The sequence below is a fragment of the Roseateles sp. FW301-B2 genome (assembly GCF_058788955.1).
In genome coordinates, this window is the sequence record NZ_JBYTBE010000019.1 from 56,465 (window position 1) to 99,868 (window position 43,404).

General features: G+C 70.4%; 39 protein-coding genes (1 of these 39 running past the window's edge). 21 read left to right on the plus strand and 18 right to left on the minus strand.

Translation table 11 applies throughout. The annotated features are described in order from the left end of the window. Nucleotides 1–354, plus strand: the final stretch of a protein-coding gene (gene mnmE, locus AC3WQY_RS14355) for a tRNA uridine-5-carboxymethylaminomethyl(34) synthesis GTPase MnmE (RefSeq protein ID WP_492709292.1). The gene continues 1,023 nt to the left of window position 1, outside the view; 354 of the gene's 1,377 nt are visible here — the last part of the coding sequence; the start codon falls outside the window, past its left edge; its stop codon occupies nt 352–354. A gap of 3 nt (nt 355–357) precedes the next feature. Here the strand turns inward: mnmE and AC3WQY_RS14360 are convergent, their stop codons facing one another. From AC3WQY_RS14360 to AC3WQY_RS14370, 3 genes are read right to left on the minus strand one after another with little or no spacing between them, the layout of a single operon-like run. Continuing rightward, nucleotides 358–1,587, minus strand: a complete 1,230-nt coding sequence (locus AC3WQY_RS14360) for an NAD(P)/FAD-dependent oxidoreductase (protein ID WP_492709294.1) — start codon at nt 1,585–1,587, stop codon at nt 358–360. A gap of 25 nt (nt 1,588–1,612) precedes the next feature. Next, nucleotides 1,613–2,596 (minus strand): FecR family protein, encoded by a 984-nt coding sequence (locus AC3WQY_RS14365; RefSeq protein ID WP_285234429.1) that lies wholly within the window; start codon nt 2,594–2,596, stop codon nt 1,613–1,615. Further along, complete coding sequence (locus AC3WQY_RS14370; protein WP_492709296.1) at nt 2,593–3,168, minus strand: RNA polymerase sigma factor; 576 nt, start codon at nt 3,166–3,168, stop codon at nt 2,593–2,595. The genes AC3WQY_RS14365 and AC3WQY_RS14370 overlap by 4 nt, the downstream gene beginning before the upstream one ends. A gap of 198 nt (nt 3,169–3,366) precedes the next feature. On the opposite strand from AC3WQY_RS14370, the gene AC3WQY_RS14375 reads away from it, so the two are divergent. Genes AC3WQY_RS14375 through dgcA form a run of 5 tightly spaced genes read left to right on the plus strand, consistent with a single transcriptional unit; the run spans nt 3,367 to nt 11,438 of the window. Next, nucleotides 3,367–5,790 (plus strand): TonB-dependent receptor, encoded by a 2,424-nt coding sequence (locus tag AC3WQY_RS14375; RefSeq protein ID WP_492709351.1) that lies wholly within the window; start codon nt 3,367–3,369, stop codon nt 5,788–5,790. A 55-nt stretch (nt 5,791–5,845) separates the two neighbouring features. Beyond that, on the plus strand, nt 5,846–7,231 hold the full coding sequence (locus AC3WQY_RS14380) for an MFS transporter (RefSeq protein WP_492709298.1): 1,386 nt from the start codon (nt 5,846–5,848) through the stop codon (nt 7,229–7,231). Nucleotides 7,232–7,260: 29 nt separating this feature from the next. Next, nucleotides 7,261–8,934, plus strand: a complete 1,674-nt coding sequence (locus tag AC3WQY_RS14385; protein WP_492709299.1) for a serine hydrolase domain-containing protein — start codon at nt 7,261–7,263, stop codon at nt 8,932–8,934. Between the two features lie 13 nt (nt 8,935–8,947). Further along, nucleotides 8,948–10,420 (plus strand): M81 family metallopeptidase, encoded by a 1,473-nt coding sequence (locus AC3WQY_RS14390; protein WP_492709301.1) that lies wholly within the window; start codon nt 8,948–8,950, stop codon nt 10,418–10,420. 31 nt (nt 10,421–10,451) lie between these two features. Beyond that, nucleotides 10,452–11,438, plus strand: a complete 987-nt coding sequence (dgcA, locus tag AC3WQY_RS14395; RefSeq protein WP_492709303.1) for an N-acetyl-D-Glu racemase DgcA — start codon at nt 10,452–10,454, stop codon at nt 11,436–11,438. Here the strand turns inward: dgcA and pdxR are convergent. Next, on the minus strand, nt 11,427–12,914 hold the full coding sequence (gene pdxR, locus AC3WQY_RS14400) for a MocR-like pyridoxine biosynthesis transcription factor PdxR (RefSeq protein ID WP_492709305.1): 1,488 nt from the start codon (nt 12,912–12,914) through the stop codon (nt 11,427–11,429). The genes dgcA and pdxR overlap by 12 nt on opposite strands. Nucleotides 12,915–13,015: 101 nt before the next feature. Here pdxR and gabT point away from each other — a divergent pair, with 101 nt between their 5' ends. Further along, nucleotides 13,016–14,311 carry a 4-aminobutyrate--2-oxoglutarate transaminase gene (gabT, locus tag AC3WQY_RS14405; protein ID WP_492709307.1) on the plus strand — a complete coding sequence of 432 codons (1,296 nt, stop codon included), beginning with the start codon at nt 13,016–13,018 and terminating at the stop codon, nt 14,309–14,311. Between the two features lie 6 nt (nt 14,312–14,317). Next, complete coding sequence (locus AC3WQY_RS14410) at nt 14,318–15,766, plus strand: NAD-dependent succinate-semialdehyde dehydrogenase (RefSeq protein ID WP_492709309.1); 1,449 nt, start codon at nt 14,318–14,320, stop codon at nt 15,764–15,766. Between the two features lie 18 nt (nt 15,767–15,784). Here the strand turns inward: AC3WQY_RS14410 and AC3WQY_RS14415 are convergent, their stop codons facing one another. Genes AC3WQY_RS14415 through AC3WQY_RS14425 form a run of 3 tightly spaced genes read right to left on the minus strand, consistent with a single transcriptional unit; the run spans nt 15,785 to nt 19,251 of the window. After that, nucleotides 15,785–18,079 carry a CHASE domain-containing protein gene (locus AC3WQY_RS14415; RefSeq protein WP_492709311.1) on the minus strand — a complete coding sequence of 765 codons (2,295 nt, stop codon included), beginning with the start codon at nt 18,077–18,079 and terminating at the stop codon, nt 15,785–15,787. 19 nt (nt 18,080–18,098) lie between these two features. Beyond that, nucleotides 18,099–18,332 carry a DUF2805 domain-containing protein gene (locus AC3WQY_RS14420; RefSeq protein WP_285234415.1) on the minus strand — a complete coding sequence of 78 codons (234 nt, stop codon included), beginning with the start codon at nt 18,330–18,332 and terminating at the stop codon, nt 18,099–18,101. A 10-nt stretch (nt 18,333–18,342) separates the two neighbouring features. Continuing rightward, on the minus strand, nt 18,343–19,251 hold the full coding sequence (locus AC3WQY_RS14425; protein ID WP_285234414.1) for a LysR family transcriptional regulator: 909 nt from the start codon (nt 19,249–19,251) through the stop codon (nt 18,343–18,345). A gap of 106 nt (nt 19,252–19,357) precedes the next feature. Here AC3WQY_RS14425 and AC3WQY_RS14430 point away from each other — a divergent pair, with 106 nt between their 5' ends. Further along, nucleotides 19,358–20,725 (plus strand): Kelch repeat-containing protein, encoded by a 1,368-nt coding sequence (locus tag AC3WQY_RS14430; protein WP_492709314.1) that lies wholly within the window; start codon nt 19,358–19,360, stop codon nt 20,723–20,725. A 272-nt stretch (nt 20,726–20,997) separates the two neighbouring features. On the opposite strand, the gene AC3WQY_RS14435 is transcribed toward AC3WQY_RS14430, so the two are convergent. The 6 genes from AC3WQY_RS14435 to AC3WQY_RS14460 form a co-directional block, all read right to left on the minus strand. Further along, a complete protein-coding gene (locus AC3WQY_RS14435) occupies nt 20,998–21,540 on the minus strand; it encodes an adenine phosphoribosyltransferase (protein ID WP_492709316.1) in 543 nt (180 codons plus the stop codon). A gap of 19 nt (nt 21,541–21,559) precedes the next feature. Further along, entirely contained in the window at nt 21,560–23,035 is a 1,476-nt protein-coding gene (locus tag AC3WQY_RS14440) for a sensor domain-containing diguanylate cyclase (RefSeq protein ID WP_492709318.1), read from the minus strand. A 97-nt stretch (nt 23,036–23,132) separates the two neighbouring features. Then, nucleotides 23,133–24,395 (minus strand): acyl-CoA dehydrogenase family protein, encoded by a 1,263-nt coding sequence (locus tag AC3WQY_RS14445; protein WP_285234410.1) that lies wholly within the window; start codon nt 24,393–24,395, stop codon nt 23,133–23,135. A 27-nt stretch (nt 24,396–24,422) separates the two neighbouring features. Next, on the minus strand, nt 24,423–24,740 hold the full coding sequence (locus AC3WQY_RS14450) for an EthD family reductase (RefSeq protein WP_285234409.1): 318 nt from the start codon (nt 24,738–24,740) through the stop codon (nt 24,423–24,425). 4 nt (nt 24,741–24,744) lie between these two features. Beyond that, entirely contained in the window at nt 24,745–25,497 is a 753-nt protein-coding gene (locus AC3WQY_RS14455) for a histidine phosphatase family protein (protein WP_492709321.1), read from the minus strand. A gap of 88 nt (nt 25,498–25,585) precedes the next feature. Then, entirely contained in the window at nt 25,586–27,580 is a 1,995-nt protein-coding gene (locus tag AC3WQY_RS14460; RefSeq protein ID WP_425334693.1) for a monovalent cation:proton antiporter family protein, read from the minus strand. A 204-nt stretch (nt 27,581–27,784) separates the two neighbouring features. Here AC3WQY_RS14460 and AC3WQY_RS14465 point away from each other — a divergent pair, with 204 nt between their 5' ends. Continuing rightward, nucleotides 27,785–29,056 (plus strand): Glu/Leu/Phe/Val family dehydrogenase, encoded by a 1,272-nt coding sequence (locus AC3WQY_RS14465; RefSeq protein WP_285234406.1) that lies wholly within the window; start codon nt 27,785–27,787, stop codon nt 29,054–29,056. A gap of 66 nt (nt 29,057–29,122) precedes the next feature. Here AC3WQY_RS14465 and AC3WQY_RS14470 read toward each other — a convergent pair whose 3' ends face one another. Both AC3WQY_RS14470 and AC3WQY_RS14475 read right to left on the minus strand, forming a co-directional pair. Beyond that, nucleotides 29,123–29,503 carry a ribbon-helix-helix domain-containing protein gene (locus tag AC3WQY_RS14470; RefSeq protein ID WP_492709323.1) on the minus strand — a complete coding sequence of 127 codons (381 nt, stop codon included), beginning with the start codon at nt 29,501–29,503 and terminating at the stop codon, nt 29,123–29,125. Between the two features lie 33 nt (nt 29,504–29,536). Further along, nucleotides 29,537–30,118, minus strand: coding sequence for a DJ-1/PfpI family protein (locus tag AC3WQY_RS14475; protein ID WP_285234404.1), 582 nt, complete (start codon nt 30,116–30,118; stop codon nt 29,537–29,539). A 108-nt stretch (nt 30,119–30,226) separates the two neighbouring features. Between AC3WQY_RS14475 and AC3WQY_RS14480 the strand changes: the two genes are divergently transcribed. The 4 genes from AC3WQY_RS14480 to AC3WQY_RS14495 are packed head-to-tail and all read left to right on the plus strand — an operon-like array spanning nt 30,227 to nt 33,259. Continuing rightward, nucleotides 30,227–31,219 (plus strand): KpsF/GutQ family sugar-phosphate isomerase, encoded by a 993-nt coding sequence (locus AC3WQY_RS14480; RefSeq protein ID WP_492709325.1) that lies wholly within the window; start codon nt 30,227–30,229, stop codon nt 31,217–31,219. Further along, nucleotides 31,219–31,806: a KdsC family phosphatase gene (locus tag AC3WQY_RS14485; protein WP_492709327.1), complete on the plus strand. Its 588-nt coding sequence runs from the start codon at nt 31,219–31,221 to the stop codon at nt 31,804–31,806. Before AC3WQY_RS14480 ends, AC3WQY_RS14485 begins: the two co-directional genes overlap by 1 nt. Then, the gene (gene lptC / locus AC3WQY_RS14490) at nt 31,803–32,489 is read left to right on the plus strand and encodes an LPS export ABC transporter periplasmic protein LptC (protein WP_285234401.1); all 687 of its coding nucleotides are present in this window, start codon (nt 31,803–31,805) and stop codon (nt 32,487–32,489) included. Before AC3WQY_RS14485 ends, lptC begins: the two co-directional genes overlap by 4 nt. After that, complete coding sequence (locus AC3WQY_RS14495; RefSeq protein WP_492709329.1) at nt 32,486–33,259, plus strand: SDR family oxidoreductase; 774 nt, start codon at nt 32,486–32,488, stop codon at nt 33,257–33,259. The genes lptC and AC3WQY_RS14495 overlap by 4 nt, the downstream gene beginning before the upstream one ends. Nucleotides 33,260–33,325: 66 nt before the next feature. Here the strand turns inward: AC3WQY_RS14495 and rbp are convergent, their stop codons facing one another. Then, nucleotides 33,326–33,709 carry an RNA-binding regulator gene (gene rbp / locus AC3WQY_RS14500; protein WP_492709331.1) on the minus strand — a complete coding sequence of 128 codons (384 nt, stop codon included), beginning with the start codon at nt 33,707–33,709 and terminating at the stop codon, nt 33,326–33,328. A gap of 239 nt (nt 33,710–33,948) precedes the next feature. On the opposite strand from rbp, the gene AC3WQY_RS14505 reads away from it, so the two are divergent. From AC3WQY_RS14505 to AC3WQY_RS14535, 7 genes are read left to right on the plus strand one after another with little or no spacing between them, the layout of a single operon-like run. Further along, the gene (locus AC3WQY_RS14505) at nt 33,949–34,866 is read left to right on the plus strand and encodes a hypothetical protein (protein ID WP_285234398.1); all 918 of its coding nucleotides are present in this window, start codon (nt 33,949–33,951) and stop codon (nt 34,864–34,866) included. Further along, nucleotides 34,845–35,645, plus strand: coding sequence for a helical backbone metal receptor (locus tag AC3WQY_RS14510; protein ID WP_492709333.1), 801 nt, complete (start codon nt 34,845–34,847; stop codon nt 35,643–35,645). Before AC3WQY_RS14505 ends, AC3WQY_RS14510 begins: the two co-directional genes overlap by 22 nt. Before the next feature lie 11 nt (nt 35,646–35,656). Further along, nucleotides 35,657–36,298, plus strand: a complete 642-nt coding sequence (locus AC3WQY_RS14515; RefSeq protein ID WP_492709335.1) for a MarC family protein — start codon at nt 35,657–35,659, stop codon at nt 36,296–36,298. A gap of 4 nt (nt 36,299–36,302) precedes the next feature. Beyond that, nucleotides 36,303–36,992 carry a two-component system response regulator CreB gene (gene creB, locus AC3WQY_RS14520; RefSeq protein ID WP_492709337.1) on the plus strand — a complete coding sequence of 230 codons (690 nt, stop codon included), beginning with the start codon at nt 36,303–36,305 and terminating at the stop codon, nt 36,990–36,992. Next, nucleotides 36,993–38,444 (plus strand): two-component system sensor histidine kinase CreC, encoded by a 1,452-nt coding sequence (gene creC, locus AC3WQY_RS14525; RefSeq protein WP_492709339.1) that lies wholly within the window; start codon nt 36,993–36,995, stop codon nt 38,442–38,444. Nucleotides 38,445–38,498: 54 nt separating this feature from the next. Continuing rightward, a complete protein-coding gene (creD, locus tag AC3WQY_RS14530) occupies nt 38,499–39,836 on the plus strand; it encodes a cell envelope integrity protein CreD (RefSeq protein WP_492709341.1) in 1,338 nt (445 codons plus the stop codon). A gap of 35 nt (nt 39,837–39,871) precedes the next feature. Continuing rightward, nucleotides 39,872–41,527 (plus strand): GMC family oxidoreductase, encoded by a 1,656-nt coding sequence (locus AC3WQY_RS14535; protein ID WP_492709343.1) that lies wholly within the window; start codon nt 39,872–39,874, stop codon nt 41,525–41,527. A 91-nt stretch (nt 41,528–41,618) separates the two neighbouring features. Here AC3WQY_RS14535 and AC3WQY_RS14540 read toward each other — a convergent pair whose 3' ends face one another. After that, a complete protein-coding gene (locus AC3WQY_RS14540) occupies nt 41,619–42,992 on the minus strand; it encodes a leucyl aminopeptidase family protein (RefSeq protein ID WP_492709345.1) in 1,374 nt (457 codons plus the stop codon). Nucleotides 42,993–43,056: 64 nt separating this feature from the next. Continuing rightward, on the minus strand, nt 43,057–43,404 hold a 348-nt coding region (locus AC3WQY_RS14545; RefSeq protein WP_492709347.1), incomplete at its 5' end, for a thioredoxin family protein.

Sequence of the window (43,404 nt, forward strand, 5' to 3'; positions counted from 1 at the left end):
TTCAACAAGGCCGACGTCCTGCACGGGCAAGACCTGGCCCCCGATGCATTGACCCTCTCCGCCAAGACCGGCGCCGGCCTGGCCGAGCTGCGTCAGCGCCTGCTGCAGCAGGTGGGCTGGCATGCCACGCCCGAGGGCCTGTTCATCGCGCGCGAACGCCATGTCCAGGCGCTCAAGCGCACGCGCGAGCATCTGCAGCTGGCGAAGGAGGTGGCCACCCAGCAGCCGCCGGCGCTGGATCTGCTGGCCGAGGAGCTGCGCCTCTCGCACGACGCGCTGGGCGAGATCACCGGCGCCTTCACGGCCGACGATCTGCTGGGCGAGATCTTCAGCCGCTTTTGTATTGGGAAGTAGACCTCAGGCCCCAAACCGCGCCGGCAAGAAGCCCTGCGCGTCCACAAAAGGCGTATCGCCCTGCATCAGATCGGCCAGCAGCCTGGCGCTGGCGGGCCCCAGGGTGAAGCCCTGGTGGCCGTGGCCGAAGTTGAACCACAGGCCGGGGTGGCGCGTGGCCGGGCCGATGACGGGCTTCATGTCGGCGCAGCAGGGGCGGTTGCCCAGCCAGGGCGCCTGCTCCACCGCCTGGCCGAGATCCAGCAATTGCCGCGCCTCGGCTTCAGCGCCCTGCACCTGTGAGGGCGAGGGTGCCGCATCGATGCGCGCGATCTCGGCACCGGTGGTGAGGCGCAGGCTAGCACCTTGCGGGGCCAGCACATAGCCGCGCTCGGCGTCCAGGGTGGGCATGGCCAGGCTGGCGCCGCCCGTGTAATGCCGGTGGTAGCCACGCTTGACGAACAGCGGCAGGCGATAGCCCAGGCGACGTATGCAGGCGTCGGCCCAGGGGCCAAGCGCCACGACGACCTGGGGCGCGTCCACCCGGCCTTCCTGGGTCGTGAGCTGCCAGCTGGCGCCCTGCTGGCGCAGACTGCCGGCATCACCATGCAGCAGGCGCCCGCCGAGCTGCTGGAACAAGCGTGCATAGCGCTCGACCAGCGCGCCGGGGTCGCTCACGCTCCAGGACTCCAGCCAGTGCAGGGCGCCCGCCAGCGGTATCTGAAAGGCGGGCTCGGCGCGGGCCAGCGCCGCGCCATCCAGCGTGGCAAAGGCAATGCCGTACTCGGCCGCCAAGCGTTCGGCCTGGTGCAGGGCTTGCTCCAGCCGTTCCGGCTGCCGATACACCAGGCGCAAGCCCTGGCGCTGCACCAGGCCCTCGGCACCGGCGAGCGCCAGGTAGCGCTGATGCTCGCTGGTCGCGTGCGCGATCAGGCTGGCGTATTGGCGGCCGGTGGCGCGATGCCGGCGCGGCGCCGAATGCCACCAGTAGCGCAACAGCTGGGGTGCGGCGGCCCACAGGCCGCCGAGCTGGTAGCGCACATCGAGCCGGCGCCCCAGGGCCGCGCTGATCAGCGTGGGCCAGTCGCGCGGAAAGGCGTAGGGCTCGACCGCCTCGCGCTGGATCACGCCGGCGTTGCCATAGGAGGTTTCGCGGCCCGGCGCACGCCGGTCCACCAGGGTGACGCGCTGCCCGCGCAGGGCCAGCTCCAGCGCGGTGCAGGTGCCCACCATGCCGGCGCCCAGCACCAGCACCTCCCGCCCCCCAGCCGGCGAAGTTTCAGGAAGCCGAAGCGCTGCTGACACGGATTTCCTCCTCACTCACCTGCACCTGCAGCCCAAAGCCCGCGTGCAGCAGGCGCGCGAAGGCTTCGGCATTGTTGGCGTCAAACACCCCGCCGATGCCTATCCTGGCGGCGGCCGCATCGGTGATGACGAGCTGCTTGCGGTTGTAACGGTTGAACTGGCTGGCCGCCTCGGCCAGGCTGACCTGGTCGAACACCAGCTTGCCCTGCAGCCAGCTCAGCGCGGCGTTCACCTGCTGGCTGGTCTGCCGGCTGACCAGCACATTGCTGGCCTCGGCCACCGCGGTGTCGTCGCGCACCAGCACGGCGGGGCGGCTCTGTTCGGCCTGCACCTGCACGCGTCCCTCCAGCACCGCCACGCGCAGGCGTTCGCCCTCGCGCAGCAGCGAGAACTTGGTGCCCAGCACGGTGACGGTCTGGCGGCCGGCATGGACCACGAAGGGGCGGCTGGCATCGTGGGCAATATCGAAGAAGGCCTCGCCCTGCTCCAGCCAGACTTCGCGCTGCTTGGCGGTCACGGCGGTGCGCAGCTTGGTGGCGGTATTGAGCGTCAGGCGCGAACCGTCGGCCAGCGCAACGGCCTCGCGCTGGCCGCGTGCGGTGGCGTAGCTCTGCGCGTCGTTGCCGCGCAGCGGCGCCACGACCTGCACCGCCAGCACGAGGGCGAGCAGGCCCAGCCCGGCGAGCGCCCCGCCGATGGCGCGCCGCTGCTGCTGCCACCAGGGCCTTGGGCTGGGCCTGCTGCTGACCGGGCTCGGCGCGGCTTGCAGCGCGCGCAGCCGGTCGGCGCGCCGCCAGGCCTGGTCCAGGCGCAGCCAGGCCACGCGGTGTGCGGTGGCGGCGTTGAGCCAGGCCTCCAGCGCGGCCTGGCGCTCGGCCGGCCAGGCGCTGCCGGCGCGGTCGCGCTCGGCAATCCAGCCGGCCGCGCGCGCTTCGATCGATGTCAGTTCGCTGCTCATTGTGTGGTCCGTCCCCTGCGCTGCAAGGCCTGCGCCGCGGCCCAGGCGGCGCCGCCCAGGCCGGTGGCCTGCAAGGCCAGGGCCAGGGCGCGCACGCCCTTGGACACCTGCTTTTCTACCGTGTCTTCGCTGATCCCCATGCGCGCCGCCACCTCGCGTTGCGACAGGCCCTCGACCTTGCGCAGCTCCACCACCTCGCGGCAGCGCGCCGGCAGCAGTTCCAATGCGCGCTGCAGCAGGCGCAGCTCGCTGCGCGCCGCCAGATGACGCTCGGGGCTGATTTCGTCGATGGTGGGTGCGAGCGCGTCCATGTCGGCAAAGGTTTCGATGTCGACGATCTGGGCGCGGCGTGCGCGGTCGATCAGCAGGTTGCGTGCGGTCGAGAGCACAAAGGCCTGCGCCGAGTCGGGCTGGCCCTGGGCGCAGCCGTCGAAGACGCGCGCATACACCTCCTGGCGCAGGTCGGCGATCTCGTCGGCATCGCGCCAGTTGCGGCGCAGATAGCGTTCGAGCACGCCCTCCAGCGGCAGCACCTGGTCGACGAACCAGGCGCTCAGCTCATCTTGTGTCAACGGAACTCCTTGCTGCCTTCACTATCAAGACGAAGCAGCCGCGCCAATCCGGTATGCCTCGGCAAAAGAATTATTTCGTCTCGGTGTATACCCGCGCCGCCTAGCGGATTGTGCGGCCGGCTTCGTCTTGGTTGAGCAGAGGGCACTCACGCCATACTGACGAGGACGCATATGAATCCGATGACTCGCTTGAATCTCATGGCCCGCCTGGCCCTGAGCTGCGCGCTGCTGCTCGGCGCCGCCGTGCAGGCGCAGCCGCGCCAATTCGATATCGCCGCCGGCGAGCTGAAGGCGGCCCTCGATGCCTATGCGGCGCAATCGGGCACGCAACTGATCTACAAGATCGAGGATGTGCGGGGCCGCAGCAGCAAGGGCCTCAAGCGCAGCGCCTCGGCCGAGGACGCGCTGCAGCAGCTGCTCGAGGGCACGCCGCTGTCGGTGCGGCGCGATGTCTCGGGCGCGGTGGTGATCTTTGTCGAGCCTCCGCCCAATCCCGAGAAGCGCGTGCAGGACGAGGTGAGCACACTGGGCACCGTGGTGGTCAGCGCGAGCCGGCGCCGCGAGCCGGTGCGCGAGGTGCCGATGCAGGTGAATGTGATCGGCGGCGAACAGCTCGATCGCAACGGTGCCAAGAGCCTGAGCGACTATCTCGCCAACGAGGCCGGCATCGACGTCAAGAGCACCGGCGGGGCGGGCGTGGGCGCGGTGAGCATCCGTGGCGTCAGCACCGGCGCGCAGACCATCGCCACCGTGGGCATCTATGTCGACGATGTCGCCTTCGGTACCAGCGGCCCCTACGCGAATGGCGGGCAAATGGCGCTGGACATGAGCTCGCTGGACCTGCACCACATCGAGGTCCTGCGCGGCCCGCAGGGCACGCTGTACGGCGCCGGTGCGATGGGCGGCCTGCTCAAGTACGTGACCAACGAGCCCGACACCTACGAGCTTTCCGGCAAGCTCAGCCTGGGCGCATCGACGACCCGCGGTGGTGCTGCCAGCCATGCGCTTGGTGCGGTCGTCAATGTGCCGCTGAAGGAGGATGTGGCGGGCCTGCGCATCTCCGCCTTTGACGACCGGGTGGGCGGCAGCACCGACACCGTGGGGCCGGCCGGCCGCGCCAACAGCGATGGCGGCAACACCCATGGCGCGCGCGTCTCGCTGCTGGTGGCGCCCGGCAACCGCCTGAAACTGCGCCTGACCGGCACGACCCAGCAGATCCGCCGTGACGGCACCGATTTTGTCGACTATGAGGTCAGCGGCCGCCCCGTCGAGGGCGAACGCCTGCGCCGCCTGCGCGCCGCCGAGCCCTACCAGGTCAAGATCGACCTGCTCGCGGCCGATCTCGAATACGACTTCGGCTGGGCGCGCTTCAACGCCATCGGCTCGAAGCAGAGAATCCGCTCCGAGCTGAATCTCGACCTCAGCGCCGGCTATCTGCCGCTGCTGCAGAGTCTGGGTCTGAGCCTGGGCAGCACGCCGGTGAGCAATGCGCTGGCGCTGGACAAGAGCACGCAGGAACTGCGCCTGACCTCCAAGGCCGACAAGCAGCTCGAATGGCTGGCCGGCCTCTACATTGACCACGAGCGCAGTGACAACCAGCAGGCCGTCACCAGCAGCCTGCCCGATGGCACGCCCGGCCCGCTGCTGGCGACGGCCGCGCTGCCGGCCGAGTACCGCGAGCTCGCGCTCTACGGCGACCTGACCTGGAAGTTCGAGCATGGCCTGGCGCTCACCGGCGGGCTGCGCGTGGCGCGCAACAAGCAGCACTATGTGCAGCACTCCGACGGGCTGCTGCTGGGCGGTGCCCAGTCCATCGACGCCAACTCCAGCGACACCAGCCGCACCTGGCTGCTGACGGCCCGCTATGCGCTGGATGCGCGCAGCGACCTCTATGCGCGCGCCGCCACCGGTTACCGCCCCGGTGGCCCGAACGCGGTGCTGCGCAGCTCCACCACCGGCGAACCGCTGGCGCCGCCCACCTTCCAGCCCGACACGCTCACCAGCGTCGAGGCCGGCTACAAGGCCGATCTGCTGGACAAGCGCATGTCGCTCGAGGCGGCCTTGTTCGACATCCGCTGGAAGGACTTGCAGCAGTTCATGCCCGTCAACGGCGTGTCGGTGATCGTGAATGCCGGTGCCGCCCATGTGCGCGGTGCCGAGCTGGCCGCCAGCTGGCGGCCCGATGCGCACTGGACCCTGGCCGGCAACGTCGCCCTCATCGATGCCAAGCTCAGCGAGGATGCACCGGGCCTCGGCGCCGCGGCCGGCGCACGCCTGCCCAGCAGCGCCCGCTTTGCGGCCACGCTCAGCGCCGGCTACGCCTTTGCCCTGGCCGGCTATCCCAGCTATGTGGGGCTGACGCAGCGCTACGTGGGCCAGCGCAATGCCGGCTTCGAAGGCAGCGCCGCCATGCCGCTGTACCGCCTGCCCGCCTATGCGATGACCGACCTGCAGGCCGGCATCGATTTCAAGCGCGCCAGCCTAGCCCTGTTCGTGCGCAACCTGTTCGACAAGCCTGCCCAGCTCGGGTCCATCAGCGCGGTGCAGGCGCTGGGCGGCCCCGCCTGGGTCTCGCTGGCGCGGCCGCGCACGCTGGGCGCCACGCTGACCCTGCCGTTCTAAGGCCGCGCGCCGGCGCGCTGCCGGCCGCTGCCTCCTCCTCATCGGGTTCGACCTCATGCATAACTCATTCATTGAGCGCCCAGTGCTGGCGCCCGGCCGGCACGCGCGCGCTGGCCGCTGGCGCGGCGCTGCGATCGGCGCCTATGGCCTGCTGGTGCTGATCATCGCCACCGTGTTCGGTGCGCTGGATCGCCAGATCCTGGTGCTGCTGGCCGAGCCGATGCGGCAGTCGCTGCAGCTCACCGACACCAAGCTGGGCCTGCTGCAGGGCGCCGGCATCACCTTGTTCGCGGGCGTGGCGGCGGTGCCGGTGGGCTGGCTGGCCGACCGCTATGGCCGGCGCAGCGTGCTGGCCGCCTGCGTGCTGGTATGGGCCGCGGCCACGGCGGCCTGCGGCATGGCCACCGACTTTCCCGCGCTGTTCCTGGCCGCGGCCGGCCTGGGTATCGGCGAGGCCGGCCTCTCGCCCATCGTCTTCGGCCTGATCCCCGAGATCGTGTCGCCGCGCCGTCGCGTGCTGGCGAACGGCATTTACGCGCTGGCGGCGATCTTCGGTGCGGGCCTGGGCATCGCGCTGAGCGGGGCCATGGTGCAGAGCCTCGACGCGCTGCGCCCGCTGCTGCCCACCGCCCTGCAGGGGCTGGAGTCCTGGCGCCTGGCCTTTCTGGTGGTGGCGCTGCCGGGGCCGCTGGTGGCGCTGGCGGTGCTGCTGATACGCCTGCATCCGCAACGCGTTGACAGCCACACGGCCGCCGCCGCCAACGCGCGCCCGGCGGCGCTGCGCGACTATGCGCGCGCCCATCTGCGCTGCATGGCGGGCGTGTTCGGTGGCTCGGGTCTGGCCGGCCTGGGCCTGGCGGCCAGCGGCAACTGGCTGCCCATCATTGCCACGCGTAGCTTCGGCGCCCCCGCCGGCGCGGTGGGCCAGGGCATGGGCCTGGCCTATCTGCTCGGCACCGCGGCCGGCGCCACGCTGGGTGCGCTGGGCGTGCGGCTGCTGGGCCGGCGCCTGGGCCTGGCGCTGCCGCTGCGCGTCATCGCGGTCGGCTCGGCCGTCGCGACGCTGGCGGCCGCCCTCATGCCGCTGGCGCAGAGCGTCAGCATGCTCTATCTGCTGTTCGGCGTGCAGGTGACGGCGCTGATCGCCGGCAGCGTGCTCATGCCGACCCTGCTGCAGGACATGACCCCGGCGGCGCTGCGCTCGCGCCTGATCGCCATCGGCAGCGTGGTGACGGTGCTGCTGAGTGCACTGAGCCCGGTGCTGGTGGGCGCCCTGTCCGACCTGCTGAGCGCCAGTCCGCAAGGCCTGCTGATGGCGGTGGCCGGCGTCGGCGCGCTTGCCTTCGCGCTCGCCGCGCTGCTGATGAAGGGCGCCGAGCAGGCCTTCGTCCACACCGTCCAAACCATCCATCCCGATCTGGTCCGGCCGGACCCGATCTGAACCACCACCACCCAATCTGGAGATATCCCATGAGCGAATCCAAAGCCGCAGCGAACACCAACGCGAAGACCGGTGTCGCGGCCCTCGACGGCCTGTTCGAGCCCTTCAACCGCAGCGATGCACCGGGCCTGATCGTCGGCGTGGCCCGGCATGGCCGCACGCTCTACCGGCGTGGCTTCGGCCTGGCCAGCGTCGAGCTGGGCGTGGCCAACACGGCCTGGACGCGCATGCGCATCGGATCCACCAGCAAGCATTTCACCTGCCTGGCCGTGCTCCTGCTGGCCGAGGATGGCAAGCTCGATGTCGACGCGGGTGTGCGCCGCTACATCCCCGAGCTGCCGGTGCTGGCGGGCGAGCCGACCCTGCGCCAGCTGATGAGCCACACCGGCGGCTACCGCTGCTACCTCGATGTGGGCTTTCTGTCCGAGGGCATGGCGATCAAGCCCAAGGGCGTGGCGCTGGCCACGCAGGTGCGCCAGACCGCGGTCAACTTCGCGCCGGGCGAGAAGATGATGTACTGCAACGGTGGCTACCACCTGCTCTCGCTGGTGATCGAGCGCATCAGCGGCATGCCCTTCGAGCAGTTCCTGCAGGAGCGCATCTTCACGCCGCTGGCGATGCAGGACACCACCTCGGTGCCGAGCGACTTTGAGATCCATCGCGGCATGGCCACCCTGCATGTGCCGCTGCCGCCCGAGCAGGGCGGCGGTTGGCGGCGCGGCATCTTCCCCACCGAGGAGGTGCGCGGCGAGGGCGCGATGGTCTCCACCATCGACGACATGCTGGCCTGGCTGGCGCATATGCGCGCCCCGGCCAAGACGGTGGGCAGCGCGGCCAGCTGGCAGCAGATGGTGACGCCCGCCCGGCTCAACAACGGCCTGGTGAATCCCTATGCGCTGGGCCTGATGGTGCACGCCTACCGTGGCATCGACGTCATCCACCATGCCGGTGGCGTGATCGGCGGCAGCTGCCAGATGATCACCGTGCCGAGCCAGGCGCTGGACATCATCATCATGACGAATGGCGCCCCGGCCAACCCGGTCGAGCTGGCGCACCAGATCATCGATGCCCTGCTGGACCCCGCGCTGCTGGGGCCGCTCGATGCCAAGCCCGCCAGCGAGAGCTTCAAGCCCATGCTGGGCACGTGCTATCACGCCAGCGCTTCGGGCCTGGTGTTCGGCTTCGCCGAGGCGGCCGACGCGCGCCTGGGCCTGTGCTTCCTGAACATGCCGCCGGTGGCGCTGAAGCAGCGCGGTGACGCGCTGCGGCTGGGCTTCGAGGACATGGCGATGGGGCCGCTGAGCCTGCCGCTGGCCGCGCTGGCCGGCACCGGCGAGGCGCCGGCGATGCTGGAGCTCAGCGAGGGCGGGCAGGCCGAGCGCTTCGAGCGCCTGCCGGCCACGCCGCCGGCGCTGGCCGAGGTGGCCCCGGCGCTGCTGGGCCGCTACCGCGCGCCCGATCTGGACGCCGAGGCGGTGGTGCGCTTCGAGGGCGAGAAGTTGCTGCTCGAGGTGTTCGGCGCCTTCGGCAGCCACGCGCTGGAGCTGGAGGCGTTCGCGGCGGCGGTGTTCGGCTGGCGCGTCAGCGGCTCGCCCCTGTGCGGCGTGCTCAGCGCCGAGCCGGGCACCGACGGCCGCATCGCGGCCTTCCGCATCAACACCACGCGTACCCGCCAGATGCGCTTCGAGCGCCTGGCCGACTGAAGGGAGCCCTCCGATGAAATTCTTTGTTGCCCAGCTCGCCACCGAGACCAACACCTTTGCCGCCGCCCCCACCGGCTGGGGTGGCTTCGAGGAATATGGCATCTACCGCGGCGACGCCAGCGCCAAGGCGCCCGCCGGCAGCGGCGCCTTCATGCGCTTCATGCGCGACATGCTGGAGGCCGATGGCCACCAGATGGTCGAGAGCCTGTGTGCCTTCGCCCAGCCCCTGGGGCCCACCGTGCGCGCCGTCTACGAGGACCTGCGCGAGCAGATCCTGGCCGATCTGCGCGCCGCGCTGCCGGTGGATGCGGTGCAGCTGGTGCTGCATGGCGCCATGGTGGCGCAGGGCTATGACGATTGCGAGGGCGACCTGATGGCCAGGGTGCGCGAGATCATCGGCCCCGACGTGCCCTTCGGTGTCGAGCTCGATCTGCACTGCCATTTCACCGAGCTGATGCGCTGCTCGGCGGACGTGATCATCGCCTTCAAGGAGTACCCGCATGTCGACGGCGAGGCGCGCGCGCGCGAGCTCTACGACATCCTCGCGCGCACGGCGCGGGGCGAGGTGCGGCCCACCACCGCCGTGTTCGACTGCAAGATGGTGGGGCTGTGGCACACCACGCGCGAGCCCATGATGGGCTTCGTCAAGCGCATGCAGGCGCTGGAAGGGCGCGACGGCGTGCTCTCGATCTCGCTGGGCCATGGCTTCCCATGGGGCGATGTGCCCGAGTCCGGCGCCAAGCTGTGGGTGGTGACCGACCACGACCCGGCCCGCGCCCAGGCCCTGGCCGAGCAGCTGGGCCGCGAGTTCTGGGAGCTGCGCGCGCTCACCGGCGACAACGCCGTGCCGCTCGACCAGGCACTGGACCAGGCGCTGCAGGTGCAGGGCGGGCCGGTGGTGATCGCCGACGTGGCCGACAACCCCGGCGGCGGCGCCCCGGGCGACAGCAGCTTCGTGCTGCGGCGCCTGCTCGAGCGCGGCATCGGCCATGCCGTCATTGGTGCCTTCTGGGATCTGGGCGCGATCCAGATCTGCCGCGATGCCGGTGTGGGCGCGGTGATCGCGCTGCGCGTGGGTGGCAAATGCGGGCCCAGCTCGGGCGACCCGGTCGATCTGCAGGTCACCGTGCGCGGCATCGCGGAGCAGCATTCGCAAGGCCTGCCGGGCGTGAGCGGGCGCATCCCGATGGGCCTGAGCGTGTGGGTGGAGGCGGCCAACGACGTGCATCTGCTGCTGGCCTCGGTGCGCGGCCAGCTGATGGGCACCGATGCCTTCACCGGCCTGGGCCTGAGCCTGGCCGACAAGAAGCTCGTCATCGTCAAGTCCACCCAGCATTTCCACGCCGACTTTGCACCCATCGCCAAGGCGGTGTTCTACGCCGCCACGCCGGGCGCCGTCACGCCCAGCTTCGCCAGCATCCCGTTCAAGGCGCGCGATCTCAACTACTGGCCGCGCGTGGCCAATCCGCACGCGCTGGCGGCCTGAGCCATGCCCACCCTATCAGCTAGAGACCGTCATGACGCTTGAACTTGAACTCACGATCGAATGCCTGGCGCTGGCCGAGCCCTTCGAGATCGCCCGAGGTGTGATCACCGAGATCCCGGTGCTCGTCGCGGCCCTGCGCGATGCCCAGGGCCGCTGCGGCCGCGGCGAGGCGGCTGGGGTGTCCTATGACGGCGAAACCGCAAGCGGCATGGCCGCGCAGCTGGAAGCCTTGCGCGCGCGCCTGCATGCCGATCTCGGCCCCTCCGAGCTGACGCAGTGGCTGCCCGCCGGCGGCGCGCGCAATGCGATCGACTGCGCGCTCTGGGATCTGCGCGCCAAGCAGTCCGGCGCGCGCGCCTGGGAGCTGGCCGGGCAGAGCCTGGTGGAGCCGGTGTCGACTGCCTACACCATCGGCCTGGGCAGCGAGGCCCAGGTGCGCCGCATGGCGCGCGCCGCCCGCCATATGCCGCTGCTGAAGGTCAAGGCCGACGCCGAGCGGCATCTGGAGATGCTGCGCCTGTGCAAGGAAGAGCACCCCACCGCGCGCCTGGTGATCGATGCCAACCAGGCCTGGGACCGCAGCCTGCTGGAGAAGCTGCTGCCGGGGCTGCGCAGCTATGGCGTGGAGCTGATCGAACAACCGGTGCCGCGCGGCACGGATGCGCAACTGGTGGGGCTGAGCTCACCGATCCCGCTGGCGGCCGACGAGAGCTGCACCGACCGCGGCTCGCTGCGTGCGCTGCAAGGCCTCTACCAGTACATCAACATCAAGCTCGACAAGAGTGGCGGCCTGAGTGAGGCGCTGGCGCTGGCCAAGGCGGCGCGGCAGCTGGGCTTCGGCCTGATGGTGGGCAATATGGGCGGCAGCTCGCTGGCGATGGCGCCGGCCTTCATCGTGGCCCAGCATTGCCGCTTCGTGGACCTGGACGGCCCGCTGCTGCTGGCCGCCGACCGGCAGCCGGCGATCGCCTATGCGGCCTCACGCCTGCATGCGCCCGACGCGGCGCTATGGGGCTAGCGGGGTGGGCGGGCGCCGCAGCACCTCCGCCAGCGTGCGGAATGCCGGCGCGATGCGGGCCTCGGGCACGCAGGCGTAGCCCAGCAAGAGGCCGCGGCGTGCGCTGGCCGGGTTGCTGTAGTAGCTGCTGAGCGCGCGCACCGCGATGCCGGCCTTCGCGGCGCTGGCCTCGATGGCGCGGTCGTCCGTGCCCTCGGGCAGTTGCAGCACCAGGTGCAGGCCGGCGTTGTCGCCCAGCACCGGCAGGGCGTCGCCAAAATTGGACTGCACCGCCGCCAGCAGGCATTCGCGCCGCTTGCCGTAGAGCGTGCGCATGCGCCGCACATGGTTGCCCAGATGGCCGTCGCGGATGAAGTCGGCCAGCGTGGCCTGCTGCTGCAGCTGGCCCTCGCGGTAGAGCTCGGCCGAGGCCTTGGCAAAGGGCGCGGCCAGGGCCTTGGGCACCACCAGATAGCCCAGGCGCAGGCCCGGGAACAGGGTCTTGCTGAAGCTGCCCACGTAGAGCACGCGGTCGCCGCCGTCCAGACCCTGCAGGCTGGCGATGGGGCGCGTGCCGAAGCGGAATTCGCTGTCGTAATCGTCCTCCACGATCCAGCTGCCATGCTGGCGGCAATGCTCCAGCAGCTGCTGGCGGCGCGCCAGGCTCATCACCATGCCCAGCGGGTATTGGTGCGAGGGCGTGGCCAGCACCAGGCGCGGTGCCGCACCCTTGAACCGGCCCGGCCAGCTCAGGCCCTCGGCGTCCACGGGCTGTGCCAGCGCCCGCAGGCTCAGCGATTGCAGCGTGCTGCGCAGGCCCCAGTAGCAGGGCTCTTCCAGCCAGACCGTGTCGCCCGGGTCGGTGAGCAGGCGCGCCACCAGGTCCACCGCCTGGTGGCTGCCGCTGGTGATGATGATCTGTTCGGCCGTGCATTGCACCGAGCGCGCCACGCGCAGGTGCTCGGCCAGGGCCTCGCGCAGCTCGGGCAGGCCGCCGCCGGGCGCGTAACTGAGGCGTTCGGGCTTGGCCTCGTGCCAGCGCCGGTTGTGCAGGCGCAGCCAGGTGCGCACCGGGAATTCGGTGACGTCGGGCACGCCGGGCATGAAGGCACCCCATTGGCGCGCCGACACCCCGGCCTGGGCCAGCAGGGCGCTGCCGCGCCTGGAGAGCGTGGGCGCGGCCGGCGCCACGGCCTTGTGCGCGCCGGCGCGGCCCAGGCCCAGCGGCGGCTCGCGCTCCACCTCGGCCACATAGGTGCCGCTGCCGGCGCGGGTGAGCAGGCAGCCCTGGGCCAGCAGGTTGTCGTAGGCGTCGATGACGGTGTTGCGCGCCACGCCCAGCTGCTGGGCCAGCCAGCGCGTGGAGGGCAGCTTGCTGCCCGCGGCCAGCTGGCCCTGCAGCACCGCCCGCAGCAGCAGGTCGTGCAGCTGGCGGTTCATGGCGCCCTCGCCATGCAGATGCTGCAGCAGCCAGTCGGCCAGATTGGTGTCCTTCATATGCCCAGGGCCTCGGAAAGTGGCTCTATTAGAAATCACAAACTGGTACTTATCGATTGAACCACTATGGCGCACATTGCGGCATCGTCACAGGAGCCCCCATGTCCCATCCCGACCAAGATGCCAAGAGCCTGAACAGTGACTGGCAGGCGCGCCGCCTGGCCGCCACGCCGCGTGGCGTGGCCGTGCTGCAGAACTTCTATGCCGAGCGCGCGCTGAATGCCGAGCTGTGGGATGTGGAGGGGCGCCGCTTCATCGATTTCGCCAGCGGTATCGCGGTGCTCAACACCGGCCACCGCCATCCGCGTGTGCAGGCCGCCATTGCGGCGCAGCTGCAGGCCTTCCACCACACCGCCTACCAGGTCGTGCCCTATGCCGGCTATGTGACCCTGGCCGAGCGCATCAACGCCGCCATGCCGGGCGACTGGGCCAAGAAGACCGCCTTCTTCACCACCGGCGCCGAAGCGGTGGAGAACGCCATCAAGATCGCGCGCGCCGCCACCGGCCGCAGCGGCGTGATCGCCTTCGACGGCGCCTTCCACGGCCGCACCATGATGGGCATGGCGCTGACCGGCAAGGTGCAGCCCTACAAGGCGGGCTTCGGCCCCTTCCCGGCCGAGACCTACCATGCGCCCTTCCCCAGCGCCCTGCATGGCGTGAGCGTGGACGAGGCGCTGGCCGGCGTGCAGCGCCTGTTCAAGGCCGACATCGACCCGCAGCGCGTGGCGGCCTTCATCTACGAGCCGGTGCAGGGCGAGGGCGGCTTCAACCCGGCGCCCGAGGCCTTCGTCGCCGGCCTGCGCCGCATCGCCGACGCGCACGGCATCCTGCTGATCGCCGACGAGATCCAGACCGGCTTCGCCCGCACCGGCAAGCTCTTTGCCTCGCAGCACCATGGCGTGCCCGTCGACCTCATCACCTTTGCCAAGAGCCTGGCCGGCGGCCTGCCGCTGTCGGGCGTGTGCGGGCGCGCCGAGCTGATGGATGCGGCAGCCCCGGGCGGCCTGGGTGGCACCTATGCCGGCAACCCGCTGGCGGTGGCGGCCGCGCATGCGGTGCTGGACGTGATCGCCGACGAGGGCCTGTGCGAGCGCGCCGAGGCGTTGGGCGCGCGCCTGCGCGCCTGCCTGGAGGGCCTGCGCGGCCGGGTGCCGCAGCTGGCCGAGGTGCGCGGCATCGGCAGCATGCTGGCGGCCGAGTTCTGCGACCCCGCCAGCGGCGCCCCCGACGCCGAGTTCACCAAGCGCGTGCAGGCCCTGGCCCTGCAGCGCGGCCTGATGCTGCTGAGCTGCGGCAGCTACGGCAATGTGATCCGCTTCCTGCACCCGCTCACCACCCCCGACGCCGTCTTCGACGAGGCGCTCGCCCTGCTGACCGACGCCTTGCTGAAGGCCTGAACAACCATGAACGCACCCCTGACGCTGCAGCGCGATCGTGCCCTGCTGGATGGCCGCTGGGTGGCCGCCGACGACGGCCGCACCCTCGATGTCGAGAACCCCGCCAGCGGCGAGCTGCTGGGCCAGGTGCCGCTGATGGGCGCGGCCGAAACCGCGCGCGCGATCGCCGCCGCCGAGCGCGCCTGGGGCCCCTGGCGCCGCCGCCCGGCCAAGGAGCGCGCCGCCCTGCTGCGCCGCTGGCACGAGCTGGTGCTGGCGCATACCGAGGCGCTCGCTGAGCTGATGACCCGGGAGCAGGGCAAGCCCCTGGCCGAGGCGCGCGGCGAGGTGGCCTATGCCGCGGCCTTCATCGAATGGTTTGCCGAGGAGGGCAAGCGCCTCTACGGCGAGACCATCCCCAGCCCGCTGGCCGACCGGCGCCTGCTGGTGCTGCGCGAGCCGATCGGCGTGTGCGCCGCCATCACGCCCTGGAACTTCCCGCTCGCCATGATCACGCGCAAGGTGGCGCCGGCGCTGGCGGCGGGCAACCCCATCATCGTCAAGCCCGCCGAGGCCACGCCCTTCTCGGCGCTGGCCCTGGCCGCGCTGGCCGAGCAGGCCGGCCTGCCGGCGGGCCTGCTGCAGGTGCTGACCGGCGACCCCAAGGCGATCGGCGGCGAGCTGACCCGCAACCCCACGGTGCGCAAGCTCAGCTTCACCGGCTCCACCGCGGTGGGCCGGCTGCTCTATGCGCAATCGGCCCCCACCATCAAGAAGCTCTCGCTGGAGCTGGGCGGCAACGCGCCCTTCATCGTCTTCGAGGACGCCGACCTGGACGCCGCGGTGGAGGGCGCCATGCTCTCCAAGTTCCGCAACGCCGGCCAGACCTGCGTCTGCGCCAACCGCATCTATGTGCACGAGCGCGTCTACGCCGCCTTTGCCGACAAGCTGGCCGCCGCGGTGAGCCGCCTGGTGGTGGGCAACGGCCTCGAGGCCGGCGTGCAGCAGGGGCCGCTGATCAATGCCGCCGCGCTGGCCAAGGTGGAGGCGCATATCGCCGATGCGGTCGGCCTGGGGGCGCGCGTGCTGGTGGGGGGCGCGCGCCATGCGCTGGGCGGCAACTTCTTCCAGCCCACCGTGCTGGCCGACGTGACGCCCGCGATGGCGGTGGCGCGCGAGGAGACCTTCGGCCCGCTGGCGCCGCTGTTCCGTTTCGGCAGCGACGCCGAAGTGATCGCCCAGGCCAATGCCACCGAGTACGGCCTGGCCAGCTACTTCTACAGCCGCGACATCGGCCGCATCTGGCGCGTCGCCGAGGCGCTCGAGTACGGCATGGTGGGCATCAACACCGGCCTGATCTCCAACGAGGTGGCGCCGTTTGGCGGCGTCAAGCAAAGCGGGCTGGGCCGCGAGGGCGCGCGCCAGGGCATCGAGGACTATGTGGTGACCAAGTACCTGGCCATGGCCGGGCTGTGAGCCAACCCGCGCCAGGCCTCAGGCGCTGCCCGGCGTGGGCGCGCACAAGGGCAGCAGCACCGTCACGCAAGTGCCCTGGCCCGGCTCGGAGGCCACGCTCACCGAGCCGCCCAGGGTCTTGCTGCTGAGGGTCTGCACGATCGCCATGCCCAGGCCGGTGCCGCCCTTGCCGATCTTGGTGCTGAAGAAGGGCAGGAAGAGCTTGTCCAGCGCCTCGGGGCTCATGCCGCGGCCGTTGTCGCGGAATTCGATGCGCACCTGGTCGCCCTCCTGACGGGCCTGGATGCGCAGCTCGCCGGCCTGGCCCTCCTCGAAGGCATGCAGGTAGGCGTTGTTGATGAGGTTGATCGCCACCTGGCCCAGCGGCCCCGGATAGCTGTCCATCGCGATGCCCGCCGGGATGTCGAGCAGCAGGCGCTGGGGGCGCCGTTTCAGCGTCGGCGCCAGGGTGCCGACGATCTCCTGGATCACCTCGTGCAGCTCGAAGCGCCGGCGCTGCTCGCTGGCCTGGTCGGCCGCCACCTGGCGGAAGTTGCGCAGCAGCTCCACCGCGCGCTCCAGATTGCGCTGCGCCAGCTGGCTGCCGCCGCGCATCTGTTCGACGAAGCGCTGCAGCTCGCTGCGGCGCAGCCCGCCGGCGGCGATGCGGCGCTCGAAATCCGTCGCCTGGGCCGACAGCGCGCTGCTGGCGATCAGGCCGTTGCTCATCGGCGTGCTGAGCTCGTGCGAGACGCTCGCCACCATGGTGCTGAGGGTGGCGCGCGCCTCGGTGCGCGACAGTTCCTCCTGCACCTCGCAGAGCTTTTCCATCGTGGCCTCGAGCCGGGCGCTGCGCTCGCGCACGCGCTGCTCCAGCGTGTTGTTGAGCTCCAGGATGCGCGCCTCGGCCTGCTTGCGCGCATTGATCTCCACCATCATGCCGACGATCTGCAGCGGCTTGCCGGCGCGGTCGCGCCGCACCACCTTGCCGCGCGTGGCCACCCAGGTCCAGCCCTCGGTGCGATGGCGGTGCCGGTACTCGACCTCGTAATGGTCGGTCTGACCCTGCAGATGCGCGCGCAGCACCGCCTCGACGGCGGCCACATCGTCCGGGTGGCAGTCCTGCTTCCAGTGGTAGTCCGGCCCGGGCTGCCAATCGGCGCCGTCGTGGCCGGCAATCGCCAGCCAGCGCTCGCTCACCGTGGCCTTCCTGGTCTCGAAGGCATAGTCCCAGGTGCCCACGCCGGTGGCGGCGATGATGTTTTGCAGGCGTTCGCTCTCGTTGACCAGGCGGCTCTGCGCCTGCGCCAGCTCGCGGCTGCGCCGCTGCGCCCACCAGAGGCTGGCGCTCAGCAGCAGGGTGGCGGCGAGGCCGGCCGCCAGCACCCAGCTCGCGACTTGCGGCGGTGCGCCGGCGATGAAGCCCGGCTGCGGCTGCAGGCGCACGTTCCAGACACGCCCGGCCACCTCCACCTTGTGCGCTTCGGCGAGCGGGCCGGCATCGGCGCTGCCGTGCACATAGATGGGCTCCTTGCTGGGCGGGTCCACCGCATGCACCAGCAGGTCCAGCTGCAGGCGCTCGGCCAGCAGGGCGGCACGCCGGAACAGGCTGGGCAGCTCGATCACGCCGGCCAAGTAGCCGATCACGGCAGGGCGCTCGCCCGCCTCGCTGCGGGCGTAGACCGGCGCGGTGATGGCGAAGCCCGTCACCGGCTCGGCGTCGGGCCGGCGATGGATCACCGTGAAGGTGACCGAGGCCACCGGCCGGCCGGTGGCGCGCGCCTCCAGCTTGGAGGCCATGCGCAGGGCATCGAAGGCCAGGTCCAGACCCAGGGGCGAGGCGTTCTCGGGCCAGCCGAACAGCACCGGCACATGCTCGGGGCGTTCGCGCGCCGGCATCCAGCTGTCGGGCGACGGGCCGGGCTCGAGCACGCGGTAGTCGGCCAGGCCCAGGGCGCGCGCCTGCGCCTCGAACTGCGCCAGCCGCGCATGCGGCACGATGGGTTGCCACTCCAGCAGCATCAGGCCGGGCAGGCCCTTGGCGAGCGTGGCGGCATAGCGGTTGAAGGCATCGCGCTGCATCTGCTGGTGCGACTCCAGCATCAGGCCGGCGCCGCGCACCGCCTCGACGGTGCGTGCCAGGTCTTGCGTGAACGAGTCCACCACCTGCCGCGCCGCGGCGCTGCGCAATTCCTTGAAGCGCAGCAGCTCGGCATCGCCGACGGCGCCATAGCCCAGCAGGCTGCCGATGCCACCCACGGCCAGGGTCAGCGCGATCAGCAGGGCATCGCTGAAGCGCTTGCGCTCGAGTCGGTTGGGCCAGCTGCTGGGCATGGGCGGGCGTGGACCAGCGCTAGCGCCCGTGCGGCCACTGGGCCTTCTTGGTGGGCGCCTTCACCCCCTTGCCCTGGGCCGCCCAGAGCTTGTAGGCGCTGGAGGTGAGCTCGCGCTTCATCAGCTGCACCAGCTCGCCCTGGCCGAGGCCATGCTCCATCAGCACCTTGTTGTAGGGCGGACGGTCGGTGAACGCGGTGGCGATGATGCGCTGGATCTCGTCCGGGCTGAGGCGGGGAATAGGTTTGGCCATGGTGCGATTGTCAGGCCAGCGCGCCCGCCAGCAAATCGGCCTGTGCCTGCAGGGCCTGCGCCAGCGGGGCTTCGAGGCGTTCGCCCAACACCAGGTGCAGCTCCACATAGATGTCGTCCAGCAGGCGCCGGGCCGCCACGCCGGGGTATTTCTGGCGCGCGAACGCCGCGGGCATCAGCGTGCAGCCGCGGCCGGCGGCGATCTGCGCAATCGTCGCCGAGGTGCCGGGGGCGTCGAGTTCGCGCGCGGGCCGGAAGCCGGCGGCGTCGTAGAGCCGCTGGAAATGCGTCCAGAGCGCCGGGTTCTGCTGCTTGCGAAAGCGCAGAAAGGCCGGCAGCGCCTCCAGCTCGCGCAGGCGCAGCGCACGCTTGCGCGCCAGCGCGCTGCTCGCCGGGATCATCGCCACATGGGCCAGCCGCGCGACGCGCTGGTGGCGCAGGCCTTGCAGCTCGTGCGGCATGGTGAGCAGGGCGGCATCCAGCTCGTGGCGTTGCAGCTGGGCCAGCAGCTCGGGGCCCGGCCCCAGCACCGGCTCGAGCGGTGGCAGGCTGCCGCCCAGGCGCTGCTCGAGCTGCGCAAACGCACTCATGTCCACCCACCAGGGCAGGCCCAGGCGCAGCTTGGCGCGGGGCCGTGCCGCGGCGCTGCCGACGCTGCGCACCGCGGCTTCGAAGGCGGCCACGGCCTCGGCAAAGCGCTGGCGGGCCTGCTGCCCCGCCTCGGTCAGCCGCGTGCTGTTGCCACGGCGCTCCAGCAGGGGCGTGCCCAGCGCCGCTTCCAGCGCGGCGATCTGGCGCGATAGCGGCGGTTGGGTGAGGTGCAGCCGCTCGGCGGCGCGGCGGAAGTTCAGCTCCTCGGCCAGCACCAGGAAGTAGCGCAGCTGCCGGATGTCGATGCTGCGGTCGACGGGGCGATTCATGCCGTAAACGCATCACCGAAAAGGCAATTCACAAGCGCCGCGCGCCTGCCCATCATGCCGCTCCGGGCCGCCGTGGGCGGCGATGCCTATATGCAGGGAGCCAGCGATGAGCAGCAGCAATTTCTCGATACCGCGCCGCGGATTCCTGGCCCTGGGAGCCAGCTGGGGCCTGGCCGGCTGTGGCGGCGGCGGCGACGCGGGCGGCAGCGACCCGCTGCCCGCCGCGCCCGCCATCCAGGGCTTCGATACCGTGGCCGGCAGCCCCCTGGTGGGCGAGCGCCTGCGCCTGCGGCCGCTGTTCAGCGGTGGCGCGGGGCGCATCGAACCCGAGATCGGCGCGGTCGTCAGCGGTGTCGAGGTGCAGACCCCGGTGCTGGACGGGCCGCGCCGCTACACCCTGGTGGTCGAGGCCGCGGGCCGGCCCACGGCGCGGCGCGAGCTGCTGCTGCCAGTGCGCTACCGCGAGCGCTATCAGGCGCTGGCGCTGCCCTTCGCGCTGCAGTACCACGCCGCCGTGCTGGCGGCGGATGGCGGCGTGCTCGTCATCGGTGGCTCGCGCGGCGAGCCTAGCCTGTCGAACGCGATCGACCGCTTCGACCCCACCAGCGGCCGCTTCGAACGCCTCGGCCAGATGCGCACCGGGCGCGCCCTGCACAGCGCCACGCGCCTGGCGAGCGGGCAGATCCTGGTGCTGGGCGGCCTGATCAGCCTGGAGATCGGCGGCGTGGCCGAGCTGATCGACGAGCGCAGCGGCGCGGTGCTGGATGCCGGGCGGCCGCGCCAGCCGAGGGCGCGCCACGCCGCCCTGGCGCTGGCCGATGGCCGCGTGCTGGTGGCCGGCGGCCTGGGCCGCGACACGCTGGAGCTGTGGGATCCGCAGCAGCGCCAGTTCCGCCTGCTGGCCGCGCGCATGCGCCATGTGCGCGAGTTCCCCAGCCTGACCCAGCTGGCCGATGGCCGCGTGCTGATCGTGGGTGGCTACCACGACGGGCCGGTCAATGTGACGGCGGAGCTGTTCGATCCGGCCGCCGAAAGCCTGGCCCCGGTGGCCACGGCGCTTGACGAGCGGCGCCAGCTGCACGAGGCGCACCGCATGGCGGATGGCTCGGTGCTGATCCTGGGCGGCGAGCTGATCGCACCCGAGGGCATCCGGCCGCTGGCCTCGGTGCTGCGCTATGAGCCGCTGGCCGGCACGCTCGTCGGCGTGCAGGGGCTGGAGCAGGCGCGCACCCTGGTGCGCAGCGTGCGCACCGCGGGCGACGAGATCCGCCTGTTCGGCGGCCAGACCGAGGCCGACGCGGTGGCCGCGAGCGCCTGCCTCTACCGGCCCGGCCAGGGTGCGACGGCGCTGCCCGCCATGCCGGTGCCACGCGCCTGGCACAGCGTGACGCGCCTGGCCGATGGCCGCATCCTCATCCTGGGCGGCGACGATGCCGCCGGCGCGCCGGTGGCGGGCGGCCTGCTGTTCGACTAGGGCCTGTTAACACGACGTTTGCCCGATGCGTTGCCACCAGAAAAGCCGTGAACTAGGCGCAAACCGAAGCCGGGGTGACTCCCCCGGCGAGGCTTTGCAACGACGTGCACGGCTTTTCTGGTGGCAACCCGAAGGGAACGGGGCTGGCAGGGCCCATCTCGTCGTTGAACTCCTTGCCCAGGCAGCCAGCCTGGGCTGCGTCGTCCGCCTAGACCTGGGCCCTGCCGGCCCCGTTCGCACGGGCAAACGTCGTGTTAACAGGCCCTAGGGTCTCAGTGCCCGGCGAAATCCACCAGGGTGTGCAGGGGCAGGCCGGCGGCGCGCAGGCGCGCCGAGCCGCCGAGTTCGGGCAGGTCGACGATGGCGGCGCCCTCGATCACCGTGGCGCCCAGGCGCTGCAGCAGGCGCGCGCCGGCCAGCATGGTGCCGCCGGTGGCGATCAGGTCGTCGATCAGCACCACGCGGTCGCCGGGCTGCACCGCATCGGTATGCATCTCCACCGTGGCGCTGCCGTACTCGAGCTCATAGGTTTCCTCCACCGTGGTGAAGGGCAGCTTGCCCTTCTTGCGGATCGGGATGAAGCCGACATTGAGCTCGTAGGCCAGCACCGAGCCGATGATGAAGCCGCGCGCGTCCAGCCCGGCGATGGCGGCCGGCCGGCTGTCGAAATAGCGGTGCACGAACTGGTCGATCAGCACGCGGAACACGCGCGGGTTCGACAGCAGGGGCGTGATGTCGCGAAACTGCACGCCGGCCGCGGGCCAGTCGGGCACGGTGCGGATGTGCTGCTTGATATAGGCGCTGGGGTCTTGCATGCCCCGATTGTCCGCCGGATCAGGCGATCCTGGCCTCGCACACCATCCTGGCGCGGCCGCCCTGCTTGGCCTTGTAGAGCGCCGCATCGGCGGCCTCGAGCAGGCTTTGCGCCGCCACCTGGCTGTGCCCCAGGCGCGCCGCCACGCCGATGCTGAGGCTCAGCGTGGGTCGCACCGGTGAGGCCTCGTGCTCGATCGCGGCCAGGCGCAGGCTGTCGAGGCAGCGCTGTGCCACCACCTGGGCGCCGGCCAGGTCGGTGTCGACCAGCAGCACCACGAACTCCTCGCCGCCATAACGGCACACCGACTCACCCCCCCGGCCCACGCAGGAGCGCAGCAGGGTGGCGACGCGGCGCAGCGCGTCGTCGCCCGCGACATGGCCGTAGCGGTCGTTGTATTGCTTGAAGTGGTCGATGTCCACCAGCAGGATGGCCAGCGGCTGGCCCGAGCGGGCGCTGCGCAGCCATTCCTGCTGCAGGGCCTGGTCGAACAGGCGGCGGTTGCCCACGCCGGTGAGACCGTCGGTGGTGGACTGGCGCGCCAGCAACTCGTTAGCGCGCTTCAGGCGCAGCTCCTGGCGCTTGCGCTCGCTGAAGTCGGTGACGATGCAGACGAACAGATGGGTGGTGGCGGTGCGCACCTCGGCCATGGTGAGCTGCAGCGAGAGCTCCTCGCCGCTGCGGTGGCGCGCGCTCACCTCGCGCGGCTGGCCCAGCAGCGACTGCGGTGCCAGCTCGCTGAGGCCGCCGCTGAACAGCATGCTCAGGTGGCCGCCCTGCAGCTCGGCGGCGCTGAAGCCGAACAGCTGCTCGCAGCTGGGGTTGACCTCCAGCACATGGCCCTCGGCATCGAGCGTGAGGATGCCGTTCATGGCCGACTGGATGATGGCGTGCAGATGGGCCTGGCTGGCGGCCAGGCGCTGCTGCTCGTGGATCAGGTCGCTCACGTCCAGGCGCACGCCGACGATGCCGCCCGAGGGGGTGCGGCGCTCGAACACGCGCAACCAGATCTCGTCGTGCACGTTCTGCAGCAGCGGTGCGCTCTGGCGGCCGCGCTGGCGCTTGCGCTCGGCCAGCCATTCCTCTTCGCGGCCGATCGCCTCGGGGATGCCCTGGCGCGCCAGCGAGGCGCGCACCATGTCCTCGAAGCCGGCCCGGCGCTGGAACTCGCGCAGCATGTGCGGATAGATCTCCACCAGGCGCTGGTTGAAGGCCACCAGACGGTCGGTCTCGTCATAGATCTCGACGCTGGCGGGCAGGGCGTCGATGGCCTCCTCCAGCGTGCGCTGGGCGCGCTCGGCCTTGGCGCGGGCGCGCCGCAGCGTGCTCAGGGTCGCCAGCGCCAGCAGGCTGCTCAGCGCCAGCAGGCCCGTCAGCAGCCAGGGCAGCCAGCCCGCGCCGCCGCCCAGGCTCAGCGCCAAGGCCGCGGCCTGGCCCAGCAGCAGCAGGGCGAAGGCCAGCGTGGGCCAGGTGCGGGCAAGGGCGAAGCGGCTCATCCAGGATGCGGACTCATGGTTTGCCCGCATGCTAGTCAGCCGGGCCCCTGCAGGTATCCGGCAAGACCCTTCCCTCTTCGGGGGGGGCTTGCTGGGCTCAGGCGCCGCGCGTCACCGGCATCTTCACCCGGTCGGTCGGCAGCTTCATGTGGCGCGACAGCTCCAGCTTGGCCAGCGAGTTGCGGTGCACCTCGTCCGGGCCGTCGGCAAAGCGCAGCGTGCGCTGGTGCGCCCACATCATGGCCAGCGGGGTGTCGCCGCTGACGCCGGCGCCGCCATAGACCTGCATGGCCCAGTCGATCACCTGCAGGGCCATATTGGGCGCGACGATCTTGATCATCGCGATCTCGGCCTTGGCGACCTTGTTGCCCACCGTGTCCATCATGTAGGCGGCCTTGAGCGTGAGCAGGCGGGCCTGGTCGATCATGCAGCGCGCCTCGGCGATGCGTTCCTGCGTGACGGTCTGCTGCGCCAGGGTCTTGCCGAAGGCGACGCGCGAGACGGCGCGCTGGCACATCAGTTCCAGCGCGCGCTCGGCGGCGCCGATCGAGCGCATGCAGTGGTGGATGCGGCCGGGGCCGAGGCGGCCCTGGGCGATCTCGAAGCCGCGGCCCTCGCCCAGCAGCAGATTGCCGACCGGCACGCGCACGTTCTTGAGCTCGATCTCCATATGGCCATGCGGCGCATCGTCGTAGCCGAACACGGTGAGCGGGCGCAGTACCTTGACGCCCGGCGCGTTGGCGGGCACCAGAATCATCGACTGCTGCTCGTGGCGGCCGGCCTCGGGGTTGGTCTTGCCCATCACGATGTAGATGGCGCAGCGCGGGTCGCCGGCGCCCGAGGACCACCACTTCACGCCATTGATGACGTACTCGTCGCCATCGCGCACGATGCTGCACTCGATATTGGTGGCGTCGCTGGAGGCCACCGCGGGTTCGGTCATCAGGAAGGCCGAGCGGATCTCGCCGCGCAGCAGCGGCTCCAGCCATTGGTCCTTCTGCGCCTCGGTGCCGTAGCGCTCCAGCGTCTCCATATTGCCGGTGTCGGGGGCCGAGCAGTTGAAGACCTCGGCGGCCCACCAGACGCGCCCCATGATCTCGCACAGCGGCGCGTACTCGAGGTTGGAGAGGCCCTCCGGTGCGCGCGAGGACTTGGGCAGGAACAGGTTCCACAGCCCGGCCTGGCGCGCCAGCGGCTTCAGCTCCTCGATCAGCTTGGTGGCCAGCCAGGGGTTGCCGGCGCGGCGGTTCGCCTCGATCTCGGCATGCAGGCGCTGTTCGTTGGGGTAGATGTGCTGGTCGAAGAAGGCGAGCAGACGGGCCTGCATCGCCTGGACCTTGGGGCTGTAGTCGAATTCCATGATGAAGAAGACCTTTCCTTGTGCCTGTCAGGCGATGGACGTGAGCTGGCTGAGGCGCAGCTGCGGTTGCAAATCGGTGTACTGCGCCACATGCGCGGCGAGCTGGGCGCCGGCCTGGGCCAGCGCTGCCTGGGCCTGTTCCAGGCTGGCGAAGTAGGCATTGGTGGCCGCCACGGGCTCGCCAGCGCGTGGCCCCTTGGGGTGCAGGAAGCGCTCGGCCTCCAGCCGTGTCAGGCCCAGCGGCGTGAGCAGTTCGCGCGTCAGCGCCATGTGCTCGCGCTCGTAGGTCTCGTGGTCAAAGCGGGCGCCCTCGCGCCAGACATAGGTACCGGTGATGCGGATCATGCGTTCAGGCCTCCTTTTTTTCCTCTTGCAATGCGCGGTAGCGCAGGTACTGCTGGTAGAGCGCTTCCATGGTGGTGTGGCGTTCTTCCACGTGCAGGGCGCCGGTGGGCGCGAAATTGCAGACGCGCAGCAGCCAGTCGTCGGGCGCCGCGCCCACGTCCAGCACATTGATGCAGGCCGGGCTCTGCACCAGCGAGCCATACAGCAGGCGCTGGCCGCCGCTCAGCGCGTGCGAGAGGATGGCGGCGTTGACGACGCCATGCAGCACCAGCAGGGCGCAGTCCCAGCCCGGGTCGGCACGCAGCCGCGCCACCGCGGGCAGCACGCGGTCCAGCAGCTCGCCGACGCTTTCGCCATTCAGAAAGCGCGTGTCCTCACCCAGCCGGGCATGGTGCAGGCCGGTGAAGGCGGCCTGCAGATCGGCCTGCGGGATCTCGGCCAGGCGGCCGCCGCGGATCTCCTGCAGCTCGGGCCAGGTCTGCGGGCTCAGGGCTTGCGCGCTCGCGCCGAGCTGCTGCAGCACCAGGCCGGCGGTCTGCACGGTGCGCGGCAGGCCCGAGACGATGACGCGGTCGAAGCGCACGCCCTCGCGGGCGAACTGCTCGCCGGCGGCGCGCGCCTGGGCCTGGCCCAGTTCGTTGAGCGAGACCTGCTCGGGCAGCACCGGCCGGCCGGTGGTGGCGTCGAAATAGCTCACCGCGCCGTGGCGCATCAGGTAGATGCGGCGGCGCTGGCCGGGGGCGGTGGTGGAACTCATGGGCCGCAGTGTGGCGCAAGCCGCGGCGCGCGCATGTCACGCAGGCATCAGGCTGTCGCCCGGGCGCCAGGGCTTGATCGGCGCGGGCTCAGGCGCGCAGCAGCTTTTCCTCGGCCAGCGCCAGCGCGCCCGGCGTGCCCGAGAGCACCAGGGTGTCGCCGCCCTGCAGCAGCAGCTGGTCCTCGGCCTGCACCACCGCGCCGCCGGCGCGCTTGACCGACACCACCGCCACCCCGGTGGCATGCAGGGCCAGCTGGCCGAGTGGCTGCCTGGCGTAGGCGCTGGCGACCGGCAGGGTGACCGAGCGCAGGCGCGCCTGCTCGCGCTCCTCGGCGGTGTCGTCGTCGGCGCCGTGGAAGTAGCCGCGCAGCAGGCCGTAGCGCGCATCGCGCGCATCGCGGGTGAGGCGGATCACGCGCCGCATCGGCACGCCCACCAGGGCCAGCGCATGGCTGGCCAGCATCAGCGAGCCCTCGATGGCCTCGGGCACCACCTCGGTGGCGCCGGCGGCGCGCAGGCGCTCGAGGTCGCTGTCGTCGATGGTGCGCACCACCACCGGCACATGGGCGGCATGGGCGCGCACCAGCTGCAGGATCTTCAGCGCCGAGGGCGTGTCGGGGTAGCTCACCACCACCGCGCTGGCGCGCGACAGGCCGGCCGCCATCAGGCTTTGCAGGCGCGCGGCGTCGCCGAACACCACGCTCTGGCCGGCCGCGGCGGCCTGGCGCACGCGGTCGGGGTCCAGGTCCAGCGCCATATAGGGGATGTGCTCGCCCTCCAGCAGGCGCGCCAGGTTCTGGCCGCTGCGGCCGTAGCCGCAGATGATGACGTGGGCGTCGGCCTTGATGGCCTTCTTGGCAATCGTCGTCAGCTGCACCGATTGCAAGAGCCAGTCACTGGCCGAGAGCTTCATGACGATGCGGTTGCTGTACATGATGATCACCGGCGTGGCCAGCATCGACAGCACCATGCTGGCCAGCACCGGGCTGACCCATTGCGCCGCGACCAACTCCTGCTGCGCGCCCAGGGTCAGCAGCACGAAGCCGAATTCACCCGCCTGCGCCAGGTAGAGGCCGGTGCGCAGCGAGACCCCGGTGGGCGCCTGGAACAGCTTGGCCAGCGCGGCGATGAGCAGGAACTTGGCCATGGTGGGCGCCAGCGTCAGCACCACCACCAGCGGCCATTGCGCGCTCACCGCGCGCCAGTCCAGCTTCATGCCGATGGTGATGAAGAACAGCCCCAGCAGCACGTCGTGAAAGGGCCGGATGTCGGTCTCCACCTGGTGCTTGAACTCGGTCTCGGCAATCAGCATGCCGGCGATGAAGGCGCCCAGCGCCAGCGAGAGCCCGGCATGCTCGGTGAGCCAGGCCAGGCCCAGGGTCACCAGCAGCAGATTCAGCATGAAGAGTTCTTCGCTCTTGCGGCGCGCCACCAGGGTGAGCCACCAGCGCATCACCTTCTGGCCGCCGGCCAGCAGCAGGGTCAGCAGGGCCACCGCCTTGAGGCCGGCCCAGGCCAGCGAGCTGGCCATCTCGGCGCCGCTGCTGTTCAGTGCCGGGATCAGCACCAGCAGCGGCACCACCGCCAGATCCTGGAACAGCAGCACCGCGATGACGCGCCGGCCATGCTCGCTTTCCAGCTCCAGCCGTTCGGCCATCAGCTTCACCACGATGGCGGTGGAGCTCATCGCCATGGCCGCGCCCAGCACCAGGGCGCCCTTCCATTCCAGCTCCCAGGGCAGGCCCAGGGCGTCGAGCCCGCGGTCCAGCATCACATGGCCCGCCATGGTGCCGAGGATGGTGAGCGCCACCTGCAGCAGCCCCATGCCGAACACCAGGCTGCGCATGCTGCGCAGCTTGGGCAGGTTGAACTCCAGCCCGATCACGAACATCAGGAACACCACGCCGAACTCGGCCAGGTAGTTGACGCCGGCGCTGCGGCCCGAGAGCTCCAGCGCGTTCGGGCCGATCAGCACCCCCACCACCAGATAGCCCAGCATGGGCGGCAGCTTGAAGAAGCGGCAGGCCACCACGCCCAGCACCGCGGCCACCAGGTAGAGCAGGGTCAGATCCAGCGAGTTCATCATGTGCCGATGGTAACGGTCGTGCTTGGCGGCCCGGCGCCATGCCAAGCCTGCATGAGGCGATGCAAGCCACATGCCAGACCGGCCGCAGCGACCGGCATGCGCACCCTATGCGCATGCCGCATGGGCACATGTGCACTCGGCTTTGGCAAGCGCAAAGGCTTCGCGATACCGTTCGCGCCACCAAAAATTACGGAGCAGTACATGCCCAATTTGTCTTTCGTCTCGCCCACGCGCAACAGTCCCTGGGGCACCTACCTGTCCCAGATCGACGCCGTTGAACCCTACCTGGGTCATCTGGCACGCTGGGTCGAGACGCTGCGCCGCCCCAAGCGCGCGCTGATCGTGGATATCCCCATCGAACTCGACAACGGCACCATCGCCCACTATGAGGGCTACCGCGTGCAGCACAGCCTGACGCGCGGCCCCGGCAAGGGCGGCGTGCGCTACCACCCCGATGTGACGCTGGAAGAAGTGATGGCGCTGTCGGCCTGGATGACGATCAAGAACGCCGCGGTCAACCTGCCCTATGGCGGCGCCAAGGGCGGCATCCGCCTCGATCCCAAGACCCTGTCGATGAAGGAACTGGAAAAAGTTACGCGCCGGTACACCAGCGAGATCGGCATCATCATCGGCCCGCAGCAGGACATCCCGGCGCCCGACGTCAACACCAACGGCCAGATCATGGCCTGGATGATGGACACCTACTCGATGAACACCGGCGCCACCGCGACCGGCGTCGTCACCGGCAAGCCGATCCCGCTGGGTGGCTCGCTGGGCCGCGTGGCCGCCACCGGCCGCGGCGTGTTCGTGATCGGCCGCGAGGCGATGCGCCGCCTCAATATCGCGATGGAAGGCGCGCGCGTGGCGGTCCAGGGCTTCGGCAATGTGGGCTCGATCGCCGCCAAGCTGTTCGCCGCCAATGGCGCCAAGATCGTGGCCGTGCAGGACCACACCGGCACCATCCTGAACGACCGCGGCATGGACATGCAGGACCTGCTCGACCACGTGGCCAAGACCGGCGGCGTGGGCGGCTTTGCCGGCGCCGACCATATCGCCAACGAGAACTTCTGGGACGTCAAGACCGATGTGCTGATCCCGGCCGCGCTGGAAGGCCAGATCACCGCCGAGCGTGCCCAGCGCCTCTCCACCCGCCTGGTGCTGGAAGGCGCCAACGGCCCCACCACCCCCGATGGCGACCAGGTGCTGGCCGACCGCGGCATCATCGTCGTGCCCGACGTGATCGCCAATTCGGGCGGCGTGACGGTCTCCTACTTCGAATGGGTGCAGGACTTCTCGTCCTTCTTCTGGACCGAGGACGAGATCAACGTGCGCCTGGACAAGATCATCACCGGCGCGTTCAAGGGCATCTGGGAGACCTCGGAACAGCACCGCATCTCGCTGCGCACCGCCGCCTTCACGGTGGCCTGCACGCGCGTGCTGCAGGCGCGCGAGGAGCGCGGTCTGTATCCCTGACACTAAGGGCTCGTCCCTGCCAAGCAAAGGCCACCCAGGGGTGGCCTTTTTTCTTCTTCTGCCGCGTCAATCCCGCAGGGTCACGCGCCGCAAGGGCTTGTGCCAGCTGGCCGGCAAACCCTGCAGCACCTCGCCGGCCTGCAGTGAACGGATCGGCACGCCCAGGTCGGTGGGGATGCGCTGGCGGGCCTGCAGGGCCATATAGCGCAGCGCACTCACGCGCAGGAAGGAGGCGAAGTTGCCGACCGCACCGCGTGCCTGCACCAGCTCGTCGTAGAGCTTTTCGATCAGCTGGATCACGCCCAGGCCATCGCGCGCGCCGATCTCCTCCAGTACCTCCCAGTGCAGGTTCTCCAGCCGGATGCTGGTGACCACGCCATGCAGGCGCACCGAGCGCGTGCGCGACTCGTAGGACTCCGGGTTGGCGCTGATGAAGACTTCGCACATGCTCGTCACCTCCTGGCTGTGCCGCAGTATGGATCAGAGGCTGATGCGCGTGCCCAGCACGGCCAGGAACTGCGCGATCCAGGCCGGATGCGCCGGCCAGGCCGGGGCGGTGACCAACTGCCCGTCGGTGACGGCCTGGTCCACCGGGATGTTGGCGTAGTCGGCGCCGGCCAGCCTCACCTCGGCGGCGCAGGCCGGATAGGCCGAGACCTGCTTGCCGCGTATCACGCCCGCCGCCGCCAGCAGCTGCGCACCATGGCAGATCGCCGCGATCGGCTTGTTGGCGTGCGCAAAATGCTGCACCAGCTCCAACACGCCAGGCAGGGTGCGCAGGTACTCGGGCGCGCGACCGCCGGGGATCACCAGACCGTCGTAGTCCTCGGGCCGGATGTCTGCAAACGTGGCGTTCAGCGCAAAGCGGTGGCCCGGCTTCTCGGAGTAGGTCTGGGCACCCTCGAAGTCGTGGATGGCGGTCAGCACATGCTCGCCGGCCGCCTTGCCTGGGCATACCGCATGCACCTGGTGGCCCACCGCCAGCAGGGCCTGGAAGGGCACCATGATCTCGTAATCCTCCACGTAGTCGCCGGCCAGCAACAACAGTTTCTTGGCACTCATCGATGTCTCCTGTTTGGGTTTGGACGCGCGTTGATTGTGGAAATTCGTGCGGTCGGGCGGGTAGTAGCCGGCCACTACAGTGCAGGCGGCCGCCGCTACACTGCCCGGATGAGCATTTCCCCCCAGCAATTCGATGCCGCGCGCGCGGTGGACCTGGGTCGCGAGACCCTGCAGATCGAGGCCGCCGCGCTCACCGCGATGGGCCCGCGCCTGGGTGATGCGTTTGCACATGCGGTGCAGCTGGTGCTGGCCTGCAGCGGACGCGTGGCCGTGATGGGCATGGGCAAGAGCGGCCATGTGGGTCGCAAGATCGCCGCCACCCTGGCCTCCACCGGCACGCCGGCGCTGTTCGTGCACCCGGCCGAGGCCAGCCATGGCGACCTCGGCATGGTCACGCCCAAGGACGTGGTGCTGGCGCTCTCCAATTCCGGCGAGAGCGACGAGCTCAACGCCATCCTGCCGGTGCTCAAGCGCCTGGGTGTCCACATCATCGCGATGACTGGCGGCGCCGCCTCCAGCCTGGCGCGCCACGCCCATGTGGTGCTCGACAGCCGGGTCGACCAGGAAGCCTGTCCGCTCAACCTCGCGCCCACCGCCAGCACCACCGCGCAGATGGCGCTGGGCGACGCCCTGGCCGTGGCCCTGCTGGATGCGCGCGGCTTCAAGCCCGAGGACTTTGCGCGCTCGCACCCCGGCGGCGCGCTGGGCCGCAAGCTGCTGACCCATGTGCGCGACCTGATGCGCAGCGGCGCGGCGCTGCCGCGCGTGCAGGCCGAGCTGCCCTTCACCGAGATGATGCGCGAGATGTCGGGCAAGAGCCTGGGCGTGGCCATCCTGGTGGACGAGGAGGACCGCGTGCAGGGCATCTTCACCGATGGCGACCTGCGCCGCCTGATCGAGCGCGGCGGCGACCTGCGCACGCTCAAGGCCGGCGACGTGATGTCCAAGAACCCGCGCACCGTGCGCGCCGATGCGCTGGCGGTGGACGCGGCCGATCTGATGGAAGCGGCCCGCATCACCCTGGTGCTGGTGGTGGACGAGGCCCATCATCTGCTGGGCGCCATCAGCATCAACGACCTGATGTCGGCCAAGGTGATCTGATGGCCTTGCTGCAACCGGCCCTGCGCTTTGCGCCCGAACTCCTGCTCAAGGCCCAGGGGCCAGGTCTTGCCATCAAGGCGGCGATCTTCGACGTGGACGGCGTGCTCACCGACGGCCGCATCTACATCGGCGAGCAGGGCGAGGGCGTGAAGGCCTTCAACACCCTGGACGGCCATGGCCTCAAGCTGCTGGCCCAGGGCGGCATCACGCCCATCATCATCACCGGGCGCGACTCGCCGGCGGTGCGCCGGCGCGTGGCCGATCTGGGCCTGCAGCACGCCGTCTACGGCGCCAAGGACAAGTTGGCGGTGGCCCAGCCGCTGCTGGACCGCTTGGGCCTGGACTGGCCCGAGGTGGCCGCGATGGGCGACGACTGGCCCGATCTGCCGCTGCTGACGCGCGCCGGTTTTGCCTGCGCGCCGGCCCAGGCCCATGCCGAGGTGAAGGCGGTGGCGCACCATGTCACCGCGGCCGCGGGCGGCCATGGCGCGGCGCGCGAGTGCTGCGACCTGCTGCTGATGGCCGCCGGCCGCTACGCCGCGCTGCTGCAGGGCCATCTCAGCACCCTGGACGGAGGCGCGGCTTGACGACGACGACGGCGCGCCTGGCCCCCGCCGCGGCGGCGGCACCGCGCCTGCGGCAGCCGCTGATCTGGCGCCTGCAGGCCCTGCTCTCGGCCTATCTGCCGTTGCTGATGATGGCGCTGCTGGCGGCCGGCACCTGGTGGCTGGTCAAGCACACGCCCATGCCCGACGGGCCGATGGAGCCGGTGCCGGCCAAGCATGAGCCCGACTACCAGATGAAGGGTTTCGAGATGCAGCGTTTCGCGCCCACCGGCGAGCTGCGCGTGCATCTGCAGGGCGCGGCGATGCGCCATTACCCCGATACCGACACCATCGAACTCGACGGCGTGCGCCTGCAGGCCTATGGCGAGAACGGCAGCCGCACCGAGGCGCAGGCGCGGCGTGCGCTCAGCAACAGCGATGGCAGCGAGATCCAGCTGCTGGGCGAGGTGCAGGTGCAGCGCTACCCGGCCAAGTCGGCGGCCGGCGCCCTGCCCGATCTGCAGGTGCAGGGCGAGTTCCTGCATGCCTTCGTCAACACCGAGAAGCTGCGCTCGCACCTGCCGGTGCGCATCGCCACGCGCGGCGGTGAGATGCGGGCCCAGAACTTCGAGTACGACAACCTCAAGGGCCTGCTGAGCTTCAACGGCCCCAGCACGGCGCGCTTCGATCCGCCGGGGCTGCGCGGCAAGGCGGCCAAGCCATGACGAAACTGGTGTTCATCACCGGTGCCTCCAGCGGCCTCGGCCAGGCGATGGCGCTGCACTACTACCAGCAGGGCTGGGCGCTTGCCCTGGTGGCCCGGCGCGGCCAGGAGCTGGCCGACTGGGCGCAGGCGCAAGGCCTGAGCGCGGCGCGCTATCGCATCTACCCGGCCGATGTCAGCGATGTGGCCGCCATCACCGCGGCCGGGCGCCAATGCATCGCCGAGCAGGGCCTGCCCGACGTGGTGATCGCCAATGCCGGCATCAGCATCGGCATGGACACGGCGATCCCGGAGGACCTGGCGGTGCTGCAGCGCATCTACGCCACCAACAACATCGGCCTGGCCGCGACCTTCCAGCCCTTTGTGGCGGCGATGAATGCGCGCGGCAGCGGACGGCTGGTGGGGGTGGCCAGCGTGGCCGGCATCCGCGGCCTGCCGGGGCACGCCGGCTATTGCTCCAGCAAGGCGGCGGTGATCAGCTTTTGCGAGAGCCTGCGCGGCGAATGCCGGCCCTACGGCGTGAAGGTGGTGACGATCGCGCCCGGCTACATCGCCACCCCGCTGACCAGCAAGAACCGCTATCGCATGCCCTTTCTGATGCAGCCCGCCGACTTCGCGGCGCGCGCCTATGCGGCCATCGAGGCCGGCGCCAGCCTACGCTTCATCCCCTGGCAGATGGGGGTGGTGGCGCGCGCGATGCGGCTGCTGCCCAACGCGCTGTTTGACCGTCTACTGGCCGGGCGTCCGCGCAAGCACCGGCAGGGCGAGTAAGGGCAAGGGCCAAAGAAAAAGGCACCCGAAGGTGCCTTTCTTGTGCAGTGCCGAAGCGCTGGCTGATCAGTAGCCGCCCGAACGGCCACCGCCGTAGCCGCCACCGCCGCCACCACCGTAGCCGCCGCCGCCCGAACGGCCACCGCCGCCGAAGCCGCCGCCGCCGGAACGGCCGCCGCCGCCGAAGCCACCCGGACGCTCTTCACGAGGACGTGCTTCGTTCACCACGATCGCACGGCCTTCCAGAGCCTGGCCGTTCATGCCGTTGATGGCGCTTTGCGCCTCGGCGTCCGAACCCATTTCCACGAAGCCGAAGCCCTTGGAACGGCCGGTTTCGCGGTCCATCATGACCTTGGCCGAGGTCACGGTGCCAAATTGACCGAATGCTTCTTGCAGCGATTCGTCACGGACGCTGTAGGCGAGGTTGCCTACGTAAAGCTTGTTTCCCATGGGGAAGCCCTTTCAATACCAAATAACCATGTGGAGCTTCAACCCATCGTGAACCATTCAAGCGAAGGCGCGGCGTCCGAACACAGGTAAACGATTATGGGTGAGAGATCCAGTGATCCGTAAAGCGCCCAAGGCTGAGTGTTGTTTTTCAGCTTCTGAGGAAAACCCGTAAATCGGGCCAACGCTGGGCGCGGGCGCCGCCCTGGTGCGGGCCGGGGCCTCGCTATCATGCCGGCCACATGCAAAAACTCTCCCTGCACGCCCTGAACCGGGTGTTCGCCAGCGTGGAGGCCGTGCGCAACGGCCCGGCGCTCTACGCCCTGCTGAGCAGCTTCTGCTTTGCCGGCCTGCTGCTGGCGATGGCCGAGGCGGCGCTGGCCCGCAGCGACGGCGCCTGGGGTCTGGTATGGGGGGTGAGCGCGGTGCTTGTCGCCTTTTACGGTGTCAACCTCACCGGCCTGCTGCTGATGGACCAGGCCCTGGGGCGGCCGATCCGCGATGTGCAGGACGCCATGCCCGCGGCGCTGGGCGCGGCGGCGCGCGTGCTGGTCAATCTGCTGCTGCTCTTGCTGGGGGCCGCGCTCGTGCTGGGCTTGCTGCTGGCGGCGCTGTGGCTGGTGCGCCTGCCCGGCGTGGGCCTTTACTGGTTCACCCTGCTGGTGCCGGCCGGCGTGCTGCTGCTGGGCGTGGCGGGCCTGGCGGTGACGGTGCTGGTGGGGCCGCTCACCGGCCCCTCGATCTGGGCCGACCAGGGCGTGGAGAACACCTTGCGCATGCATGGCCGGCTGCTGCGCCATCGCCTGCTGGAGGCGGCCGTGCTGATGGCCGGCGTGCTGGCCCTCACCGCCCTGGTGAGCGCGGTGGTGAGTTTTGTGGTGATGGCCGGCGGCCGCAGCATGGCCCTGATCTCGCCCTGGGCGGCGGGGGTGCAGGTGCCGCCGCAGCAGTTCATGGCCGGGCTGTTCGGCTATGGCCTGCGCGCGCTGGGCTCGGCGGGCGCGCCGGTGACGGTCACGCCCGCCGGCCAGGCGGCCATGGTGGGCGGCGGCGCGGTGTTTGCGCTGGCCCTGGTGCTGCCCGCCCTGATCTATCTGCGCGGCTGCTGCGCCGTCTACCTGGCCCTCAACGAGACGCCATGGGACGAGCAGGGCGTCTGAGCATGGCGCAGGGGGCGCCGCGCATCGCCAGCCTGGTGCCCTCGATCACCGAGCTGCTGGTGGCCCTGGGCCTGGGCCCCTATCTGGTGGCCCGCACCGGCTTCTGCATCCATCCCGCCGCGGCCCTGGCCGCCGTGCCCAAGGTGGGTGGCACCAAGGACGTGAACCTGGCCAAGCTGCGCCGGCTCGCGCCCAGCCATGTGGTCGTCAATGTGGACGAGAACCGGCTGGAGACCGCCGAGGCGCTGCGCGAGTTCGTGCCGCAGGTGCTGGTCACGCATCCGCAGGGCCCTGCCGACAACCTCGCACTGCTGGCGCAGATGCGCGCCGCCTTCGGCCATCTGCCCGGGGTGGATGAACGCGCCGAGGCGCTGGCGACGGGCCTGCGGCAGGAGCTGGCCGCCTGCGCCGCCAGCGATTGGCCGCGCCGGCGGGTGCTGTATCTGATCTGGCGCGCGCCCTGGATGACGGTGGCGCGCGACACCTACATTGCTCGCATGCTGACCCAGGTGGGCTGGCAGAGCTGGCCCGAGGCCCTGGGCGGCGAGCAGGGCGCGGCGCGCTATCCGGTGCTGCAGGGCGACGAGCCCTGGCTGGCGCAGATCGAGCGCGTGCTGCTGAGCTCCGAACCCTATCGCTTCGGCGCCGAGCACCTGGCCGAGGCGCAGGCCCTGTGCCCGCAGGCGCGGGTGCAGCTGGTGGATGGCGAGCTGCTGAGCTGGTACGGCCCGCGCGCCGCTCAGGGATTGGCCTACCTGCGCGGGCTGGCCAGCGCATAACATCAAGCCCCATGGACATCTACAAGCCCCTGGTCGCGCTGCTCGCCATCGTCAATCCGATCGGGGTGGTGCCCTTCTTCATCCACTTCACCCAGACCTTCACCAAGGAACAGCGCCAGCACACCATCCGCGTGAGCGCCTTCTCGGCCTTTGTGGTGATCGCGGTGAGCGCGGTGGCGGGCCTCAAGGTGATCGAGTTCTTCAGCATCACCCTGCCCTCCTTCCAGGTGGGCGGCGGTACCCTGCTCCTGATCAGCTCGCTGCAGATGCTCAACGCCCAGCCGGCCGAGGCGCGCCAGACCGACGTCAGCGAGGGCTCCAGCAAGGTCGATGCCGGCGCCAGCATCGCGGTGGTGCCGCTGACGATCCCGCTGCTGACCGGCCCGGCCACCATATCCACCATGGTGATCTACGCCGAGAAGACGCGCCACTGGTGGGAGCTGGCGGTGCTGGTGGGCTATGGCGTGGTGGTGGGCCTGGTGACCTATGCGGTGTTTTCGGCCTCGGGCCGCATCGCGCGCGTGCTGGGCCAGACCGGCATCAACATCATGACCCGGCTGATGGGCCTGATCCTGGCGGCGCTGGCGGTGGAACTGCTGGCCGACGGCCTGGTGAAGCTCTTCCCGGTGCTGGCCACGCATCTCTCGAGCTGAGGCCTTGCAGCACAAGCCACGCATCCTGCTGCTGGAGGACGATCCCGCGATTGCCGGCACGGTGCAGTTCGCGCTGCAGCGCGAGGGTTTCGAGGTCGAGCACCAGAGCTGGCTGCACGAAGCGCGCCGCCGCCTGCACGAGGCTCCGCCCGATCTGGCCGTGCTGGACCTCGGCCTGCCCGATGGCAACGGCCTGGACCTCTGCCGCGAGTTGCGCCAGCAAGGCAATCTGCCCATCCTGATCCTGAGTGCACGCGCCGAGGAATGGGACCGCGTGCTCGGCCTGGAGCTCGGCGCCGACGACTACCTCACCAAGCCCTTCAGCCCGCGCGAGCTGGTGGCGCGGGTGCGGGCACTGCTGCGGCGCGCCCAGGCGCCCGCCTTGGTGGCCAGGCCGGACGGCTTCGAGCTCGATGCCGACGGCCTGCGCGTGCGCCTGAACGGCCAGCCGCTGGACTTGACGCGGCGCGAGCTCGGCCTGCTGAAGCGCCTGCTGGCCGCTCCCTCACGCATTCACAGCCGGGAGAGCCTGCTGGATGCCGTCTGGGGCCAGTCGGCCGAGAGCATGGACCGAACGGTGGACACCCATATCAAGACCCTGCGCGCCAAGCTGCGCGCCGCCTCGCCCGAGCTGGACCCGATACGCACGCATCGGGGCCTGGGTTACTCGCTCGAATTGAACGAGAAGCCATAGATGCGCCTCGGCCTGCGCCTGTTCCTGGCGTTCTTCCTGATCACCGGCCTGACGGCCTTCTTCGTGCTGCGCGTCTTCCTGGCGGAAGTGAAGCCCAGCGTGCGCGAGGTCATGGAAGACATCATGGTCGACAGCGCCAATCTACTGGCCGAGCTGGCCGCCGAGGACCTGGCCCTGGTGGCGCAGGGCGGCAAGCTGGCCGAGACGCGGCTGGCGCGCCAGCTGCAGGACTATGCCAAGCGCCCGGTGGACGCGCGCATCTGGGGCCTGCGCAAGCAGAGCCTGGATCTGCGCATCTACGTCACCGACGGCCAGGGTCAGGTCTTGCTGGACAGCGGTGCCGGCAGCGCGGTGGGCCAGGACTATTCGCAATGGCGCGATGTGGCGCTGGCGCTGCGCGGCGAATACGGCGCCCGCACCAGCCGCGATGTGCAGGACGACGAGCGCAGCAACGTCATGTATGTGGCCGCGCCGGTGCGCGAGCCCGGCGGCGCCGGTAAGCTGCTGGGCGTGGTGACGGTGGCCAAGCCCATGGCCACGGTACAGCGTTTCATCGACCGCGCCGAGCGCCGCATCTTGATCGCAGGCCTCTCGCTGCTGCTGTTCTCACTAGCGATTGGCGTGACGGTGACGGGCTGGCTGATCCTCAACGTGCGGCGCCTGCGCGACTATGCACGCCGGGTGCAGGCCGGTGCACGCGAGTCCTTGCCGCAAGTGCCCGGCGAGCTGGGCGACCTGGCTCAGGCGATGGAGGCAATGCGCGAGCGCCTGGAGGGCCGCGAGCATATCGAGCAGACGGTGCGCGCCCTCACGCACGAGTTGAAAAGCCCGCTGGCCGCCATGCGCGGTGCCGGCGAGCTCCTGCATGAGGAGCTGGCGCCCGCTGACCGCCAGCGCTTTGCCGCCCAGGTGGTGGAGCAGAGCGAGCGCCTGCGCGAGCTGGTGGACCGCATGCTGGAGCTCTCCAAGCTGGAACTGCAGCGTGGCCCTGCACACCCCGAGCGACTGCAACTGGACGAACTGCTGCTGCGCCTGCTGGCGCGCGAGGCCAGCCGCATCGCGCAGCGCGGCCTGCAGCTGCGCTGGCTGGAGCGCGAAGCGATTGTGGTGCAGGCCGATGCCGAGCAGGTGGAGCTGGCACTCAGCAATCTGCTGGTGAACGCGCTCGACTTTGCGCCGTCCGGCTCCATGCTGGAGCTGCGCCTGTGGCGCCAGCCCGGCCGCGCCTGCTTTGCGCTGCGCGACCACGGCCCCGGCGTGCCCGCGCAGGCCTGGGGCCAGCTCGGCCAACGTTTCTTTTCCACCGCCCGCCCCGATGGCCGCGGCAAGGGCTCGGGCCTGGGCTTGGCAATCGCCCGCCAGGTGGCGCTGCTGCATGGCGGCAGCCTGGACTTCGAGCCCGCCGAGCCGGGTTTGCGCGTCATCTTCACACTCGCTTCACCCACGCCCTGATGCCTTCACCGGGCCTGGCCAGACTGCAGACCTCGCAACAAGGAGGACTGCAAGATGGCACGCGCATGGGGCTGGAAGATGATGATCTTGACCGGGGTTAGCCTGATCTTGAGCTTGGTGCTGCTGCGTATCGGCTGGCTGGTGGACGAGCGCCAGGCGCGCCAGCGCGAGGCGGTGCGCAGCGTGGAGGAGTCGCTGGCCGGGGGCCAGGTCTTGCTGGGGCCGCTGCTGACGCGGCAGTGCAGCGAGCAATGGGAGGAATGGCAGGGCGAGGGGCGCGAGCGCCGCCAGGTGGCCGTGAAGCGCGAGTTCATGCTCAGTGCCGTGCCCGGCGGCCTGCAGGTGGGCGGTGGCCTCAACCTCGAGCCGCGCTACCGCGGCCTCTTCAAGGTGAACGGCTATGCCGGCCGCCTGCAGCTGGATGCGCAGTGGCCCTCGCTGGAGCGTTTGCAGCCTCAGGCCGAGCATGCGGGCAGCCAGCTGCTCTGCGGCGACCTGATGGTGATGCTGGCCACCAGCGATGTGCGCGGCCTGCGCGGCGTGGACCTGCGCCTGGGCGAGCAGCGCCTGCAGGTGCAGCCCGGCACGCTGCACCCCGCCTACCCGCAGGGCTTGCATGCCGCGCTGCCGGCACAGGCGGGTGCGCTGAGCCTGCGGGTCCAGCTGGACCTGGCGGGCACACAGCGATTTGCCTTCGTGCCCGCAGCCGCCTCCACCAGCCTCGACCTGCACTCGGACTGGCCGCATCCTAGCTTCGGCGGCCGCTTTCTGCCGGTGGAGCGCAGCACGGGTGCGCAGGGCTTCAAGGCGCACTGGCAGGTCTCCGAGCTGTCCAGCACCGCGGCGGACTGGGTGCAGCGCGGCCGCCCCATCGTGGGCCTGTCCAACAGCGACAAGGCGGCCGAGGCGGACACGCTGATGTTCGAGATGGTCGATCCCATCAACCCCTATGTGATGAGCGATCGCGCCATCAAATACGGGCTGATGTTCATCCTGCTCACCTTCACCTCGGTCTCGCTGGTGGAGCTGCTCTCTGGCCGGCGGGTGCACCCGGTGCAGTACCTGCTGGTGGGTCTGGCGCAAAGCCTGTTCTTCCTGCTGCTGCTGAGCCTCTCGGAGCATCTGGCCTTCGAGCCTTCCTATGCGGCGGCGGCCGGCGCGGCGGTGGCCCTGCTGGGCTATTACGGCGCCCATATGCTGGGCGGCTGGCTGCGCGGCCTGGTTTTCGGTGGCGGGGTGGCGGCGCTCTACGGCGCGCTGTTCGTGCTGCTGCGCATGGAGCAGGCCGCCCTGGTGGTGGGTGCACTGCTGCTGTTTGTCATGCTGGCGACAGTGATGGTGCTGACGCGACGTTTGGACTGGTATGCGCTCAGCAATGGCTTGAGTAAGTAGCTTTGCGCTTGCCGCTAACGGCCGGCTGCGCCAGCATGCGGTGCATGAGCTTCGACTACATCATCGTCGGTGCCGGCACGGCCGGTTGTCTGCTGGCCAACCGGCTCTCGGCCGATCCGTCCAAGCGCGTGCTGCTGCTGGAGGCCGGCGGCAAGGACGACTACCACTGGATCCATATCCCGGTCGGCTACCTGTACTGCATCGGCAATCCGCGCACCGACTGGCTCTACCAGACCGAGGCCGACGCGGGCCTGAACGGGCGCCGCCTGCGCTACCCGCGCGGCAAGGTGCTGGGCGGCTGCTCCAGCATCAACGGCATGATCTATATGCGCGGCCAGGCGCGCGACTACGACGCCTGGGCCGAGGCCACCGGGGACGCGGCCTGGCAATGGGGTCAGGTCTTGCCGCACTTCAAGAAGCACGAGAACCATTGGCGCCTGGATGCGGCGGTGGGCGTGAGCGATGCATTCAAAGCCCTGCATGGCCATGGTGGCGAATGGCGGGTGGAGCGCCAGCGCCTGCGCTGGGAGGTGCTGGACGCCTTTGCCCAGGCCGCCACCCAGGCCGGCATCCCGGCCACGGACGACTTCAACCGCGGCAGCAATGAAGGTGTGGGTTATTTCGAGGTGAACCAGCGCGCCGGCTGGCGCTGGAACACCGCCAAGGCCTTTCTGCGCCCCACCTGTCTGGGCCGGCCCAACTTCGAGCTTTGGACCGGCGCCCAGGTGCAGCGGCTCACGCTGCAGCGTGAGGACGGCCAGCTGCGCTGCAGCGGTGCCGAGGTGCGCACCCCGCATGGGCTGGAGACGGTGAAGCTCAATCCCGGCGGCGAGCTGCTGCTGGCCGCCGGCGCGATCGGCTCGCCGCAGATCCTGCAGCTCTCGGGCCTGGGCCCGGCCGCGCTGCTGCAGCGCCACGGCATCGCCGTGCAGCAGGCGCTGGAGGGCTTGGGCGCCAACCTGCAGGACCATCTGCAGATCCGCGCCGTCTTCAAGGTGCAGGGCACCAAGACCTTGAACACCCTGGCGAACAGCTGGTGGGGCAAGGCCAAGATCGGCATGGAATATGTGTTCAGGCGCAGCGGGCCGATGAGCATGGCGCCCTCGCAGCTGGGCGCCTTCACGCGTAGCTCACCCGACAAGACCTGGCCCGATCTGGAGTACCACGTGCAGCCGCTCTCGCTGGACGCGTTTGGCGAGCCGCTGCACAGCTTCAATGCCATCACCGCCAGCGTCTGCAATCTCAATCCGACGAGCCGCGGCACGGTGCAGATCCAGTCGGCCGATCCGGCCATGGCGCCGCTGATTGCGCCCAACTATCTGAGCACCGATGAGGACCGCCACATTGCCGCCGAGAGCCTGCGCCTGACGCGCCGCATCGTGGCCCAGCCGGCGCTGGCGCGCTACCGGCCCGAGGAGTACAAGCCCGGCGTGCAATTCCAGAGCGATGCGGACCTGGCACGCCTGGCCGGCGACATCGCCACCACCATCTTCCACCCGGTGGGCACCTGCAAGATGGGCCGCGCTGACGATACCAGCGCAGTGGTGGACTCGCACCTGCGCGTGCGTGGCGTGGCCGGCCTGCGCGTGGTGGATGCGAGCGTGATGCCCACCATCACCAGCGGCAACACCAACTCGCCGACCTTGATGATCGCCGAGCGGGCGGCGCAGTGGATCCTGGACGGGAAGTAGTGGCAAGCCCGGGCGGCGCCGGGCCGCCCCAAGGCGCCCGGGCTACCCGCTTGGTGGGTGGCGGCGGTACCCCGCCGCCGGGTGCCCACGTTTATGCGAAGCGTTCTTCCAGATAGGCCAGCAGGGTGCGGATGGTCTGCGCCTCGCCGCCCACCGGGCGACCGGCGCGCGGCTGGTCGTTCCAGGCGAACAGATCGATGTGCAGCCAGTCCTGCTGCTCGGGCACGAAGTACTCGAGGAACAGCGCCGCATTGATGGCGCCGGCCAGGGCGCTGCGGCCGGTGTTGACGATGTCGCCGATGCTGGAGGCAATGCCCTCCTGGTAGGGCGCCCACAGCGGCATGTGCCACAGCGGGTCGTCCAGCTTCAGACCCAGGTCCACCAGCTCGCGGCCGGTGTCCATATGCTTGGTGAACAGGGCGGGCAGCTGCGCGCCCAGCGCCACGCGGGCGGCGCCGGTGAGGGTGGCCAGGTCGATGATGAGCTCGGGCTTGTGTTCGCTGGCGTAGGCCAGGGCGTCGGACAGCACCACACGGCCCTCGGCATCGGTATTGCCGATCTCGATGTGCAGGCCCTTGCGGGTCTTGATCACATCGCCGGGGCGGTAGGCATTGCCGGCCACGGCGTTTTCCACCGCCGGGATCAATACCTGCAGGCGCACCGGCAGCTTCAGCGCCATGATGAGCGCGGCCAGGCCCAGGGCATTGGCGGCACCGCCCATGTCCTTCTTCATCTGACGCATGCCCTCGGCGCTCTTCAGGTCCAGGCCGCCGGTGTCGAAGCAGACGCCCTTGCCTACCAGGCTCACCAGCGGATGCTTGGCACTGCCCCAGTTCAGCTCGATCAGGCGCGGCGCGCGCGTGGCGGCACGGCCCACGGCGTGGATGGCGGGGAAGTTCTGCTTCAGCAGCGCGTCACCGACGATCTGCTTGAACTTGGCGCCATGCTGCTTGGCCACCAGGGCGGCGGCCTGGGCCAGCTCCTCCGGGCCCATGTGCTCGGCCGGCGTGTTGACCAGATCGCGCGTGGCGCTGATGGCGGTGGCCAGGGCCAGGCCGCGCTCGGCCTCGGCGCCCGGGGCCAGCAGCAGCACGGCTGCCGGGCGGCTGCGCGGCTTGTAGAGGTCGAACTGGTAGGCGCCCAGTTCCCAGGACATCGCAGCCTGCTCGGCCGGGATGGCGAGACCTTCGTCGCTCAGGTGGTACTGGCCCTCGGGCAGGGCCTTGGGCAGGGCCGCCAGCGCGAAGGGATGGGCCACATGGCCGATGCCGGCGAACACCTGGCCCAGCTTGCCGTCGGCGCCGGGCACCAGGGCAAAGCTGTCGGGTGCGCCGCTGAAGCCGCAGGTGGCGAGCCAGTTCTGCGTCGCCTTGGGCAGCTTGGGCGCCAGCGCCTTGAAGGCGGCGCGGTCGACGGCAATGATGGGGGTGGCGCGGGCCACCGAGGTCTTGAGTTGTACGGTCATATGTGGGTGCGGCTTAGCCAGGCAAGGCCCGCATTGTCGCCGCAAGCCCGGCCAGGCCCCCCGCTCAGCAGCTGTGTTGCAGGCGCGCGAGCAGGGCCTGGGCGGCGGGGCCGGCGTCGCGGGCCGGGCCGGCATCGCGCAGCGAGTCCAACAGGCGCTGGGCGGTGGCCAGCTGCGGCGTCAGCGGGCCGCAAAAGCGCAGCTCCTCGCCCACGCCCACCAGCAGGGTGGGGAAGGTTTCCACATCCAGGTCGCCCACCAACTCGGCATCGTCCTCGATGTCCACCCAGACGAAGCGGTACTGGGGATACAGGCTGCGCAGCTGTGCAAAAGTGTCGTGGTAGCTGCCGCACAGCTGGCACCAACCGGCGCAGAGGCAGGCCACCAGCGTGGTGCTGGCGGGGTCCGGGTG

Coding starts and splice junctions, on each gene's coding strand:
- creC (WP_492709339.1), top strand. CDS start 36,993: ATGCGCCTCGGCCTGCGCCTGTTCCTGGCGTTCTTCCTGATCACCGGC.
- AC3WQY_RS14410 (WP_492709309.1), top strand. CDS start 14,318: ATGAACGCACCCCTGACGCTGCAGCGCGATCGTGCCCTGCTGGATGGC.
- pdxR (WP_492709305.1), bottom strand. CDS start 12,914: ATGAAGGACACCAATCTGGCCGACTGGCTGCTGCAGCATCTGCATGGC.
- AC3WQY_RS14440 (WP_492709318.1), bottom strand. CDS start 23,035: ATGAGCCGCTTCGCCCTTGCCCGCACCTGGCCCACGCTGGCCTTCGCC.
- AC3WQY_RS14455 (WP_492709321.1), bottom strand. CDS start 25,497: ATGAGTTCCACCACCGCCCCCGGCCAGCGCCGCCGCATCTACCTGATG.
- rbp (WP_492709331.1), bottom strand. CDS start 33,709: ATGGGAAACAAGCTTTACGTAGGCAACCTCGCCTACAGCGTCCGTGAC.
- AC3WQY_RS14435 (WP_492709316.1), bottom strand. CDS start 21,540: ATGCAAGACCCCAGCGCCTATATCAAGCAGCACATCCGCACCGTGCCC.
- AC3WQY_RS14420 (WP_285234415.1), bottom strand. CDS start 18,332: ATGGCCAAACCTATTCCCCGCCTCAGCCCGGACGAGATCCAGCGCATC.
- AC3WQY_RS14485 (WP_492709327.1), top strand. CDS start 31,219: ATGGCCTTGCTGCAACCGGCCCTGCGCTTTGCGCCCGAACTCCTGCTC.
- AC3WQY_RS14385 (WP_492709299.1), top strand. CDS start 7,261: ATGAGCGAATCCAAAGCCGCAGCGAACACCAACGCGAAGACCGGTGTC.
- AC3WQY_RS14415 (WP_492709311.1), bottom strand. CDS start 18,079: ATGCCCAGCAGCTGGCCCAACCGACTCGAGCGCAAGCGCTTCAGCGAT.
- AC3WQY_RS14460 (WP_425334693.1), bottom strand. CDS start 27,580: ATGAACTCGCTGGATCTGACCCTGCTCTACCTGGTGGCCGCGGTGCTG.
- AC3WQY_RS14390 (WP_492709301.1), top strand. CDS start 8,948: ATGAAATTCTTTGTTGCCCAGCTCGCCACCGAGACCAACACCTTTGCC.
- AC3WQY_RS14495 (WP_492709329.1), top strand. CDS start 32,486: ATGACGAAACTGGTGTTCATCACCGGTGCCTCCAGCGGCCTCGGCCAG.
- AC3WQY_RS14445 (WP_285234410.1), bottom strand. CDS start 24,395: ATGGAATTCGACTACAGCCCCAAGGTCCAGGCGATGCAGGCCCGTCTG.
- AC3WQY_RS14465 (WP_285234406.1), top strand. CDS start 27,785: ATGCCCAATTTGTCTTTCGTCTCGCCCACGCGCAACAGTCCCTGGGGC.
- AC3WQY_RS14375 (WP_492709351.1), top strand. CDS start 3,367: ATGGCCCGCCTGGCCCTGAGCTGCGCGCTGCTGCTCGGCGCCGCCGTG.
- AC3WQY_RS14425 (WP_285234414.1), bottom strand. CDS start 19,251: ATGAATCGCCCCGTCGACCGCAGCATCGACATCCGGCAGCTGCGCTAC.
- AC3WQY_RS14380 (WP_492709298.1), top strand. CDS start 5,846: ATGCATAACTCATTCATTGAGCGCCCAGTGCTGGCGCCCGGCCGGCAC.
- AC3WQY_RS14475 (WP_285234404.1), bottom strand. CDS start 30,118: ATGAGTGCCAAGAAACTGTTGTTGCTGGCCGGCGACTACGTGGAGGAT.
- AC3WQY_RS14480 (WP_492709325.1), top strand. CDS start 30,227: ATGAGCATTTCCCCCCAGCAATTCGATGCCGCGCGCGCGGTGGACCTG.
- AC3WQY_RS14510 (WP_492709333.1), top strand. CDS start 34,845: ATGGGACGAGCAGGGCGTCTGAGCATGGCGCAGGGGGCGCCGCGCATC.
- AC3WQY_RS14540 (WP_492709345.1), bottom strand. CDS start 42,992: ATGACCGTACAACTCAAGACCTCGGTGGCCCGCGCCACCCCCATCATT.
- AC3WQY_RS14515 (WP_492709335.1), top strand. CDS start 35,657: ATGGACATCTACAAGCCCCTGGTCGCGCTGCTCGCCATCGTCAATCCG.
- AC3WQY_RS14535 (WP_492709343.1), top strand. CDS start 39,872: ATGCGGTGCATGAGCTTCGACTACATCATCGTCGGTGCCGGCACGGCC.
- AC3WQY_RS14450 (WP_285234409.1), bottom strand. CDS start 24,740: ATGATCCGCATCACCGGTACCTATGTCTGGCGCGAGGGCGCCCGCTTT.
- AC3WQY_RS14365 (WP_285234429.1), bottom strand. CDS start 2,596: ATGAGCAGCGAACTGACATCGATCGAAGCGCGCGCGGCCGGCTGGATT.
- gabT (WP_492709307.1), top strand. CDS start 13,016: ATGTCCCATCCCGACCAAGATGCCAAGAGCCTGAACAGTGACTGGCAG.
- AC3WQY_RS14470 (WP_492709323.1), bottom strand. CDS start 29,503: ATGTGCGAAGTCTTCATCAGCGCCAACCCGGAGTCCTACGAGTCGCGC.
- AC3WQY_RS14430 (WP_492709314.1), top strand. CDS start 19,358: ATGAGCAGCAGCAATTTCTCGATACCGCGCCGCGGATTCCTGGCCCTG.
- AC3WQY_RS14505 (WP_285234398.1), top strand. CDS start 33,949: ATGCAAAAACTCTCCCTGCACGCCCTGAACCGGGTGTTCGCCAGCGTG.
- dgcA (WP_492709303.1), top strand. CDS start 10,452: ATGACGCTTGAACTTGAACTCACGATCGAATGCCTGGCGCTGGCCGAG.
- creD (WP_492709341.1), top strand. CDS start 38,499: ATGGCACGCGCATGGGGCTGGAAGATGATGATCTTGACCGGGGTTAGC.